This window comes from Fischerella sp. JS2, assembly GCF_032393985.1.
GTDB lineage: Bacteria > Cyanobacteriota > Cyanobacteriia > Cyanobacteriales > Nostocaceae > Fischerella.
In genome coordinates this window covers 865,074-922,744 of sequence record NZ_CP135918.1, presented here as the reverse complement: position 1 = coordinate 922,744, position 57,671 = coordinate 865,074, and the positions used below count along the sequence as shown (strand labels likewise).

General features: G+C 40.2%; 46 protein-coding genes (2 of these 46 cut by a window edge). 23 read left to right on the top strand and 23 right to left on the bottom strand.

The annotated features are described in order from the left end of the window. Both RS893_RS03890 and RS893_RS03885 read left to right on the top strand, forming a co-directional pair. Positions 1-821, top strand: the 3' portion of a protein-coding gene (locus RS893_RS03890; RefSeq protein WP_315789952.1) for a DNA translocase FtsK. It extends 1,729 nt beyond the left edge of the window; only the last 821 of its 2,550 coding nucleotides appear in the window; the start codon falls outside the window, past its left edge; the stop codon is at positions 819-821. 151 nt (positions 822-972) lie between these two features. Further along, on the top strand, positions 973-1,869 hold the full coding sequence (locus RS893_RS03885) for a ParA family protein (protein ID WP_315789951.1): 897 nt from the start codon (positions 973-975) through the stop codon (positions 1,867-1,869). A gap of 138 nt (positions 1,870-2,007) precedes the next feature. Here the strand turns inward: RS893_RS03885 and RS893_RS03880 are convergent, their stop codons facing one another. Continuing rightward, on the bottom strand, positions 2,008-4,374 hold the full coding sequence (locus RS893_RS03880) for a tetratricopeptide repeat protein (RefSeq protein WP_315789950.1): 2,367 nt from the start codon (positions 4,372-4,374) through the stop codon (positions 2,008-2,010). Between the two features lie 359 nt (positions 4,375-4,733). Between RS893_RS03880 and RS893_RS03875 the strand changes: the two genes are divergently transcribed. Further along, entirely contained in the window at positions 4,734-4,994 is a 261-nt protein-coding gene (locus tag RS893_RS03875; RefSeq protein ID WP_315789949.1) for a hypothetical protein, read from the top strand. 42 nt (positions 4,995-5,036) lie between these two features. Next, positions 5,037-5,264: a hypothetical protein gene (locus tag RS893_RS03870; RefSeq protein ID WP_315789948.1), complete on the top strand. Its 228-nt coding sequence runs from the start codon at positions 5,037-5,039 to the stop codon at positions 5,262-5,264. A gap of 19 nt (positions 5,265-5,283) precedes the next feature. On the opposite strand, the gene RS893_RS03865 is transcribed toward RS893_RS03870, so the two are convergent. Further along, entirely contained in the window at positions 5,284-7,530 is a 2,247-nt protein-coding gene (locus tag RS893_RS03865) for an ATP-binding protein (RefSeq protein ID WP_315791860.1), read from the bottom strand. Between the two features lie 436 nt (positions 7,531-7,966). Between RS893_RS03865 and RS893_RS03860 the strand changes: the two genes are divergently transcribed. Further along, entirely contained in the window at positions 7,967-8,419 is a 453-nt protein-coding gene (locus tag RS893_RS03860) for a response regulator (RefSeq protein ID WP_315789947.1), read from the top strand. Positions 8,420-8,496: 77 nt separating this feature from the next. Here the strand turns inward: RS893_RS03860 and RS893_RS03855 are convergent, their stop codons facing one another. Then, complete coding sequence (locus RS893_RS03855) at positions 8,497-8,892, bottom strand: nuclear transport factor 2 family protein (RefSeq protein WP_315789946.1); 396 nt, start codon at positions 8,890-8,892, stop codon at positions 8,497-8,499. Positions 8,893-9,442: 550 nt separating this feature from the next. Then, positions 9,443-10,339, bottom strand: coding sequence for a cation diffusion facilitator family transporter (locus RS893_RS03850; RefSeq protein ID WP_315789945.1), 897 nt, complete (start codon positions 10,337-10,339; stop codon positions 9,443-9,445). Positions 10,340-10,759: 420 nt separating this feature from the next. Between RS893_RS03850 and RS893_RS03845 the strand changes: the two genes are divergently transcribed. Then, positions 10,760-11,113 carry a hypothetical protein gene (locus RS893_RS03845; RefSeq protein ID WP_315789944.1) on the top strand — a complete coding sequence of 118 codons (354 nt, stop codon included), beginning with the start codon at positions 10,760-10,762 and terminating at the stop codon, positions 11,111-11,113. A gap of 388 nt (positions 11,114-11,501) precedes the next feature. Here the strand turns inward: RS893_RS03845 and RS893_RS03840 are convergent, their stop codons facing one another. From RS893_RS03840 to RS893_RS03820, 5 genes are all read right to left on the bottom strand, one after another. Then, on the bottom strand, positions 11,502-11,738 hold the full coding sequence (locus RS893_RS03840; protein WP_009454716.1) for a DUF4327 family protein: 237 nt from the start codon (positions 11,736-11,738) through the stop codon (positions 11,502-11,504). A gap of 1,201 nt (positions 11,739-12,939) precedes the next feature. After that, a complete protein-coding gene (gene rbfA, locus RS893_RS03835) occupies positions 12,940-13,344 on the bottom strand; it encodes a 30S ribosome-binding factor RbfA (RefSeq protein ID WP_315789943.1) in 405 nt (134 codons plus the stop codon). Positions 13,345-13,596: 252 nt separating this feature from the next. Further along, a complete protein-coding gene (locus RS893_RS03830) occupies positions 13,597-13,803 on the bottom strand; it encodes a DUF751 family protein (RefSeq protein ID WP_009454713.1) in 207 nt (68 codons plus the stop codon). A gap of 478 nt (positions 13,804-14,281) precedes the next feature. Beyond that, positions 14,282-15,472: a HetZ-related protein gene (locus RS893_RS03825; RefSeq protein ID WP_315789942.1), complete on the bottom strand. Its 1,191-nt coding sequence runs from the start codon at positions 15,470-15,472 to the stop codon at positions 14,282-14,284. Between the two features lie 351 nt (positions 15,473-15,823). Beyond that, the gene (locus tag RS893_RS03820) at positions 15,824-16,483 is read right to left on the bottom strand and encodes an L-threonylcarbamoyladenylate synthase (RefSeq protein WP_315789941.1); all 660 of its coding nucleotides are present in this window, start codon (positions 16,481-16,483) and stop codon (positions 15,824-15,826) included. A gap of 93 nt (positions 16,484-16,576) precedes the next feature. On the opposite strand from RS893_RS03820, the gene larC reads away from it, so the two are divergent. Then, positions 16,577-17,881: a nickel pincer cofactor biosynthesis protein LarC gene (gene larC, locus RS893_RS03815; RefSeq protein ID WP_315789940.1), complete on the top strand. Its 1,305-nt coding sequence runs from the start codon at positions 16,577-16,579 to the stop codon at positions 17,879-17,881. Positions 17,882-17,901: 20 nt separating this feature from the next. Here the strand turns inward: larC and RS893_RS03810 are convergent, their stop codons facing one another. Both RS893_RS03810 and RS893_RS03805 read right to left on the bottom strand, forming a co-directional pair. Beyond that, a complete protein-coding gene (locus tag RS893_RS03810; protein ID WP_315789939.1) occupies positions 17,902-18,474 on the bottom strand; it encodes a DUF6658 family protein in 573 nt (190 codons plus the stop codon). Between the two features lie 82 nt (positions 18,475-18,556). Then, complete coding sequence (locus tag RS893_RS03805; RefSeq protein WP_315789938.1) at positions 18,557-19,090, bottom strand: DUF6658 family protein; 534 nt, start codon at positions 19,088-19,090, stop codon at positions 18,557-18,559. 363 nt (positions 19,091-19,453) lie between these two features. Between RS893_RS03805 and RS893_RS03800 the strand changes: the two genes are divergently transcribed. Next, complete coding sequence (locus RS893_RS03800) at positions 19,454-20,371, top strand: lysylphosphatidylglycerol synthase domain-containing protein (protein WP_315789937.1); 918 nt, start codon at positions 19,454-19,456, stop codon at positions 20,369-20,371. Between the two features lie 111 nt (positions 20,372-20,482). Here the strand turns inward: RS893_RS03800 and RS893_RS03795 are convergent, their stop codons facing one another. Next, a complete protein-coding gene (locus tag RS893_RS03795) occupies positions 20,483-21,790 on the bottom strand; it encodes a hypothetical protein (RefSeq protein ID WP_315789936.1) in 1,308 nt (435 codons plus the stop codon). Positions 21,791-22,983: 1,193 nt separating this feature from the next. Between RS893_RS03795 and ndhL the strand changes: the two genes are divergently transcribed. The 8 genes from ndhL (at position 22,984) to RS893_RS03755 (ending at position 36,299) form a co-directional block, all read left to right on the top strand. Then, positions 22,984-23,196 (top strand): NAD(P)H-quinone oxidoreductase subunit L, encoded by a 213-nt coding sequence (gene ndhL / locus RS893_RS03790; RefSeq protein ID WP_315791859.1) that lies wholly within the window; start codon positions 22,984-22,986, stop codon positions 23,194-23,196. A 24-nt stretch (positions 23,197-23,220) separates the two neighbouring features. Continuing rightward, positions 23,221-23,532 (top strand): DUF3007 family protein, encoded by a 312-nt coding sequence (locus RS893_RS03785; RefSeq protein ID WP_315789935.1) that lies wholly within the window; start codon positions 23,221-23,223, stop codon positions 23,530-23,532. Between the two features lie 128 nt (positions 23,533-23,660). Next, a complete protein-coding gene (gene trpA / locus RS893_RS03780) occupies positions 23,661-24,461 on the top strand; it encodes a tryptophan synthase subunit alpha (protein ID WP_315789934.1) in 801 nt (266 codons plus the stop codon). Between the two features lie 370 nt (positions 24,462-24,831). Then, positions 24,832-25,470: a heterocyst differentiation related protein gene (locus RS893_RS03775; RefSeq protein ID WP_315789933.1), complete on the top strand. Its 639-nt coding sequence runs from the start codon at positions 24,832-24,834 to the stop codon at positions 25,468-25,470. Between the two features lie 1,646 nt (positions 25,471-27,116). After that, positions 27,117-28,055 (top strand): DUF7507 domain-containing protein, encoded by a 939-nt coding sequence (locus RS893_RS03770; RefSeq protein WP_315789932.1) that lies wholly within the window; start codon positions 27,117-27,119, stop codon positions 28,053-28,055. Beyond that, on the top strand, positions 28,052-31,645 hold the full coding sequence (locus tag RS893_RS03765) for a hypothetical protein (RefSeq protein WP_315789931.1): 3,594 nt from the start codon (positions 28,052-28,054) through the stop codon (positions 31,643-31,645). The genes RS893_RS03770 and RS893_RS03765 overlap by 4 nt, the downstream gene beginning before the upstream one ends. Positions 31,646-31,730: 85 nt before the next feature. After that, positions 31,731-33,926: an OmpA family protein gene (locus RS893_RS03760; protein WP_315789930.1), complete on the top strand. Its 2,196-nt coding sequence runs from the start codon at positions 31,731-31,733 to the stop codon at positions 33,924-33,926. A 120-nt stretch (positions 33,927-34,046) separates the two neighbouring features. Continuing rightward, complete coding sequence (locus tag RS893_RS03755; RefSeq protein WP_315789929.1) at positions 34,047-36,299, top strand: SdrD B-like domain-containing protein; 2,253 nt, start codon at positions 34,047-34,049, stop codon at positions 36,297-36,299. Between the two features lie 120 nt (positions 36,300-36,419). Here RS893_RS03755 and RS893_RS03750 read toward each other — a convergent pair whose 3' ends face one another. Then, a complete protein-coding gene (locus RS893_RS03750; RefSeq protein WP_315789928.1) occupies positions 36,420-36,830 on the bottom strand; it encodes a universal stress protein in 411 nt (136 codons plus the stop codon). A gap of 218 nt (positions 36,831-37,048) precedes the next feature. On the opposite strand from RS893_RS03750, the gene RS893_RS03745 reads away from it, so the two are divergent. Then, the gene (locus RS893_RS03745; protein WP_315789927.1) at positions 37,049-38,251 is read left to right on the top strand and encodes a phosphoglycerate kinase; all 1,203 of its coding nucleotides are present in this window, start codon (positions 37,049-37,051) and stop codon (positions 38,249-38,251) included. 168 nt (positions 38,252-38,419) lie between these two features. Then, entirely contained in the window at positions 38,420-39,037 is a 618-nt protein-coding gene (locus tag RS893_RS03740) for an NUDIX hydrolase (RefSeq protein WP_315791858.1), read from the top strand. Between the two features lie 148 nt (positions 39,038-39,185). Here RS893_RS03740 and RS893_RS03735 read toward each other — a convergent pair whose 3' ends face one another. Next, positions 39,186-40,931 carry an ATP-binding protein gene (locus tag RS893_RS03735; protein ID WP_315789926.1) on the bottom strand — a complete coding sequence of 582 codons (1,746 nt, stop codon included), beginning with the start codon at positions 40,929-40,931 and terminating at the stop codon, positions 39,186-39,188. A 135-nt stretch (positions 40,932-41,066) separates the two neighbouring features. Continuing rightward, positions 41,067-41,864, bottom strand: coding sequence for a glutathione S-transferase family protein (locus RS893_RS03730; protein WP_315789925.1), 798 nt, complete (start codon positions 41,862-41,864; stop codon positions 41,067-41,069). Between the two features lie 351 nt (positions 41,865-42,215). Between RS893_RS03730 and RS893_RS03725 the strand changes: the two genes are divergently transcribed. The 3 genes from RS893_RS03725 to RS893_RS03715 all read left to right on the top strand — a co-directional run bounded on the left by RS893_RS03725 (position 42,216) and on the right by RS893_RS03715 (position 44,275). Next, entirely contained in the window at positions 42,216-43,046 is an 831-nt protein-coding gene (locus RS893_RS03725; protein WP_315789924.1) for a fasciclin domain-containing protein, read from the top strand. Between the two features lie 185 nt (positions 43,047-43,231). Continuing rightward, positions 43,232-43,618, top strand: coding sequence for a hypothetical protein (locus tag RS893_RS03720; RefSeq protein WP_315789923.1), 387 nt, complete (start codon positions 43,232-43,234; stop codon positions 43,616-43,618). Between the two features lie 222 nt (positions 43,619-43,840). Continuing rightward, the gene (locus tag RS893_RS03715; protein ID WP_315789922.1) at positions 43,841-44,275 is read left to right on the top strand and encodes a DUF4870 domain-containing protein; all 435 of its coding nucleotides are present in this window, start codon (positions 43,841-43,843) and stop codon (positions 44,273-44,275) included. Between the two features lie 109 nt (positions 44,276-44,384). Here RS893_RS03715 and RS893_RS03710 read toward each other — a convergent pair whose 3' ends face one another. Next, a complete protein-coding gene (locus RS893_RS03710; RefSeq protein ID WP_315789921.1) occupies positions 44,385-45,686 on the bottom strand; it encodes a lipid-A-disaccharide synthase in 1,302 nt (433 codons plus the stop codon). Positions 45,687-45,980: 294 nt separating this feature from the next. Between RS893_RS03710 and RS893_RS03705 the strand changes: the two genes are divergently transcribed. Further along, positions 45,981-49,967, top strand: a complete 3,987-nt coding sequence (locus RS893_RS03705; protein WP_315789920.1) for a magnesium chelatase subunit H — start codon at positions 45,981-45,983, stop codon at positions 49,965-49,967. A 653-nt stretch (positions 49,968-50,620) separates the two neighbouring features. Here the strand turns inward: RS893_RS03705 and bchB are convergent. The 6 genes from bchB to rpmI all read right to left on the bottom strand — a co-directional run bounded on the left by bchB (position 50,621) and on the right by rpmI (position 56,424). After that, positions 50,621-52,147, bottom strand: a complete 1,527-nt coding sequence (gene bchB, locus RS893_RS03700) for a ferredoxin:protochlorophyllide reductase (ATP-dependent) subunit B (protein ID WP_315789919.1) — start codon at positions 52,145-52,147, stop codon at positions 50,621-50,623. 490 nt (positions 52,148-52,637) lie between these two features. Continuing rightward, positions 52,638-53,990 (bottom strand): serine hydrolase, encoded by a 1,353-nt coding sequence (locus RS893_RS03695; protein WP_315789918.1) that lies wholly within the window; start codon positions 53,988-53,990, stop codon positions 52,638-52,640. Positions 53,991-54,228: 238 nt separating this feature from the next. Further along, positions 54,229-54,753, bottom strand: a complete 525-nt coding sequence (locus RS893_RS03690; protein WP_315789917.1) for a tetratricopeptide repeat protein — start codon at positions 54,751-54,753, stop codon at positions 54,229-54,231. Positions 54,754-54,965: 212 nt separating this feature from the next. Then, positions 54,966-55,844 (bottom strand): transporter substrate-binding domain-containing protein, encoded by an 879-nt coding sequence (locus RS893_RS03685; RefSeq protein WP_315789916.1) that lies wholly within the window; start codon positions 55,842-55,844, stop codon positions 54,966-54,968. Between the two features lie 3 nt (positions 55,845-55,847). Continuing rightward, positions 55,848-56,204, bottom strand: a complete 357-nt coding sequence (rplT, locus tag RS893_RS03680; RefSeq protein ID WP_315789915.1) for a 50S ribosomal protein L20 — start codon at positions 56,202-56,204, stop codon at positions 55,848-55,850. A 22-nt stretch (positions 56,205-56,226) separates the two neighbouring features. Further along, on the bottom strand, positions 56,227-56,424 hold the full coding sequence (gene rpmI / locus RS893_RS03675) for a 50S ribosomal protein L35 (protein ID WP_009459637.1): 198 nt from the start codon (positions 56,422-56,424) through the stop codon (positions 56,227-56,229). A gap of 93 nt (positions 56,425-56,517) precedes the next feature. Between rpmI and RS893_RS03670 the strand changes: the two genes are divergently transcribed. Then, positions 56,518-57,036: a GrpB family protein gene (locus RS893_RS03670; protein ID WP_315789914.1), complete on the top strand. Its 519-nt coding sequence runs from the start codon at positions 56,518-56,520 to the stop codon at positions 57,034-57,036. A 317-nt stretch (positions 57,037-57,353) separates the two neighbouring features. Here the strand turns inward: RS893_RS03670 and RS893_RS03665 are convergent, their stop codons facing one another. Beyond that, on the bottom strand, positions 57,354-57,671 hold the 3' portion of the coding sequence (locus tag RS893_RS03665; protein WP_315791857.1) for a GAF domain-containing sensor histidine kinase. The gene runs 2,433 nt beyond the window's last position; 318 of the gene's 2,751 nt are visible here — the last part of the coding sequence; its start codon lies beyond the right edge, outside the window — the gene reads right to left on this strand; its stop codon occupies positions 57,354-57,356.

Below are 57,671 nucleotides of genomic sequence, written 5' to 3'. Positions count from 1 at the left end.
TCAGTGTTGATTTACCTCGTTGCGATAGACAAGTTGCGAAGTTTGCAGATTATATCAAGCCACAAGTTTTACCTGCTACAGCACCAGTGAAAATTGCCATTGGGGTAAATTTGGAAGGACAATTAGTAGAGGCTGATTTATCTGATCCGAATACTTGTCATTTTTTGGTTGGGGGTACGACAGGAAGTGGTAAAAGTGAATTTTTGCGATCGCTTCTCCTCAGTCTCATTATTCGTCATTCACCCAAACACCTAAAAATTGCTCTTGTTGATCCCAAACGGGTGACGTTTCCCGAGTTTGAGGAAATGCAGTGGTTGTATGCGCCTGTTGTCAAAGAAAGCGATCGCGCTATTGAATTAATGGATGAACTGGTAACAGAAATGGAATTGCGTTACCAACACTTTGAACAAGCTAGGTGTGCTGATCTAACTACATACAATCAAACTTCTCGTCAGTCTTTACCTCGAATAGTCTGTATTTTTGATGAATACGCCGATTTGATGGCAGAAAAAGAAACCCGCACAGCACTAGAGCAATATATTAAACGATTAGGTGCAAAGGCAAGAGCCGCTGGAATTCATCTAATTATTGCTACTCAACGTCCCGAAGCTAAAATAGTCACTCCCATAATACGCTCAAATTTACCAGGGAGAGTAGCCTTACGTACTGCTAGTGAAGCAGATTCAAAAATTATTCTGGGAGGTACAGAAACAACAGCCGCATATCTATTAGGAAAAGGTGATTTACTTTACCAAAATGCTTCTAAACTACAACGCTTACAAAGTTTATTTGCTAGTAATATTCAAATTCCTTCTACATAAACCAAAACCACCCCTCGCTGGTATAATGCAGACTGCTCAACCAAGAATAATTTTTGCAAATCGGAAAATCTTAAAATAACCGAAAGTTTTCACCCAACAACCAAACGTTTACGCTACTTAGATCGGAATGCGTGATTAAAGGACTTAGCTAATGGGATATGTAATTGCAACTGCAAATATGAAAGGTGGGGTTGGTAAAACAACTCTTAGCGTGAATATAGCGACTTGTTTAGCAAAAGAACATGGTAAGCGAGTACTTGTGCTTGACTTAGATAGTCAAATTAGTGCGACACTTAGTCTCATGTCGCCTATGGAGTTTGCCAAGCGCCGGAAAAACAGAAAGACGTTTAGGTATCTGATAGATCAAATTATCAATCCAGAACCGGAACAGAAACATACAATTCAAGATATAATTCTATCCCAAGTTTGTAATCTCCCCGGATTAAATTTGTTACCAGGGGATATTGATTTGTATGATGAATTTGTTGTTTCCGAAATGCTGCATCAACAAGCAGTTACTTTAGGAGAAAAGGATTTTGAAACTATTTGGAATCGTTTTGAAAGAGTCTTACTTGGTAAACTTTTAGAACCAGTCCGGGAAGAATATGATTTTATCATTTTAGACTGCGCCCCAGGATATAATCTTTTGACTCGTAGTGCTTTAGCTACTAGCAATTTCTACATTCTTCCTGCTAAACCAGAACCTTTATCTGTGGTGGGTATTCAGTTACTAGAAAGACGTATTGCTCAGCTCAAAGAAAGCCACGAACACGAAGCCAAAATTGATATTCAAATGCTGGGAATTGTCTTTACAATGTCTAATGCCAACTTGTTAACTGGCAGATATTATAAACAAGTGATGCAACGCGTTCATCAAGATTTTGGTGTAGAAAAAATATGTCAAACTCAAATACCAGTTGATGTGAATGTTGCGAAAGCAGTTGATAGTTTTATGCCTGTGATTTTAAATGCTCCCCAATCATCAGGTTCTAAAGCTTTTTCTCAGTTAACTCAAGAGTTACTGCAAAAGCTCAGAATATATACATAAGTTTTAGGTAAAAATTTTAAGTTTGTAGTAAGCAATAAAGTGCTTAGATCTTAGTGGAAAAACGCTTACTACAAGCTTAATTAAATTAATAACTCATCAACTATTAATTCTTCTCCTGTATGTTAGCTCGGATGCTCATTAATCTTTTGTAAAAACACCCATTGATTTTTGGACTTTTTCTACTTGCTTGGGTGCTTGCATTTCTTGAAAGAGGCGAATTGCTTCTAGAAAATTATCTCTACTCTTATGCGTTTCACCTGTAATTTTATAAGTCAATGCTAGTTGATAATAAGCATTAGCTAAATTGGCTTTAGCACCAATTTTTTGTAGTATATCTATAGTTTCTTTGTGATAGGAAATAGCTGTGCTATATTCTTGTTTTTCGCGATAAATTTCTGCCAAACAACCGATCGCTCTACCTTTGATTTGCGTAAAATTATTTTCTTCACAATGTAAAATAGTTTCTTGGCATATCTGTAAAGATTTTTCTAAATTATCTAAATTTTTATAAGTAAACGCCAGAGTTGCAAGGCTGTGTCCTATTCCCCACAAAGTCATTCTGCTTGAGGAAGAGATAGAAAGATAGACATTTTCAGCTAGAGAAAAAGCATCTGCTTGAGAACCAGAGCAAGAATGCAGATAAGCCAGACAACATTGAGAATATATCATATAATCATCTAAAATACTGTTTTTTTCAGCTAGTGAGCAAACAGCACCAAAACATGCTTGAGCTTCTGGCACTTCCCATAATTCAAGTTTGCAAAGCCCTCTATTAAAGAGTAAAGAAATTTTTGTCTGCTCAGAAACTAACTTTTGATCTACTATTGCTTCTATGGTTTGGTAGCATTGTATGGCTTGTTCAATCTGGCCGATAATTCTGTATGTATAGCCTAGCATATTATAAAGTTTGCTAAGGCTTTCTTGGGATTGCACATGATCAATGATTCTTGTGATCACAGAAATAATTTTTTGGGGTAATCCAAGTTGGTAAAATGAACAGCCTAAAGGTAAACCAGTACCCCATTGTTTACCTCTACCTTTGATGATGACATTGGCAGCTTTTTCAAAATCTTCAATTTCTACATAGTGATAATAAGCTTCTAATGCTTTTAAAGCATCAATAATATCTTTAACTTCTACTACTTGTTGTGTCCAAAATTCTGCTGCTTTGTAGTTCACTAATTCCCATTCGGGAGTAGATTTGAGTCTAGCGATCGCTTCAGCGCGAATTACTGAATGCAGCCAGTACTGTCCTTTTTTAGCTTCTATTAATGATAAATCTTGCAAAGCTCTCATGACACGTCGGCGTTGTGATTCGGCAACATCCCAAAGTAAACATAAAACACCTTCAATCGGTACTGATGTGATGTCTTGATAACGGTAGCAACCTAAACGACACAGTAATCTGTATGCTTCTATATTATTTTCCTGCAATCGATCAAATTGAGTAGTAACTAAATCATTCAATTGTCTTTCATTGAGTAAATCGTTGCTGTGTTCTTGCCAATAAGCATCTATATCACCGCCAAAATCTGTAGAAATTGCACCCCGAATAATTTGCATGGCTTTAGCATTTCCTCCATAGGCTTTGCACATTTCACTTAAAACTATGGTGTTAGCATCAATATTGTGGCTACTAAAAAATTGTCGCCATGCTTGTTCGTTCAAACCTTCTAGAAGGTAAGTAGAAATTTCTATACTAGATTCCGATAAACGCTCGCGACTAGTTACTAAGGTGATTGAATGTACTAATGAATCTGCTAAAACTCGCAATAAATCCACATAAGGACGACGAGTATCAATTAATTTACCATTTCTATCTAAAGCTGTTTCTAAGTTGTCAATAAATATGCCTATTTGGTACTTTGGATCTCGTAATTTACGCCGCAGTCTCTCCAAATTAATACCAAATTCTCGTCCTGGTTCTTCGTTAAAATCTCGCCGCAACCATTCTTCAACTACACTCTCTGCTGAGGTAATATTTTGAGTATCTGTTGCCATCCATAATTCTAAAACTTTGTCTAGTTTTTGGGTTTTAAAATATTTGCGTGCAAGGGTAGTTTTACCAACACCGCCTTCTCCTTGAATGAGAATAACTTTTGTTCCTTGACGGATGATGTAATTGAGTTCTGCTATTTCGCGATCGCGTCCAACAAAGTTAGATTCTATACTTTCTATTTGCGATTGCTTAAGTTGCCCATTATCATTATGATTCTGGAAGTATCTTTGCGAGCGTTGGTTTCTCCACCAATTGACAATCACCGCTTGAAAGTTTGATTTTGATACTCTTTCCCCTGTTACATGCGACAGTAACTGCCATAGTTTAGCACCAACTGCTTTGAGGTGAGCTTCTGTATAACCTCGGCTGTTAGCAATATCTAAATATGTACGCCTTTCGTCTTCCCACAATTGACGCAAAATAATTCTTTGAGTTCTATCTAAGTGTTCTCCTGTATTAGTAAAAACTAAATTATCTAGAAACTCTAAAGCTTCTTCCGTATCCATTGCTAAGTCTGTGTATCATTTTATGTATTATAACGAGAGATTTGCTACTTTTTCCTACTACTTACACCATAAAATACTTTTTTCTGCAAGTAGGAAAATAACTTTATCCAACTGAAGAGTAATCTTTCTTGTATTACTTTTGTAAATAAGACAGAGAAATTTTAATTATGCCCAATGAAGTTAGATGAGGAGAATTTTGGGCGGGTTTTGATCAGTATTCTGTCGTTATATCTACAAATATCGTTGTCAAACCTACTTTTACAATTGTTAATTGTTGGTTAGTTATTTGTCTAGCCGAAAAAATTTATACCACAAATTAATAACTACTCAGTCATTATTCAGCCTCAAGGAGGTCAATCATGTTCGATAAAGATTGCCATCATGATTGCAGTCAAGGCTATTGTCCTTTTGCTAAAGATGCCCATAATGCTAACAGATATGTCTGCCTAAAATGTGGTGTTGAGCGCAATATAGATAATAAATTTGGCTCGTTTTGGCTACTTGTGTTGGCATTATTTATCCTATACCTACTGCTAGCTCCTAATCATCAACAAAAGGAACCGAAACAGCAGCAAGAGAATTTTTTAGAGTTTACCCAGCCATCTGATTTTGGATCTTAGATTTTGGATTGGTATTTGTCCACTCACATCAGGTAAAAAATTATGACTACGAATCAATACACACCTTTATTTCGATTAGTATCTAAATTCCTGAAATACTTTTTGTTGACGTTATTTGGTTTTGCGATCGCTTACGTTTTATCTATAAGTTTAGGTATTTTAGATGTTGTACCGATACTAATTTTTTTACTGCAACGTTTGTTCGTTCCCTTAGGAACTATTTTGTTATGTTTAATTGTCATAGCTGTACTATGGGAATCGTTGCGTTAACTAGTAGCAACACCGTCATTCATACTTCATTTTGCTTTTGTAAAGTAAAATAAAACGTACTACCTTCACCGTAAGTTGATTCTACCCAGATTTGACCTTCATGTCTTTCTACGATTTTTTTAGCAATGGTTAGTCCCGCACCTGTACCACCACCATATTTACTTGGACTATGTAGACGTTTGAAGATACGGAAAATAACTTCCAAGTGTTTTTCTCGCATACCTATGCCATTATCTCGGATATAAAATGTCAGTGGCTCAGAATTTTCAATATAGCCAATTTCCACCCATTTCTCGGCTTTATCGTTATATTTGATGGCGTTGGTAATCAAGTTACTAAAAACTTCGCCAATTTGAATGCGATCGCAATATACTATTGGCAATGGTTTAGGTATACGAATTTTTACTCCTGTCTCTTCAATGCGAGCGCTTAATAAATCTAAAATTCGATGTACAACAGCATTCAAATCAGTCTGTTGCATCGACATATCTGTTCTTCCTAAGCGGGAAAAATGTAGTAGTGAATCGATGAGATCCTCCATTCGCTTAGTAAGACGAATCAGAGTCCTAAGTTTATTTTTGCCTTCTTCGTCTACTATCTCACCGTAGTCTTCAATTAAAAAATTTGAATAATTATGAATACCACGCAATGGTTCTTTTAAATCGTGGGAAGCAATATAGGCGAAAGCATCCAACTCTTTATTACTACGTTCCAATTCCACATTCAGCTTTGCTAGTTCGTCTGCTTTCCGCACTACCATACTTATAATGGCGCTGCGTAATTCTAGTGCAGCATTAATTTCATAAGCTTTCCAAGGTAGAGATGTCAGCCTGACAACTTCTTTCCATAACTCAAATGACTTACGTGGAGAGAGACGCAAACTACCATTTTTACTTACTTCTACAGGTTTATTCGGATTCCCACCCCAATTAACTGTTTGTATTACCTCTGGACGAAACCATAAAACATATTTATTTTGATGTTTAGAAATAGAAATTACTATCAAACCACTGGCAATACTTTTATATTTTTCTGATTCTGGATAAATTTTTGATAATGAATCAGTATAAAAAATATCTTTTTCAACATTTTTATTAATCCAAACTAATAATTTTTGAATATCTTGTTCTTCTGGAGTATTGCCAATTAAATACAATTCATTATTTAAACAAATTGTTGCACCATGAGCATGAACAAGATGAAGTAAATTTGGTTGTTTGTGAATTAATCCATCAATAAAATTTTTCTCCACTGACATATATTCGACTAATTTTACCAAAGTAGATTTCGTTTGGATTTTGGCTTCAGAGTCTTCGTTATCTTCTTTTGTTACTAATTCTAAAGAGGTTACTTGTCCCAAAAATTCACAAGCGTTACGAATTTCATAAGGAATATACTTTGGTGTTTGATGATGGCAAGCGATAAGTCCCCAAAGTTGATTATTTTTAAACAACGAAATCGACATTGACGCTTTCACACCCATGTTATGCATATATTCAATATGTATGGGTGAGACACTGCGTAAGACTGATTTGCTTAAATCTAAAGGCTTCTTTGTTAAGGGATTAATAGTAGGGACAATGGCAATAGGCTGATAATTAACGTCAGGAATAATCCTTAACCAATTTTGTCTGTAGAGTTCTCTAGCTTGTTTGGGAATATCTGAAGCAGGATAATGTAAATCTAGATAAGAAGGGAGGCACTCTTGCTTATCTTCTGCAATAACTATACCGTTCCAATTCTGATCAAATTTATAGACCATTACTCTATCAAACCCAGTGATTCTTCTCACTTCTTGAGCAATTATCTGACTAACTTCAGTAACAAATTTTGCTGACTGTAGTTTGCCAACTGCTAGTTTTACCAAATAATAAAATCTAAAATAAATATTATTTTTATCAGAGATCTGAGGTTCTAATTCTAATACTAATAATTTGTTTTGACGATGAATAATCGCATCAAAAAAATTACATGCTTGAGATATATTTATATTTATCTCAATGGGATTAACTATTTGTATATCTTCCTGCTTTAAACAATCATTCAAAAATTCTATTTGTTCAGGTTCAAGTAATATACTTAAAGGTTGATTGATCAATTCCTCAGGATGTAAGCCAAAAAAGGCGATTGTGTTATTACTAACTTGTAGTATAGTTAAATCAGGCTCTTGTAATGCTAAAATAACTCCGTGTGTTTGAATACAACCAGGAATATGAATCGGCTCTCTGTCACAGTTTGTTAAATCAACCTGAAATGGAAATACCATATCATTTTTATTAATATTCACGTTTTGAAAGTCCTAATCAAGATACAAGGTTGTTACTGATCTAAAAATAATCAAGGTAGCTTTTGAGCTTGATTTAGTTTGGGGAGATAGATATAATCTAAAGATGCATAAAAAATGTATTAACTATTCTAAACATTTCTATAAACCGATAAAATCAACAATATGGAATTATTTAATATTATTTAACACGAGGAAAATTTGATTCAGAGAAAGTTTTTGTAATCAGAAACTATCAAATCCCAAAATGACTAACAGAAAAAATCTATTCGATTTTTAGTATGAATTTACACATACAAATTAACTATTAAATTAACTATTTTTTTAATATGACTGAGTAGGTGGGTAGGGGACGCTAAAGCAGTAAAATTACTCAACATAAGATCTAAAAACCGAGGAAAAATGAGGGACTAAAGTAATGAGAGATAATTCTCTTTTTTCCAATATCGAAGGAGATACTTCGTCTTCTCTCCCTCTTGCTAGACTAAAAATCCTCGTAGTAGATGACGATAGCCGCTTTTATATTTCTACCGTATTGGAAGCAGACGGAGCCAGCGTTACTACAGTCGCGTCAGCAGCAGAAGCTTTAGAAGTGTTACCACAGTTACAACCTGATGTTTTAATTTGTGATATCGCAATGCCTGATGAGGATGGCTATTCCTTGATCCGCAAGATACGCAGCTTGCAAGCAGAAAAAGCAAGAAATGTACCAGCGATCGCATTAACAGCCTACGCGGACAGCGAAGATCGGATGCGCGCACTAGAAGCCGGCTTTCAAACTCATGTAGCTAAACCTGTAGATCCGGATAATTTGGTTGCAGCCGTTGCAGATGTGTTAGTTTCTTGTAAAACTAAAAACCTTAATCTATAATTAGGTATTCCAATTTTGGCTTTTGGCATCAAAAGCATAAGTCCCTGCCGAAGAAAGGATACTTCATACTTCACACTTTACACTTGAGATGATGGTGTTTCAGTATCAAAATATTCTCGCCAACGCCTGATCCGACCATCTCGAAAATCTACTACAATTGCATCTTCAGTTGTTTTGCGATGGTTAGTTGCTTTTTCTGTTTCTTGGTAACGCCATTCAATGACCGCTTGTTCGCCAGAGATAATCATCCGTTCAATATCAATCTTGATATCTTGCGATTGTTGAGCAACAAGGGAAACCGCTTTACTGATTTGTGCTGGTCCCTGCCACCTATGACCAGGTACAATAAGTTCACCATCCAGTGTAAATAATTGTGCTAAAGCATCACCATTAAGAGTAACCCAAGCATCTTTGGCTTGGTGAATTATAGTTGGAATATCTAGGTTGATCGATGATTCAGCTGATGCATTCATATTTACCCAAAAGCTCAAAATAATCAATGTTATTCCTAGCCTTTTAATTATCATAATCTAGCCCGGCTGATTGCTGACGATATGATTATTCTTATTGGTAATTGGTAATAGGTAATTCAGGAAGGCTCAAGTGTAGGATACTTGAGGTCAACCGCCATTGTGCATTATTAAAAAGGCAAATAAGCACACGTGGTGATACCGACAGGAAAAAATCTTCGGTGTCAGCACGAATGCTCATTGACCTTATGATAAACAAATCTAGATGTCTACAACCTCCGACCGTTCTGCTTTGGAAGAATTTAATCCCCCGTCAGTCATAGTAAAGTAGAGGAAGCGACAAAAACTCTACAACCATCTAGACTTCTTTATTATCATTATCAGCACCGTCTACTTCTGTGACGTCGCTCTCCTTCCAGAAGCAGCAAAGAACCACAACGGTAAAACTTTCTGTCAGTGCGTTTTGCTATGGTATGAGGATACTAATAATATTGAGGATACAACCCCTATCTAGAGTGAGAAAGTAGGTCTAACGTAAGAATGATTTGCTAGTTTAGTTAGATCCGAAGCTAATCCGCTCTGAGTGATACTCCGGTGGTTCGACATGAATTATAATCCGTACTGGACGAAAGCGTTCTTCTAATCGCCTTTCTACCTCTTCAGTGATGCGATGCGCTGTTTCCACATCTTCAGCATCAACTATTAAGTGCATTTCCATAAAGACTTGGCGACCAACAACACCCCGAGAGGCTATGTCATGACAGTTTATAACTCCAGGGACAGAAAGGGCGATCGCATGAATCACTTCTGGTGCGATCGCAATTTGGTCTACAAGCCAAGGTAAATTTTCTCTTAAAACTGTCCAGCCACTCCAAAATACCAATAAAGCTACAGGGAAAGCCAGCACCACATCTAACCACTGATAGCCCAACCATACACCAATCAAACCGCCAATCACGGAAATAGTTACCCAAACGTCACTCATCGTATGTTTAGCATCGGCGATCAAAATTGGACTGCCGACTTTTACACCTACGTGACGTTCGTAAAAGGTGACGAAAATATTCACACCCAATACAACTAGTAATAACCACAATTGTGGTGCTGATATTCTCACTGGTTCACCACCATTGAGAATGCGTTCAACAGCACCTTGGAGAATTTCAAAACAGGCTATACCCAAAAACGCCGCAATTCCCAAAGCACCAACTGCTTCAAATTTTAGATGTCCATAAGGATGTTCCCGGTCAGGCTGAGGCGAAGAAAATCGGCTCGCAATCAATCCCAAAATATTGTTAGCGCTATCGGTTACGCTATGTAAGGCATCAGCTAACAAACTCAAAGAACCTGTTAACTTGCCTACAACTGCTTTTAATAGCATCACGAAGATATTTAGCAATAAAGTGATGATTAAAACCTTTTTAACTGTGGCACGGTTATCTAAAGACATAAAGGATTTTTAACTATCATTTTCTATGACTTCTAAGTGTAGAACTAAATACATCAATCCAATGTGTCAATCTCTTACGCAGTAAGAATTTTATCTTTCTATAACGTCAATTTTTCACCGTAGTTTATTGAAATATTTTTTAATTAAAAGTAGCCACAAACCTGATTATAATGAGCCTATACCATTACTCAAGCAACTATATTTATTAGCATTTAGGTGAGGAAAATTTTTCTTACTTTTTCCTGAAGTATAATCTTCTATCCTATCTCTACAGTTATTACTTCCAATCACAAACAACCAACAACACGTTTAGTATATTCTTGAGATTTTGGAAATTATTACCATTAACAAACAAATGCAGCTGGATGTTATCTGTACCAGGAAAATGGTATCTGTACTAAAATATCTCAAAAATCGCTCATGTCTGGAAATCATCTGACACTCAACTTAGTAGAGGGTTCTGTCTGTTTTAGCTTTTCACCCCAAGCAGCACAGGAACTAAAAGCAGCGCTAGAACAGTTAATGAATAGTCTGAAAGCTGTTGCTGCTAAAACTGTCCCGGGTGGCGGAAAAACTAACCCTCAGCGCCCAATGGAATATCGTTATACAGGAGAAGTATTTTTAGAGATTTTTTGTAACCCCAACATTTGGCCTACACCTTTTGCTGCAAAAGTTCTACTTACTATCCGTGACATCAACATTCGCTTGACTACAGAAGCTGAACTCACCCGTGTTATAGAAGATGTGAATTTGTATTTAGAGGAAGTTGGGTAATTTTGATTGCTGCTGGTTGGTTGTTGGTGGTTGATGAGACCAAACAACAAACCACTAACAACTAACAACTCACAACTACCACCAAAAAATTACCGGAGTAGTTGCCAAAACAAAACTACTCCGGCAGATTATCAATATACTCAATTAAGTTTCAGCCCCTATATATTGACACCTGATGATATGGCGTACAAGTTGCTGTTGTATATTGCTGATACGAGAAACAGTAGGAACAGATAGCAGATAGGTAGTTACATCCAGATCGAAAAATATTGATGACAAGCAGAGAATATCTTGAAATTGGGCGTTGAATCTTTTTTTATAAAATCCACACATCCAAGAAATATATTCCCAATCTAATATCAATGGTTTTCTGTTAATTTTCTCTTGATTAGTCGTTTTCCCATTCTTCCCGACCAATAAGATCGCCGATGCGATCGCGTAACAGGAAGTCGCATTTTTCTAATTCACATTCGATACATACCCACTCACGAGCTGGGATGTATTGGCAGAGAGTATATATTGGTTGCTGTCTGCTAACCACTCCCTTCTGCACAAGTCGCCGTGCTTCGTCTTGAATCACGTCCAAAGAGTAGTAGCTGATAGAGGGCACCGTATTCACACTCATGATCTTTACTCACAAATTTACACGTAAGTAGTGTTCCCAAAAAATAATTAGGAACAAACATAACAACGAGTAGGTCTTTAACTGGAATTTTGTAATTTGGTATACGGAACTATTTTCATTTTGACGCTACCTATCCTCAAATTATGTAAAGAAATGTTAAGAATGTCAAATATTCATGATAATTTGTTTTGTAGCTCCTTAAACAAAAATATTTAAGTTGTTGTGGAGTGAATATTTGCTTGATTTTTAGTAGAGCAGTTACTCAACTTCGGTATTCACGAACAGAAACCAGATATTTGTTAAACAAATGAATTACATACTCAAAGATGTATGTAATTCACATATCTAGATACTGGTATTGTTTTATGAAAAAACAATCAAAGAATATTGGGTAGAAGTATATGTATAAACTGCTGCAAACCATAAGGGCTACAATACACCACTCAACGTTGTAGAGGTTTGTTTGTTAATAATTTCTTAAATAAACTTTCAACTAGTAGCTGAAGTTCAATACTACCACCAAACAAATTTCCTCTTTGGGGGAGTTGTAGCAATCTTGAATCAATTTAAAATGATGTTGATCTGCCTTTAAGTTAGCAGTTGTGGTAATTTGAAATTCATATATTTGTGTTATGTATTCCATCTTTAGTTAGCAGTAAATTTGCTGAAATCATATGTCTTAATCAATCACTTAATATTTTTGTGTTCAAAAATATTAAGCAACGTAAATCATTTTGTCATTAATTGTTAACTTTGGTTGATGTTATAAATTCTTCTCATAACTGAGAAGGATTATTACGAAGTTTCTAATGCATATGAAAAGATGCACTTTCAGGGGACGCCCCTGAATAAATTTGGGGGGTTCGCCCATATTTTGGTTGCAGGGCTATCCCGGTAATTGGCAATTGTCAGTTGGTAATTGGAAAACTTAGTCATCCTTCTTCCCAATTACCTCAATACCGTTTCACTGTAAGTCTGATACATTTGACAAGCAGGATAAGGGGGAGAATTTGTATCAGGAAATGTGTGAAGTGGTAAAGTCAACTATGTAAATCAATGTAAAGTCTCTTCTAGCGGTGCTAAAGCACTACTTATTAAAACCTTATTAAGCATATTGAAACAGACACGATTACTTTGTGTCTGTAAAATGTGTGGCTGATTTTTGAGAAGAAATTGTTGTTTAAGTTACAGATTTTGCAGATTAGACTTCTTCTTCGTTATTTTCTCCATTCTCTGCCACAATTTCTGGCTTACGTTGAAGTTCGAGTTGGTTCAATAGCGACAGCACCTTACTACCACGTTCTATGGAACGGTCTTCGATAAACACCACCTCTGGTGTGCGACGCAGCCGCACTCGTGCGCCCAGTTCGCTACGGACATAACCTGTCGCCGATTTTAAGCCTGCCATTGTTTCTGCTTTGGCTTCTTCTGTGCCGTAAATTGACACATATATTTTGGCGTGTTGCAAATCGCCAGAAACATCAACATCAGTAACGCTTACCATTCCCGTACCCACACGGTCATCCTTTATGCCGTTGAGTAGCATTTGGCTAACTTCCCGTTTAATTAATTCAGCAACGCGGGAAACGCGGCGACTTGTAGCCATAAAGATCATGCCTCCTTACAGAGGTACTACGTTAACATTTTTATCAGCCCTTCAGGCAAGGCAGAGGGCAGAAGGCAGCAAGGTTTGAAAAAGTCTTAGGGTATGCCCTTTCGCCTTACTCAAACTGGGTTTCAGAACCCTACTAAATCGTAGATTTAGTGGTCTTCGGTTTAGTGAGGTATTGGAACTCTTCACTAATTGCCTTTTGCCTCTTGCCTTCTGCCTTCTGCCTTCTTTATATATAGTTTGGACTCAAATTGTACTCAAACCTAGCATGGCACGAAGGGTAAGAGTGACGAAGACAATTCCGCCTACCAAAAAGCCCAAGAGGGCAATTAAAGTAATTGGGCGTTTCAACAAGGGTGCTAGTGGTGCAAACGTGTTCAACAAAACGCCTAACAGGGTAGTAATGAAGTAGCGCTGGTAGCGAAAGACGTTATCCCAAAATCCGTCAAACATTTGATTTTAAACTGCCTTGTTCTTAATTGTACGTTTGTTGTAATCTGCCCTATTAATATACATTTTGACACTCCTACACCAAAAATGTGATAGGATTGCCGATTTGAGTTTTGAAACAAACTTAACACAAAACAGGATTCTAGCATATTTGAGAATAAAAATAGCAGTTGGATTGCTTGAATACAAAACTATGAAATATTTAATCGACAAACCAACATTTTTATTAAAATTATTTGTCTTTTATAAGATAAATATTAAATGATAGTTATATATAAAAATAAAATCAAAAAATCAAATTTCACTTTTTGCTGCAATATTTGAGAGATGCCAGATGTAGGATTTTCCTAGAGTAGTTCCCCCCAGAAATGGGGGAAAAATAGGGAAAATGAAGTAAGTTATTAGAATACGCATCTACAACCAGGAAATTGAGAAAAACTAGTCAACATGAACTAATAAAATATAAAAGTAACTTAAGTTTTCAACCAGTCTGAACTTCTGTATTTCCATTACGCATAGCCCATGCTTGTTCTAGTAATTGAGTCCAGCGCTTTTGCAGTTGTTTGGGAGTACATTTTAGGGCTTTAGCGATCGCTTGATCTGTTTGTTTGGCGGCTTTGAGTTGTAGTATCTGCCGTTGTTGCTCAGAAAGTTGATTCAAAAAGCGTTCCCACTGTTGAGAAGACAGCCCTAGCTTTTGTTCTAAACCTACACCCAGCCATTGATGAACTAATTGCCAGTGATGGGTACGAGCAAACTTTTCCACATGATATTTAAAACGTTGTTGGAGATAATCTCGTTGGCGACTAGTTAAACCAAGAATATGGTCAATTTCTGGTGCTGATAAGTCTTGGAGTTTTAGTGCTAGGTAATCTATACAATCCTGTTGACCTTGGGATTCAAAGTATTTAACCAATTCTGAGATCACACGATCGCGTTCGCTTTCTTCAGCTAAATCAAAACTTGGTTGCGAAACCATTTGCGATCGCAGCTGTTGCACCGCCGAGTTACGCTGATAAGATTCTGCATCTTCAGTCTTAGCAGCTTCTGTTGCCATTTCAAAATCTACATTTGTTTCCTGGGGTAGCCGCCGAGCAAAACTTTGAGCGCGGAGTATAATCAACTGCTGATTCGCACCACCAGCTAGATTAATCCGACGCTTCGCATACTGTTCTGTAAACGCCATGTATTCTGCTAGTTGTAGCAGAGTGTGGGGGCTATAATCTTCTGGTAATTCATTTTCTCGCCGAAAAGCTTTGATTGCCTCAATATAAAATGCTTGGAGGAAATCTTCAATTAAATTGTAACGAGCTTGAAATCCTAATTCACCTCCAGCAACGCTGACGTGGCGATAAACCATAGCGCCTAAGCAGCTATGTAATTCCACCCGTCCCTGCTTGGAACCTAATTTGTAATAACGCAAGCATTTTTGTAGACGATGACGTGCTAGAGTCAGCAACCAAGACTTAATCTGTCCAGATTTTTGAATGCGGTAGCTTTTCTCGCATATACGCTCTACTTCTTTGGCTATACGCATTGCTACAGCTTGTGTACAACCAGGTGTGGCTTTAGAGTGTGCTTGTATTTCTTTATATAAAAACTGCGTCAAAGCATCGTTGTAGCTGTTAGAAGATGGTGTAAAGGTTGGTAGATTAGCTAGATTGGCTTTCATGATCTTCTTTGGGAGTGGTACTGCACCGTAACTACATGACAACAGAAGCTGCGGTAATCTCATAAGCTTTTATTGCTTAATCACCACAAGCCCTGCTCACATTTAAGAATGTAAGAAATCTCCGTAAGTTCCAGGTAAGAAAATGTGTCGGTTTTTCTACAAGCAACTTAACAATGGCTGACACCTGGGTATTCTTGACCACCCCAAAATAGTCAAAACCCTTAATACACAAAGATTTATCCCCGTCATAGTCATAAGAGAGCTTGGCTTTGTCTGTATGACAATCATTAAACTGGTGTTTTTTTCTTTACAGTTTCCGAAATTAAATCAATAGCCTGTGAAGTAAATTTCTTATACCCATGCTGTCGCTCTTTCCCAACCTAAACCCTGCCTGATCATCATTGGTTCCTCTCCAGTTAAATCCAAAATTGTAGACACTTCATAGTTTGGTTCTTCGCCAGTGTCTACAATAACATCGACCAATCCTTCCAAACGGTCAAATAATTCTACTCGCGATAAAATTTGTTCTTCTTCTACTCCCAAAATTCTATTATTTGTCTCATCTGGCGGTAAATGTGCTGAGGTCGAAATAATCGGATTTCCTAAGGCTGACAGCAGTTCTAAGCACACCTTATGATTTGGCACTCTAATTCCAGTAGTTTTGCGTTTCGGATTTTGCACCAAACGCGGCACTAACTTTGTAGCAGGTAGCAAAAACGTATATGGTCCTGGAATCAAGTGCTTCATAATTCGGTAAGCAGTGTCGCTTACATTTGCATAAGTCGCTACATTGGAAAGCGATGAACACAAAAACGTTAACGGTTTGTCATTTGCTAGCTGTTTAATTTTCCGTACTCGTTCCACCGCCGACTTCGCATTTAAATCACAACCGATCGCGTAAACTGTATCAGTAGGGTAAAGCATCACTGCACCATCAGAGAGTGCCGTCTTTATCTCCTCTATTCGACGGGCCTGGGGATTATCAGGATGAACTGAGAAAATTTTTGTCATAGATTTGGGAATAGATAGTGGTTAGTGGATAGTGGATAGTGGTAAAAGGTGAACAACTAACTACTAACTACTAACTACTAGCAAAAAATATATATGACTAAACTTGCTTATCTTCAATGTCCATCAGGAATTTCCGGTGATATGTGTTTGGGAACATTGGTAAGTCTGGGTGTTCCCTTGGAATACTTAATAGACAAACTTAATCACTTAGGTATTGTACAGGAATATAAGCTACGGACTGAGCTTGTCCAGCGCAATGGTCAGCAAGCGACCAAAGTTCATGTCGATTTATTGTCTAACCATCACGATCACCATCACCACCGCCACTTGGGTGAAATAGAACAGATGGTTGTGCAAGCGAAGTTACCCCCAAGGGCAGAAGCTTGGAGTTTAGCGGTATTTCGCCAGTTAGCAGTTGCCGAAGGTGCAGTGCATGGCATTGCCCCCCAAAAAGTTCACTTCCATGAAGTAGGTGCAGTTGACGCCATTGTTGATATTGTTGGTACTTGCTTGGGAATGGATTGGTTAGATATTGACAATGACGAAACAGGATTACCCTTACTTTATTGTTCAGCATTTCCAACTGGTGGAGGGACAGTCCGGGCTGCACATGGGCAAATGGCAGTACCAGTTCCAGCAGTGTTGAAGTTATGGGAAATGCGTAGCTGTCCTGTTTACAGTAACGGCATTGAACAGGAATTGGTGACACCAACAGGTGCTGCGATCGCTACTACACTTGCCAAAGAATTTGGTTCGCCACCTCCCATGAATATTAAACAAGTTGGGCTAGGAGCAGGTAATCTCAACTTACCAATTCCCAATATATTACGCCTATGGTTTGGGGAAGCCACAGACTTCTGGACTACTGATATTGGAATTCGTGATCGCTCATTTGCCACTAGTTCGATTTTAGAAACTATATCAGTACTAGAAACCCAAATAGACGATTTAAGTCCCCAAGCGATCGGTTATTTGTTTGAGGCATTATTTGCTGCGGGTGCAGTAGATGTCTTTACTCAGTCTATAGGTATGAAAAAGTCCCGTCCAGGAATTTTGCTCACAGTAATTTGTCCCCCAGAAAATCTAGTCAGTTGTGAAAAAGTTTTATTCCGTGAAACCACAACTTTAGGTATTCGTCGCTTTCAGCAGCAACGCACTATCCTACAGCGAGAAATGCAACAAATAGAAACAGAATATGGTGTAGTGCGTGTCAAAGTAGCATGGATAGGAAACGTAAACAATAAAGTTATAAATAACGTCCAGCCAGAATATGAAGATTGTGCAGAATTAGCGAGAAAAAATAATATTCCTTGGCGAGAAATTCACCGAATCGTACTCCAGAATTGGTATGTACAACACAATAAAAAACTTAGCCTGCTGACGCAGGCTAACAGGTAAAAAGTATGGACTTATACTAATTAATCAGCGTCTCTAAAAGCCTTGTTCGCTGCATCAAGGGGATTACTAGCACCAGATGTGCGTTGAGCAGTATCTTTTGTGTAATCGCCAGCATCCTCAACATTACCTTTGATGTTTTTGAGTCCTTGCTTGGTTCCCTTGGTGAAATCTTCAGCAGTACCTTGAGCTTTATTACCTACATCTCCAGCTTTTTGCTGAACATTCTTACCAATTTCTCCAATGTCTGAACCTACACGACGGATGGCTTCTGCTGGGTTATTAGTTGATTTCTCAGCTTTTTCTTGGGCAGCGTTTTCTTTTAGAAACTGAGCTCTAGCTTTTGCACCACTTGTTGCTCTAGGATCTCTATCACTAAAGTTATTCATTCCACCTTCAGCAGGGTTCAAAATGTTATCACCTTTAGGAACGTAGGTTTCAGAATTAGGCCCTACAGATGGTTGTGAAAGAGACTTAGGTGCTGTAGCTGATGCAGCATTACAAGCTTGTGTAAAAAATAGCAAAAAACTTGCTACAAAAGCTGTTAAAATCTGAGACAAACGAATTCGTTTGAAAAAAGAAATTACTTGATTCATGGTGAAACTCCTCTTTTGTAATTTTGAATTTTCAGTTGCCAATAATCTGATTGCTTTGCTTACGCTGGATAAATTACTCCTATTAGTTAACAGCAGGATTAGCTTGTAATTCTGGTCTGTTAGAAGCTTCATTTGCTTTTTCTTTCAAAAATCCGGAAGCTTCTTCAACAGCTTCTTTTACAGTTTCAATTCTGTCTTTAGCTCTTTGAGTTACACTTGGTTCATTTTGAATCAAGTTACCAGCACCGGGTCGAAAATCTTTTTCAGATTTAATTGGTAATTCTCCCTCTTTATAGGCTCGACCTACAGGAGTTTCAGCACCAGGATACAGCAGTTCAGATTGTTGATCTACATCAGCCAGTAATAGTTGAGAATTTAGCTGTACACTAGCTTGATCACGACCAGTTTTGGACATTTTTAAGTTTGTGTAATTGTCCCCACCAGCCTTATAAGGATTGTTTGCTCCACCAGCTTGTACAGGTGGATTGTATGGCTGGGCACCTTGAGCATACTTACTACTACAAGCAGTATTAACTATTAACAATAATCCTGCCAAAAATACAGTTAAAACTTGGCGCAGACGTAGTTTTTTTACAAATGTAATTAATCTGTTCACCAATTCCTCCTTTCAACACAAAACAATTAATATACTCTGAGTAATTGTTAAACTCAGTTGTATTTATTGTTGGAGTTGATTTTGTTCAATACAACAATCGATTTCTAAGAATACGTATTTAAAAGGAGGTTTTTCCTCTAGCGTAAGTCACATTATTGTTATTAATTATGCATTTTTTTTATCTAACTTAAGACGGATATAAGTAGAAGAAATCAAAAAGAAGGAATAAATAAGAAGGCAAAGAGGTACGATATTAAGTTTAATTATTTCCATCAGTTAAGCAATTGTTACCCAAATACTCTGTCCCTACTGTATTATTTGAGTTGTTTAACCAAAGGCTAGCCGAACAGTTAAATCTTCGCAATGATTAAAAAAATTTTACGCTGGTTAATTTTAGGTGGAACGCTATTTTTTTTGGCAAAAGCCCTAAAGGATAACTGGCAAGGAATTGCTGCTATTCGCATTGATACAGCAGGATGGGCAATTATAGCGATCGCAACTGGTGTAACTTTACTAGGACACACTTGGGCTGGCTGGATTTGGACTTGGATTCTCCGAAATTTAAATCAACCTGTACCATCTGTACAGTTTATCCAGATTTACCTGCAAACCAACATAGGTAAGTATTTGCCTGGTAATGTTTGGCATTACTATGGGCGAATTATGGCAGCAAAAAATGCGAATGTTTCCACCAGTGCAGCCACTCTTAGCGTATTGCTAGAACCTTTATTGATGGCAGCAGCAGCTTTAATTGTTGCCTTATTAGGCAGTCTATTTGTTAAAACAAATACTAATTTAACTGTACACATAGGGCAAATACTGGGTTTATTTGTAGTACTTTGTGTCCTTCATCCCCGGTTTTTAAATCTATTAATTCGCGTGCTACACCGCTTAAAAACCAAGAATTCTGAGCGCGCAACTACCTCAGATGTTAGTTTCATTATGGAATACTACCCTCTCCAACCTTTATTGGGAGAATTGGGATTTTTGGGACTGCGCGGTATAGGGTTTATTTTGATTTTTTATGCTTTAAGCCCTGTGAATTTCAGTCAATTTCCATTATTATTTACTGCTTTTAGTTTTGCTTGGTTAGTTGGGCTTGTTGTTCCTGGTGCGCCTGGTGGGTTAGGTGTGTTTGAAGCAACTGCGATCGCACTTTTACAAAACTATTTTTCTGCCGCAGTAGTCATTAGTGCAACAGGTGTGTATCGCCTAGTCAGTATTCTCGCTGAAACCCTCGGTGCAGGCTTAGCTTGGCTTGACAAACGACTGTTTAAGTAATTGGGGATCGGGGATTGGGGAGACAAGGGAGACAAGGAAGAAGAGTGATTAACAACCACTAACCACCAAGCAATAACCAATCACTACCTACTACCCACTAACAACCAACAGTCAACCTTTCAATTGAGAAAACACACGATAAGCATTCGGATCAAACTCGACTTCGTGGGCTTTCTCAGCTTCTTTGACCTTAATCAGGTTATATTCGACATTCTCAGCATAAATTGCAAATGTGATATTGAAAATTTCAATAAAGTTAATGAACCACTGGCATTCTTCTTCTGAGTATTTATCGTAATAACGAATCAAATGAGCAATGCGAGATTCTAAATGACTACGCGAGTTTTTGCAAATTAAAATTATTTTCAATAGAACAATTACTAACGTCAGAGGATGTCCCTGAGAAAGCAATAAAACAAATAAAGGTGTAGGTTTGACACTATTCTCTGTTGTTAAAAAATCAATCATCCGATTACAAGTTCTCAACAACAAATATTTGTTGATAGTTACATCATCATATTCTGGTTTCCAATTAACAAGCTTTTCTGATAGCTGTTGCTGCAAAGCGTCTACAAAGTTTGGTTGCTGTACAGAAAAAATTAGATACTTTACCAGACTTTCTTTAAAATCTTTAAAAGTTTGATTTTGAGTTTGCTTGATAAAAATATTAGCAATATTGTCATAACTAAATACACCTTTCCTAACAATGATTGCCTTGATTAAACGTAAAATATCATCTCCTAACATACTAGGATTTCTATAACGTGTCTGGCTAGAAGCATTTGACTGAGAATGAGCAACATACATTGCAAGTTCAAACTTAAATTTATCCTTTAGCTGCTTAGAAGCCTTTTTAGCTACTTCTTTTTGTTCTTCTGGGTTATTTTTATCTACAACTTGGGCAGCCAAAAGATAGGAAGTATAGCGATTCACCCAATGATTATCGGCTTTATTTTCATTTTTATATGCAAATAACTTGAGTTCATGAAAGTCTTGACTCTGAATAAAGTTATCCAACCAAGTTTGGAAAATTGTTATCTTTGTATTTTTGTAATCAATTACAGTTGATTTGTAATTAGCAATTAACTCAATTAATGCTTGAGTATATTTATGTTTTCTATTACTTTCCCAATTATTTACTAGAATATAACAACAACGTTTAAGAGTATAGCGAAAAACCTGCTCATTATTAATAAACACGTCATATATTCCTAGTGTTAAATCTAAATTTTTCAACCCCAAACAATCTAAAAATACGCTTTTAAACTCTATTAATACATCTTCTGGAGCATATTTATTCACGATTTCTACAAAAAAACTATAAATTTTTTCTTGCACAATTTGTGCATCTATTTGTTTTACATTAGATTTAAAAATATGGGGATAAATATAAATATTTTGTAAACTATGAGAAATCATTTATTGTTCTCAAAAATAAAGATATAACTTATATCATGTTCGCTTGAATACTTATACTATTGCGTGAGCTGGTAATAGGTTAATCGTTAATGGAAAACCAATGACTAACAGCGAAGCATAATCTTGTAAGCAATTAGCCGAACTTGATATTACTTATATTCTTATCTGCTTCATTCTGATACACAAGAGTATCAATCTACTCTTTAATAATTCAAAGTTTTCTTTATATAAAATTGATAAATTTCAGTAATTCAGCACAAATAAAGCTAAAAAGTTTGGATCTTCATTTGTCATTTGTCATTGCTAAGGGTTTAGTGCATATTTACTTTTCGGAACTCCCGTTATATTTATTCTCACTGAGTTACTTACTTGAATAACGAATTCTCTGTAAAAAGACTCAGCGTTCCTCTGCGTCTACTCAGCGCTCCTCTGCGTTTGACAAAGATTACGATATTATGCAAAGGCACAGCAAGTAGTAATTTATCTACTACTGAAATCCATAATTTAACCTAGCCATGATTATGATCAATAGCGGCCACAAAGGGTAAGCTAGGCATCATTACAACCTTGACTTCACTATTGACTTTTAACTTTATATTTAGTGGGGGTGGAGGGACTTGAACCCTCACGACCTTTTACGGTCAACGGATTTTCATTCTCCCGTAGCTTTCGCCACTGCCCGTAAGACTAATTTACCTTTAGGCTTTGAGAATTGGACTCTCCCTTTACCCTCGACTTAACGTTAGGGTAGCTCCCGTCGGGTCTCTGCACCTTCCAAACAAGTCTTTTGTGATTCATCATTTGTTATTTGTTACTTAACAAGTGACCAATGACTAATTTGGCTTGGCTCAGGATTGCCATGTCTGTTACCAGATTTAGGTTTCCCTGAATTTGAGAGCATTCACTTAAAGAGTTTCTTCTTTAAGGCTCAATTACTTAAGTCCGTAGCGTCTACCATTCCGCCACACCCCCAAGTAAATTTGGGATTTACTTTTGTTGATTATAGAGTATTCAATTGTTCCTCGATCTATTTGAGCATCAAATTTGTGATTTGCCAACTAGTAACCATAAAAAATTTCTTGGAAAAGTGAAACTGACCTAAGAAGAAGGAGTGTAAGGGGGTACTATGATGGAAAGCAGATGCACCCTTTGGTCATTTCTGCTGAAAGAGGAAACCTATGATTGAAGAAGGAATTATAGTACCGCTGCTATATCTAGTTTTGGCGGGAGCTTATTTGTTAGTCATACCAGTGGCTGTGCTGTATTACCTAAGTAAGCGTTGGTATGTAGTTAGTTCCCTGGAACGCGCATTTATGTATTTTCTGGTGTTCTTCTTCTTTCCAGGTTTGTTGGTTCTGTCGCCGTTCGTAAATTTACGACCAAAACGGCGGCAAATTGAAGCGTAAATAAGTTGGTAGGTCATAATACTCATGCGACGTCTGGACGCTCTCGGAATTGGTTTTGGCGTTTTTCTTGCAGGTGGCTTGGCATATTTAGTGCTGCGACTGGCTGGTTTAGATAATTTAGAAGCAGGTATCTGGAGCCAAGTCTTGCTAGTCGGTGGGTTAATTGGCTGGTTACTGACTTATCTTTTTCGGGCAGTTAACCACAAAATGACCTACCATCAACAGAGGGAGCAGTACGAAGAAGCTTATTTCCAAAAGCGGTTAGAAGAACTTTCTCCCGAAGAACTAGCAAAAATTCAAGCCGAGATCGAACAAGAAAAGGGTTCGCAGGTGTAGAATTGTCATTTGTCATTTGTTTTAGTTGTTAGTAGTTAATGGTTAGTAGTTAGTAGTTCAAACTAATGACCAATAGCTATTGACCCTTGACTATTGACCCTTGACTATTGACCCTTGACTCTTGACCAATGACTGCTATTTCCCTCTGCTTTGAAAACCTCAAACGCAACTGTGAGTGTGCTTTAATCCCATTCATCACTGCTGGCGATCCAGATATCGAAACAACTGCCGCAGCTTTGCGAACTCTGGATCGTAGTGGTGCTGACATAATTGAGTTGGGTGTTCCCTACTCCGACCCTCTGGCAGATGGCCCGGTGATTCAAGCTGCTGCTACCCGTGCCTTAGAAAGGGGAACAACCTTAGAGCAAGTCCTAGAAATGGTGAAAGCAACTACTCCTAGTTTGCGATCGCCTATAATTCTCTTCAACTATTACAACCCTATTCTCAACCGGGGCATAGAAAAGTTTCTTGAACAAATAGCTGCTGCTGGTGTCGCTGGTTTAGTTGTGCCAGATTTACCCCTAGAAGAAGCTGCTAATTTACTGCAACCAGCAGCTAAAATTGGCATTGATGTAATTTTATTGATCGCTCCTACCAGTTCTGCTGAACGAATAGAGGCTATTGCCCGCGCCTCCCAAGGATTTATTTATTTGGTTAGTGTCACAGGTGTAACGGGAATGCGCGAGCAAATGGAATCGCGAGTGTCAGAATTGCTCAAGCAAATTCGGAGTGTGACTGACAAACCTATTGGTGTAGGTTTTGGTATTTCCCAACCAGAACAAGCCCGACAAGTCAAAGACTGGGGTGCTGATGCGGCTATTGTTGGCAGTGCGTTTGTGAAGCGACTCGCTGAAGGTATGCCCCAAGAGGGGTTAGAGGAAATAGCCTCCTTTTGTCAAAGTCTCAAGCAAGCGATCGCTACTTCATAAATCAGCCCCAAGACATAATAGAATTATTACTGAGAAGTGAGTTAAAAAATTGTAATAAGTATATGGGCATACTTAAACCTCAAGCATAAATCATGAAAACTCTATCTGAGCGCAACTTTTCCGTTGTTTCTGCTTAATTCTACTTTTTGCTCTTGTCCTCTACTTATCAAGTTTTTCACTTAATCTTGGTAGACAATTTAACAAATATAGTCTTGAATATATAAAGCAGATATGCAGCATGAAAAAATAGAGTATTATTCAGTAGTTTAGTATCAGGTGTAATGTAGAGTTCAGTAATATAAATTTATGAGTGTGAGAGTATCTGAATTGCAAAAAACTGTAGTTACGTCGCTCTATAGGGGTAAAAGCGATGAGTGAAAGTATGGCATTTATTGGCGGAGTTGCTGTTGCGGGGCTAGCGGCGATCCTTTTACTCAAGGGGACAGGAACATCTCTGCAACAGCCAAATATCGCTATTCCTCAGATATCAAATTTAGTGCCGCAACCACAAGCACCATACTATCCCCCTGCTAATTATGCACCAATCCCCCAAACCCCACCCGTAAGCCCAAATGCTGATGAGCGTGTTGCCATCGAACGAGTAAAGATGGAAAATGACATACTCAAAAAGGAAAACGAACAACTTAAAATCCAGATACAGCAAATTCAGGCTCAAGCCCAAAATGCTCAACAAGCTGCTTTTTCTTACCAACAGCAATTACAAAGCCAAAATGCAGCACAGTTGCAGCAGCAACAATCTCAAAATCGCTGGTGGTCTTCACCCATAGTTTGGGCTGTGGGAGGCATGTCTCTCACCATTGGTGGTGGTATTGTCGTAGCTGGAGTTTTGTCTTTATTCTCTCCAAAACAACGCCCTCGTACCGTTCAGGTGATTCACCCCTACAATGGCCCCACACCACCCTTAGCTCCTGTACGTCGAACTGAGTTCCTACCACCCCGTACTGAAGCTAGACGAGTTGATATGCCAGAATACGACGATACTTATTAAATAAATCGTCTAGAAGGACAAAAAATATCCGCTTGGAAGAAAACACTTGATTAGGCACAAGTGTTATTGTTTTGTCTAATAGTATCTTTATGGCATAATCATAACTCTTAGTTAAGTTGATGATAGATAGACTTTAAAATCTATTAGCAACCCTGCAATCATCAATTGTGCTTCATCACAAAATAACTGCTATAAATATTTTTTCTTGCAATGCAAAATCTTTGCAAGATTAGCTAATTGATTATTAATTATTTTTTTACTTGTCAAAAAGCATGATTTTTTGCCAGATGTATTTCTCTATTCAGAGAAATACAGAAGAGCGTTTGTATATATGAGTGGACAGTTTCGTAATTGTCTGCCCTAATTAATTTAGGTCAATTCAGTGTCAATTCAGTACACTAATATCTTTATCGTTATAGTTTTTTACTTTCATTAAAAGAAAAAACAAATAATATATATTTTTTTCTCAATATAATAATTGTAAATTAATACACTACTAATCTAATTATTTTAGTATGTCAAAACTATAGTACCAACTTGTTAATTATCTATATATGAATATATATCAAGTGTTTAGCAGATAATTACATCCTGCATTTCATATCAAATACATAAAATTATTAGTATATTTTTTTACTTTTATCATCTTTATTCAGGGAATATTTGGATACGTATAAGGCTCCTTTTGTAAAGATAAGAAAAAATACTGAATAAATTTTTATAACCCTGATTGCTTATAGTTAATTTCTGGGTAATATTACTGAAGCGTTATCTCAAAAATGAGATTCGACTTGGTACATGAAGGATGTCGTTTCTTAGATTCTGTATCAGAAACGTATTAACTTCGGAACCGAGTTAGCAATTCATTGTTTTGTGTGAACATCAATTAGGTTGATAGCGGAATTCTCCAATCATCTAACTCATGTTCTCCCTATTTGCAAATTACTTAATGAACGTTTTCCCTAGTTGTGACTTTACAAGAGTTCAGTGCTGTAAAGACGAATATCAAATAGCTCTGTGCTTCATCAGATAGACTTAACGGATTGTTTTCCCCTTCGTTGTTGAAATATCTTCGCCGCAACGATGGTGCAATCTCGTGTTATTTAATCAGAGTAAGGTTATCAGTGGTGCAATCTCATGACAATACAAGTTTGCAGGCAGTATTTGTCATGTCATGAAAATATCTGTGTCATTTACAGTCACAAATCTGGGATAATTAGACTCCCATCACAAAAAAATAATCTTACTCAAGGGCGGTGAAATTGCAATTGCATCATAAACAAATAAAAATTCAGTTTGTTGTGTTTCTATCCTACTCGCAGGATTTGTTTGGCATACCAACAATAGAAGAAATTCCAGTACTCAACCAAGTCAAAATTGACGAGTCTATGTTGACGGGGTGACGCGCTGACACGAAGAATATTCAGACTCGGGCTTGGTTGCTGTAGCAGACTACTAGCTATTGGCAAGCTTCTTTAGCTTGAGAATATATTTGTGGTTTTCACTGAATAATCCCACAAGGGTGTTATACCTGCATTGTTTAATAAATTTAGTTGAGATTATTTGAAAATCACCGTAATCACAGGTTTTTTTTATCAAAAACCTTAAATCTTGGAAAAATTGCTGTTATTAATTAATGCCTTCCAATGACTTCTAAAATTTCATGGTTGAGGCATTGGAGCCTCTTTTGTCCTTTTTACATTTTCAGTATTTTTACTTACGGTATTTTACCAGCCTTTTCTCAAACGAGCGCTATCACAAATACTGCCCGTGGTAGTGCGGATAATCTTCCTAATGGCCCCGCAGGCAGGGTTGTTAACTCTAATGAAGTGACCTTCAGTGCCAGTCAAGCAGCACTGGAAATCATCAAAACGGCAGATAGAGCAGCCGCCGAACCAGGTGACACAGTCATCTACACTCTCACTATTCGTAATACTGGTAACTCCCCAACTAACCAGGTAACAATTACAGACAGGCTACCCTTGGGAGTGCGCTTTATCTCCAAGTCGCTTAAAGGTTCCATAGGAGATAGATCTGTATCCTTGAGTGCAACAACTGGTTCTAGTCGAACAGTAACTATTTCCTCCAATGAAGGACTACAACCCAATCAAAGTTTGACAGTTAACTATGCTGTTGAGGTTACACCAGATGCAATTCGCGGCGATGGTAGAAACACAGCTCAAGCTAGAGCAGGTAATCTTACCAGTAATCAAGCCAGCTATGTCTTGCGAATTCGACCAGGCATTTTGTCTGACTGTGGCACCTTAATTGGACGTGTATTTGTCGATAAAAATTTTGACGGCGAACAACAGCCTAACGAACCAGGCGTACCGAATGCGGTGATTTACATGGATGATGGCAACCGCATCGTTACCGATGCCAACGGTTTATTTTCCTTAGCTAATGTCATTGCTGGTTATCGGACAGCGGCCCTAGACTTGACCAGCCTACCAGGATATGCACTGGCACCGAATAAATACTTTATCGAAAGCAACAGCCAGTCTCGCTTGGTCAAATTAGCACCCAGTGGCTTAGCAAGAGTCAATTTTGGGGTAACGCCTGCGTTCTCAGGGGGAAAACGATGAAGAAAATAAAAAAGCTTTACCAAAATCAAAATTCTTTCTTTTATGTTTTTGGTCTTTCCTTAATATTGGTTTCTCCCAACACAGTTTTTGCCAGTGTGATAAATGGAAGACAGGTAGATACTCCGATCCAGGGACGTGAAGACACGAAGAAACAAATATTTACCTCTTCCTCTGTCTTGATTGCCCAGAATTCCCCATCTTCAGGTGATCCTAACTCGGTGTTTCAACAAGACCCGACAACTGAATTTCAACAGAATCCTAATTCGCCACTACAACAACAACCCACTTCTCCAGCACCACAGACAACACCACCAACTGATAATCCATCAATCAATACTCCGACTCCAGGTAAATCAAAAGTCACGCTGGAAATTGCCCCTGTAGGCGATCCGCGTGTGCAAGCGGATGGACGTTCCACAATTAAACTGCAAGGACAAATTATTGATGAAAAAGGTGAAGTTATCCGCAAAGATGCGATCGCGACCCTAACCACCAGCGCCGGCAAATTCATTGGCGCAGACCAAGACAAAGACCAAGGGGGGTTTCAGGTGCGTGTCATTGATGGGGAATTCACCGCCACCTTACAATCAGATATCAAACCCCAACAAGTCCGCATCCGGGCCGCGATCGACAAGATTCAAAAACAATCACTGAATGTTCCCAGAGAACTGGGTGACATCAAAAATCCTACCTTTCCCCAACAAACAGATAATTCCTGGATAGAGAAAATCACAACAGTACCTCTAGAAGCCTACACTCAAGTTGAATTCACCACCTATCTTCGCCCTTCCTTAGTGACAGGGGTACTGAACTTGCGGATTGGCCCAGGAGGGACGAATTACTGGGGAAGCCTGCAAGAATTTCTCAATCCTGACGAGATAGACAAAGGCACAACCGTAGATTTTTATGGTGCTGCCTTTGCCACAGGAAAAATTGGAGATTGGTTATTTACAGGGGCATTCAATAGCGATCGCCCTATCAATCAAGACTGTGAAGGCAACAATCGCCTGTTTGGTGGTGTGCAGTTCTGTGAACAACCCTATCCCGTTTATGGCGATAGTTCCACCGCTACCCCCACTACCCCTTCGATAGACAGTTTCTACGCTCGTTTAGAACGTACTCCCTCGATTGTGGGAGCTGAACCAGATTACTTCATGTGGGGCGACTACAGCACCAACGAATTTGCTCGCGCCTCCCAACTGTATACAGCTACCTCCCGTCAACTGCACGGCTTTAAAGCTAACTACAACCTGGGCAACCTGCAAATCACAGGCTTGTATGCCAACAATATCGAAGGCTTCCAGCGAGATACCATCGTTCCTGATGGCACAGGTGGCTACTACTTCCTTTCCAAACGCCTGTTAGTTCCTGGCAGTGAAATTGTTTATCTAGAAGCAGAGGAAATTAACCGTCCTGGCACGGTGGTAGAACGCAAACAGATGGTGCGTGGTGCAGACTACGAAATTGACTATGACCGTGGTACACTGCTGTTTCGCCGTCCAGTCTTTGCCACAGAACTCAACCCCTTTGGCTCAACTCTCGTTCGCCGCATTGTCGTCACCTACCAAAATGAAGGTGGCGAAGACTCCAGCCTCCTGGGTGGAAGATTGCAATATAACTTCTCCAACGATTTCACAAACAAAACCTTCGGCGCTGTTAGTTATCTAAGGGAAGACCAAGGCGACCAAGATTTTGAACTGTTCGGTGGAGACTTCTTAATCTCTTTAGGAAATACAGGAAAGATTGTCGGGGAATTTGCCCACTCCAACAACAACCTAATTACTGGCGAAGAAGCCAGTGGTAATGCTTACCGCTTGGAAGCTTTTGGAAATATCACAGAAAATCTTTTCGGTCAAGCTTACTATCGCGCCGTCGAGCCGAATTTCTCTAACAACGCCACCTTTAGCTTTACACCTGGACAAACCCGCTACGGAGCATCTTTACTAACCAGACTGAGTGACCTGACTAGCTTTAGAGTCGCTTACGACGTCGAAGAGAACTACGGTACTGCACCAACTTCCATCACTAGCTTCTTTGACTTATTCGATCCACAGCCACAAAATCGTCCTGGGGAACGAGTCAGTAACGAACTGCGAACCTTCCGGGCGGGAATTCTGCAAAAACTGGGTAATAGCGATCTCAGCTTGGAATACGTCAACCGTTCTCGCAATGATCGTATTGGTGATGACTTAGATGGTGACGCGAGTCAGATTGTATCTCGTTTGAAGTTTCCATTAACAGATAGCTTGACTTTTCAAGCCCAAAATGAACTGAATTTAGGTGAGTCTGACCCCTTGTATCCCAACCGGACTACCCTGGGTTTAGACTGGAAAGCAGCCGAGGGAGTGACATTGCGACTGGCACATCAATTTTATGATGACAGTGAATTACTGCCAGGGAACTCCCTTACTACCTTAGACACGATTGTTGATCAAAAACTATCAGATGATACTTCCCTACTGGGTCGCTATTCCGTACTTTCTGGTTTTGGTGGCTTGCAAGGACAAGGCGCTCTTGGTGTGTCTCACGGCTGGAAAGTAGCACCAGGATTCAAAGTCAACCTGGGTTATCAATACGTATTCAAAAATATATTCAATGCTACAGCAGCCGGAGATAGATATCCGCAATACTACGCAGTGGGGCAAACTGCTGCGAGTTTGGGACTGTTTTCTGGTTCCGTCTATAGCTTGGGGTTTGAATACACCGATAATCCTAATTTCAAAGCCCGCGCTGAGTTTGAATATCGTGATGGAGATCAAAGCAATAACCTAGTAATTTCTGCCGCCGCCGCCGGAAAAATCTCTCCGGCTTTAACAGCCTTAGTCCGCTTCCAACAAGCAGGCGAAGCTAACGTCTACCTTCCCACCGTCGTCAACAGCATCGACACTGGCGGTATAAGGTTCCAAGAACTGGGAGATACAGCTAATCTCAAAATCGGTTTAGCATACCGCGACCCCACCAACGATAGATTCAATGGGTTGCTGAAATACGAGTGGCGGCAAAACTTTGATTCGATTCCCGAAACTCAACTTACAGGTAGTACAGCCACAGGTCATATCTTTTCCGCAGAGGGTATCTACGCCCCCAATTGGCGCTGGGAGTTCTACGGCAAATACGCTTTCCGCAATGGCGTTACCTACTACGACGATGACAGATACGACGGTAGTGTTAACCTGGCACAATTACGGGCATCCTATCGCTTAGGTTATCGCAGCGATTTAGCTGTTGAGGGACGATGGATTGGACAAAACTCCAATAGCGGCACTGACTACGATGAATTCGGTGTTGCTGTTGAAACCGGATATTACGTCACTCCTGATTTACGTTTAGGTCTCGGTTACAGCTTTGGCAGTGTGGATGACCGCGACTTTACTGGTTATCGTTCTGAAGGTGGTTTCTATGTCAATATCAGCTTGAAGTTGAACGAACTTTTGGGTGGCTTTGGTTTACAAGAACCAGTACCCAAACAACAACAAGAGTCGGAAATCCCAACGGCACAAACAGAACCTGCCAAAGAGACATCCCAAAGTAAATTAATTCAGCGTTTGAAACAAAAGGCAGAAGGCAGAAGACAAAAGGCAGAAGGATGAAGGATGAAGGCAGAAGGCAGCCCCGATGAAAAAATTTCATACTTCATAGCTTCATACTTCAAACGTGGTGTCATAGGAGTGAGTAATGTCCAAGTTGAAATTCAACAAAAAGAAGGCAAAAGGAATAATTTACCTTTTACCTTTAACTGTGTATCTTTTACCTCCAGAAATTGCCTTTGCTCAAACCCCCACTTCCTCTCCTACATTGCGGGTGGTGGTAAATAGCAATCGTGATGGAAATCCTAACCCTGATAATGCTGTGACTTTGCGCGAAGCGATCGCGATCGTCAATGGCACTTTACCCACAGCAAAACTCAGTGAAGCCGAAAAAACCCAGGTTACACCAACTACAGGCGCATCTCGAATAGAGTTTAATTTACCTGCTGGTGCAACTACGATCCAGTTACAAACACAACTACCAGATTTAGCCACTCCCGGATTAGTTATCGATGGTTCAACTCAACCAGGATACGATCCGAACAATTCAGCAACGGCAGAAATTGCCATTCCTGTACCAGTGGTGACAATCACTCCCGCAGCAAATCAAGAGATTTTGCGCGGGTTGACTGTGGTTGCTGATGGTGTGACAATTCGCGGCTTGAATATTTATGGTTTTACAGGTAAACCGATCAAACAGATTTTGGGAAATTTGGCTTTTGACACTGATCCTAAGCCGGTAACTCTGACTACACCGCCAGGAGATATTGTCATTGCTCACCGTTTCCCACCTCCCGATACCAGCCGTCAGCAACCGCCCAACGATGATTTTCCCTTCCGCGCCTCTGACGTGCCACCCAATAATATTGTGATTGAGAACAACTGGCTGGGATTAACAGCTAATGAACAAATGCCAGAACAAACTTCGGCATTTGGGGTTTACGTTTTTAACTCCCAAGGAGCAACAATTCGGCGTAACCGGATTTCTTACCATGATGGTAGTGCAATTATTACATCAGTGCGTGGAGAAAATACGCTAGTACAAGAAAATATTCTCGTTGCTAACGGCATTGCTGGGATGCCTGATGCTTTGAGATTTGAAGGTTTAGTCAATCAGTCCCAAATTTTAGGTAATTTGATTTGTGGCAATGATGGAGCGGGTGTGTATCTATTCAAACCCCAAGGTAGTGTAGCAATTCAAAATAACAAAATCACTTATAACGGCAGAAGGTTACGACGGGCAGCAGTTTACTTGATGGGTAGTAATCACCAGGTAGTTGGTAATGAAATTGACTATCAAGCTGGGCCGGGGGTAGTGGTGTCAGCTTTTCCCAGAAATGATGTTGGTAGAAGAAAACCAGCAGTCAAGAATATCATCCAAAACAATAAATTTGCAGCGTTAGAAGGTTTGAGTATTGACCTAAATACCCAGCAAAATTTGGATGTGAGCGACTTTCAGGTGGGAGATGGCCCCAATCCACGCCGAGATTCTCCTAACCGTCGCCTTGACACTGGGAATGCAGCTATTAATGCTCCAGAATTTAAACAAAGGGCGTTTCTGCCTACAGGAAACAGCGTCACTTTGCAAGGTAAAGCTGATCGCGGTTCACAAGTGACAATTTACCGTTTAGGCGATTATCAACGGGGTTACGGGGCATTAAGTGAACCATTGGCAACCGTATCTGTAGATGAGGGTGGTAATTTTAGCACTATAGTGGAAAACTTGCAAACCGGAGATGCGGTGAGTGCGATCGCTACCGATCCGCAATATGGTACTTCTGAACCAGCCCTAGCGGCGATTATTGGCACTGCTGGCACAAAACCAAATCTAAAGCCCAGTTCTCAACCAACTCAGCCTCCACAGTGTACTTCTCGACCAGTACCGCCACCACCACCAGAACCACCAGCGCCACCGCCACCACCGCCACCACCAGAACCCATCCGCATCCAAGCACCAAATAATGTCCACTTTGCCTTAGATAAATCCTTTATTAGTTCAGAAAGTGCTGCTGTTCTAGATCGGGTAGCAGCAGTATTGCAAAAATATCCTTTCATCGTAGTTGAATTACAGGGACACACCGACCCCCGCGCCAGCAATGAATATAACTTGGCACTGGGTAAACGTCGAGCCTTAGCTGTGAGAAATTACCTACTGCGTAAGGGTATTAGTCCAGAACGGATGACGATTCGTTCTTTTGGTGAAACCCAACGCAAAACAGAAGGTAACACCCGCGTAGATTATGCACGCGATCGCCGTACAGAAATCATCTACAAAGATGTGCGAGGTATCGAACTGATTGTGGAACCGCAAGAACAAGACCTGCAAATAGAGTCTCCCAGGTGAGGAGTAGGGGGAATGTGGGGAGATGGGGTAGTGGGGAGTATTAAAACAACCTACAAACAACCACTAACTACTGACTAACCCCTATTTTCAAATAGAAATATTTAGGAACTGAACTAGAAAATGAAAGCTCTATTTAAACATTTAAACTTTCATCCTTGTGGGAGTACGCTGCTAACAGTGCTATTGGCTATTCCCCAAATTCCCCTACAAGGAAGTCTTTCCAGTCAAAAAGCTGTCGCACAACAAACAAGTTGTCCTGCTGGTACAACACAAGCAACTCTCAACTGGGGAACAACCAATTTCCAAACGGCAAATTTTAATCAAACTTTCGATATTGGGGGTGTCAGCACTAATTTTCAGATGACGGAGAACCCAGCAGGATTTATCAGAGATCAATCACCGGAGAATTCTCCGGGAAACCTGGGTGCGGTTCCCTATGGGGTTGCTCCTGGACCCTACGGTGGCATTAACAGTCCATATTTGCGCTGGGGAATCGATGCTACACAAAATCCACAAGGCAGTTCGACGCTGACCATCACTTTTGCTCGACCAGTGACTTTGCCTGCTCCCCTAACATTTCTGGATGTAGATCGCGATCGCAATCAACCAGTACAAGAACCCCCCTACCAGGATCAAATCACAGTCACGGCATCTAATCAAGGTGAAAATGTACCAGTTACTCTAACTAACATTGGGCCTGGTGCTGTTGCTCAAATAGTTAATGGTAATGTTGCTCGGGGAGCCGAACCACGGGTACAACCAGGTAACGCACCTAACAATAGCAACGTTGGTAATGTTTTTGCAACTTTTGCTCAACCAGTAACCCAAATTCGAGTTACCTACCAGAGTGGACCGTTGTACACTGGAAACCAAGAACCTGGACAAGACGAAACGATTGGTGTTGCTGATATAACTATTTGTGCGCCTTCGGCGACAGGTTCTATTGGTGATACTGTCTTTAATGATATCAATGGTAACGGTCAACAAGACCCAGGCGAAAGCGGAGTTGGTAATGTCCCTCTTACCCTCACTCAGCCAGGCCCTGATGGCCAGTTCGGTACTCCTGATGATGTCACCCAGACAACAACCACCAATAGCAACGGTAATTATTCTTTCAGCAATTTGCCACCAGGTTCTTACAGAGTCACTGTCAATCCTCCTGCTAACTTCTCAGAAGTTACAACTGGTGGTGGTAGACAAGTTGATGTGACTTTGAATTCTGGTCAGTCTCTGGATACCGTTGATTTTGGCTTGCGCCAACCACTAGGTTCTATTGGTGATACTGTCTTTAATGATATCAATGGTAACGGTCAACAAGACCCAGGCGAATCAGGGGTTGGAGATGTCCCTCTTACACTCACTCTGCCAGGTCCTGACGGACAGCTAGGTACTCCTGACGACACTACTCAGACAACAAATACTAATGCTAACGGTAATTATTCTTTTAGCAATTTGCCACCAGGTCCTTATAGAGTCACCGTTAATCCTCCTTTTAATTTGCCAGATGTGACTACCGGGAATAGACAAATCGATGTGACATTAAATCCTGGTCAGTCCCTTGATACTGTTGATTTTGGCTTGCGCCGACCGCCTGGTGGTGCAATTGGTGATTTTGTTTTCATAGATCGAAATAGCAATGGTAGTCCTGATAGGGGCGAGACAGGAATTGCTAATGTGACATTGACTCTACGCAATAGTACTGGCCAGGTCGTTGGCACAACTCGTACTGATAACAACGGTAATTATTTATTTACTGGTTTACAACCAGGTAACTATACTGTAGAGGTGACACAACCAAGTGACTTCATAGCTACAACCAACACGACTTTAACGGCTAATATCACTGACCCCAACTCAGAAAATCTCAGTATTGATTTTGGTTTCCGTCCCGGTCAGGCGGGAGCATCTGGAGAAACCAATTTGCGGATAGTTAAGCGCATTACCAATGCTTTGAGAAACGGTCAGCCCATTAGTGGTGTCAACTTCAACACTTTTATCAATGACCCCAATAGTAATGATGACGACAGATTACAGCAAGCTGGGCGATCGCCTGTTGGTCAAATTAGTCTCCAACCACCCTTAAACAGTGGCGACCAAGTCGAATACACAGTTTATTTTCTGGCTGATGGCACTCAGCAACTCCAAAATACTCGCTTGTGTGACCTGATTCCAGCAGGTACAAGCTATGTCTCTAATAGCCTTTCTGTTGATGGAATTAACAACCAAGGACAGTTCTTATCACCTTTAGCACCATTACAAGACTTTGCCGATATTTGTGGTGGTAGCAACAACCAAGGTGCAGTAGTTGTTGGGCCAGCTAATATTCCTGGTGGACAGACTGGTTTGATTCGTTTCCGTGTCACGGTTGATTGACGGGTGATGGGGAGTGTGGGGAGTGTGGGGAGTGTGGGAGAAATATTTCTTCCTTGTCCTCCTTGTCCTCCTTGCCTCCCGTGTCCTCCTCGTCCTTCTTCCCTTCTCCCCTATACCCAATTACGGAACAATCAACACCGGGCAAGGAGACAGATTAATCACACGGTTAGTAACGCTATCATGAGCGCCTTCATCAGTTAAACCGAGTCCCCGACATCCCATGACGATTAAATTTGCTTCTATTTCATCAGCCACATCACAAATTACAAACGCGGGTTTGCCCTGCCTTTCAATAGTTTCTGTTTGAATTCCTTGCTGGGAAAACGCGGTTTTAGCAGTTTCTAGTAGTTTGCCAACAGTCTCAGGTGAGGACATGACAACATCCTCATTTGGTGCATCTGTGTTTGGTTCTTCCACCACACTTAAAAGCACCAAGCGGCTGCTGTACTTTTGGACAATATCAATCACTACATCAAATGCTTCCTGAGTTTCCCGACTTTGATCAATTGGAAACAGAACTTTTTTAAACATTGCATTCACCAGTTGCTTGATAGAAGTTGTTTTCTGCTTCCTGCTTTTGGTAGAGCATGGAAATGACTATTTCTCCATACGTTTTGGTATTGTCACCGCAGACAATTGATAAGAAACTAATAACTTAACAATTCTTTGCACCACGTACTCCTGTACAATCACAGAAAGGATCTACTAAATGTAAAACATAACAAAAAGGCAATCAGGAGGTTTGTGACGTGTCAAAGAAAACTTTAGCAAATTTATCTGCAACTGACTTGTCTGGAAAACGTGCGTTTGTACGGGTTGATTTTAACGTACCTGTAGATGATGCAGGTAACATCACAGATGACACTCGCATCCGTGCTGCCCTACCAACTATCCAGGATTTGGTGCAGAAGGGAGCTAAGGTGATTCTAGCAAGCCATTTCGGGCGTCCCAAGGGTGTAGATGAAAAATTGCGTCTGACTCCGGTTGCTAAACGTCTTTCTGAGTTATTAGGGCAAGAAGTTGTTAAAACTGATGACTGCATTGGTGATGAAGTTGCAGCCAAAGTCGAGGCGTTGCAAAACGGACAAGTACTGTTATTAGAAAACGTTCGTTTTTACAAAGAAGAAGAAAAAAACGATCCCGAGTTTGCGAAGAAATTAGCAGCTAACGCTGATTTATATGTAAATGACGCTTTTGGTACAGCACACCGCGCCCATGCTTCCACCGAAGGCGTAACTCAATTCCTGAGTCCTTCTGTAGCTGGATATTTGGTGGAAAAAGAATTACAGTACCTCCAAAGCGCTATTGAAAGTCCACAGCGTCCTTTAGCTGCAATCATCGGTGGTTCCAAGGTTTCCAGCAAAATTGGTGTTATTGAAACACTGCTGGAAAAATGCGACAAGCTGATCATCGGTGGTGGAATGATTTTCACTTTCTATAAAGCCCGTGGTTTGAGTGTGGGTAAATCTTTGGTAGAAGAAGACAAGCTAGAGTTAGCAAAATCTTTGGAAGCGAAAGCCAAAGAAAAAGGCGTAACCTTGTTGTTACCCACAGATGTAGTAGTAGCTGATAAGTTTGCTGCTGATGCCAATTCTCAAACCGTTAGTATTGAGAACATCCCCGATGGTTGGATGGGCTTGGATATTGGCCCTGATTCTGTGAAATTGTTTCAAGACGCTTTGGCTGATTGTAAGACAGTCGTTTGGAATGGGCCGATGGGCGTATTTGAGTTTGATAAATTCGCTGTTGGTACAGAAGCGATCGCCCGGACTTTGGCTGACATCAGTAAAAAAGGTGCAACCACCATTATTGGTGGTGGTGACTCCGTTGCGGCCGTCGAAAAAGTCGGTTTAGCTGACCAAATGAGCCACATTTCCACCGGTGGCGGCGCTAGCTTGGAGTTGCTGGAAGGTAAGGTATTGCCTGGAATTGCAGCTTTAGACGAAGCTTAATTAGTGAGTATAGGACACGGGAGACAAGGAAGACAAAGAGGACAAGGAAAACAAAGAGGACAAGACACGGGAGACAAGGAGGACAAAGAAGAAATCTTTCTCCCACACTCCCCTTACTCCCCACACTCTCCCTACTCCCCATCCCTCTATCCCCCTATCCTAGAAAAAATGGAAGCCAAATGGTTAGAATGGGCGCAGAAATTACAAGCGATCGCTCAAACTGGGCTAACTTTTTCGGAAAATCCGTATGATATTGAACGCTTTCAATCAATAAAAGCGATCGCAGCCGAAATTTTGGCAACTCACACCAACTCTGAACTTAGTTATATCTTGGATCTATTCGACCGCGATGTCGGATATGCCACTCCCAAGGTAGATGTGCGTGGTGCAGTGTTTCGCGACGATCGTATACTACTAGTGAAAGAACGAGTTGATGGTTGTTGGACATTACCTGGTGGCTGGGCTGACATTGGTTTTTCACCCAGTGAAGTAGTCGTCAAAGAAATTTTTGAAGAATCAGGATATCTTACCCGCACTGTCAAACTTCTAGCAGTCTATGACAGAGACAGACAAGGACACCCACCCTATCCCCATTACATTTATAAACTGTTTTTTCTGTGCGAACTTTTAGGTGGTTCTCCCACACCTAGCATAGAAACAGAAGCAGTAGGATTTTTCCCTGAAAATGAAATTCCCGAATTATCTATTGGGCGTGTAACACCAGCACAAATTGCCAGACTATTTCAACATTACCGTAATCCCGATTTACCAGCAGACTTTGATTAGTTAATAGTTAGTGGTTAGTGGTTAGCAGTTAGTGGTAAAAAGTAGAAAAATAACAATCACATATCATTCACCAACGAAAAATCCATCTAAATCCATCCGTGTTCATCTGTGTGCATCGGTGTTCGACTTCCAAAACATTAATATTGCCTTAAAACCCCAAATCTGCCTTTGCCAATTCCGCAGCTGCAAAAACCTCCTCATCTGATCTCTCTTCCCAAGCAGCATCGCCAATTTCCTCATAGAAAACAGAATCGTAAGGACGGGTACGCACCACAACAGGCATAGGTACAGCATGACCTAAAATCAAAGCTTGTTGCTTAGAATCTAACTTTGCCAATACCGACTTCAAAGCACCAGCACCAGCTACCCCCGTAAAAATCGCGTCGATGTCTTTTTCATCATTCAGCAAAGCGGTGACGCGAGTCCCAATTTGAGACATGACTTCATTATCAATCCCAGATGGGCGTTGATCGACTACCAGCAGCGTGACGAAATATTTCCGCATTTCCCGGGCGATTGTCCCAAAAATAGTACTTTGGACAATAGCAGGATCTAAGAAGCGATGGGCTTCTTCGATAGTAATCATTAACTGTGTTGGTTTATCGTTAGGATTTTTGGTTTGCAAAAACTTTTCGGCTTTGCTGACATAATGTTGGTGAATGCGGCGAGTAATCATGTTTGTCACCAACATGTAAGAAAGCATATCCGATTGCGAACCAAACTCAATGACGACGTTTTTACCTGCTTCGAGCGATCGCAAAACTTGATTAACATAGTTATGCGGACAAGCAGCGCGCATGTATTTTAAATTTTCTAGACGAAACAGTTTGCGCTGTAATGCTGTAATTGAACCTTGGTGTCCCCGCTTTTCTTCGCACAGCAGTTTGATTTCTTCATTGGTCATACTCAACAATTGCAGAATCCAAGACTTGCCAAACTCTGCAAAGAGAATATTAGCATTATCTATGCTAGCGTCTGAAAGTCCTAAATCGCGAGAGCATAATTTAATATCTTCTACTTCTATTTGGTCATAACTCAGGTAAAGTTCTTGCGCGTGAGGAACACCACGTCGTTTTGTAGATTCGGGATCGAGAGTATATACCTCTACTTTGTTAGGAAATAATTGCTTTAAACCTTTAACAGTACTAAATTGTTTCCCTTCTGAAACAGCTTCCCAACCATATTCAGAATGCATATCAAATATTAAATTTACTGCGGCATTTTTGCGAATTGTCCCAGCTAAAAGTAATCTGGTCAAAAAAGATTTACCTGTTCCCGATTTGCCAAAAACACCATTGCTACGTTCCACAAAACGGTTTAAATCAAGGCACACCGGTACATCCATATCTAGTGGTTTACCGATGGAGAAATTTTTTCTTTGGGGGTCATCTTCCCAACCAAATACACGCCGAAAATCTTCTACCGAAGCATCATAAACCTGGCTAAAATGGCTAGGAATAGTTTTGACTGGCATCAATTCCATTGTTGTGCTTGTTTGGGGTTGAAATGATGCTAAGGAACTTAAAGCCTGAGATTTCGACGCTGAACTTTTTCCATTCTCCCTATCTCCCAACCCCCCCATTTCCCCATATTCTACGGGTGGGGTAAACATCAACATTGGTGCGAGAGTAATAGTACCGTAAGTACCACTTCCAGCCAGAACTTCTCGTAAAAAAGTATCCTCCCAACTAGGAGGATTGGCAATAATTCTTTGGTTTGCAGTTCCCAGCGCCACATCTGTAAGCATACAGAAAAAACGTGATCGCACCCCTTGCACCACTAAAAATTTACCGACTCGCATATCTTCAACTAAAATATCGGGATGCAATCGTACTTCTAATCCGCCTGTTAGGGAACCTTGAGTAACTGAACCTAATGGCTGTCCTAAAGTCATCGCATTAATTACATACTTACGTGCCCTATTTTATGTTGAAATCATTGATGGTTGGTAGTTATTTGTTAGAGACGCGAGGAACATCGCGTCTGTACATTAGTAGTTAAAAACCAATGACCAATGACAAATAACTAATCACTCAATTTCAATCGAAGTCGGTGCAGTTGCACCTGTACTTGCTATAAAATCCACTAGTGGTTTACGAAATTCGGCGTAAAGGCGATCACGCCAAGCAAAAAATGCTTCATAAGCAGGATTATCTGCCAAACCAGGTACTCCTTTGCCTCGTAAGGATACTGGTAAATCCAAATAAGGACCATCAGGAAATTTTAATAGTATCGATAAACCTGCCACTGCTAAGTCAGCAAGACTGGGTTGATCTCCTAATAAATAGGGACTATCTGCCAATAGCAAACATAAGGCTTCTAAATCTTGCTGCAAGTCGGTAATAGCTTTTTGGACTACCTCTGGACTATAACCTACTCCAAAACCTAAAACTTTGAGCAAATCGTTAGGTACTTCCCCAACAAAAGTTTTGAAAACATCTGGAACAGAAGTTGGTAATAAAGCTTTGCGGAAACTTTGATCTTGACTGATGGCAGAAAACAGCGCTTTGCGTCCTTTGATACCAATTGATTCATCTGCCCATTCTTCCATCATTAGGCATAAACCCCGTTGTTTGCCATTCTGGGGTATAACTGGGCGCTCAGGATAATGCAAGTCTAAATACTTAGCTATTTCTGTAGAATCAACAATATACCTATAACCGTCCTTCAGTACAGGTACTTCTGTTTGACCAGTTAGCCGAAAAAGTTCTACTTGTCCAATTCCAGGTATAACTTCAATTTTCCGATATTGTAGACCTTTATAATCGAGAATCAAACGAACTTTTTCTGAGTATTGAGATAGTTCAAATTGGTACAATTCCAGCATTTTTCCAATCCTGCAATTGGTAAATTGTTTTATCTTACAATTGTAACTTTACAAAAATTAATTTTAATGACACTTTCTCAAAAAATTGATGTCATTAGTCATTGACTTCTTGTCAATAGTCAATTGTTAATAGTTATTATTTCATTGTTATTTTTCTATCCCCATGATAAATCCTAATTTTTGTTGGAGAAATTTTGATAATTATTCAGTCGCAGTAACTTAAAAATATTCATCTCTAATCACACATCTACATTAATGATAAAAAATCCTATTTCTGTGGTTAGATTTTTTGCATAGCGAAATGTTATAAGTCTTTATGTAATCTGTAGAAATTAAAGCCAAACAAAATTTATGAAGGTAAATTATAGCAATTTGCTGACCAACTTGGCTGGTATGGTGGGAGTAACGGGCATCAGTCTTCTCATGGGTTTGCCCGTAGGGGCAGAAATATTAAATCCTAGTCCGAGTATTTTTCAAGAAGCGCCCTATAATCGTAGTCAGCGTCTTTTAGCAAACCCTAACTACACACTACTCGATAAGTCGGTACAACAAAAGGGTAATGCCCTAAATCCAAAAACGGTAGCACAAACAAATAGTGGAGGCGGGGTACTAAATCCTAGTCCCAGTATTTTCAACGAACCTCCATATAACCGTCGCCGCAGTACACCTAGCCCAGAAACACCAGTTGTACCTACCACTCCCCAAACTCAACCTTCACAACCAGGAACAGAAACAACCCCACCTCCACCAGAAGCTGGTACTGGAGACAAAACTTTAATAGCGTTGGCGGAATCAAGTAGACAGTTTACAGTTTTAACCAAAGCTTTAAAAGCAGCAGGATTAGTAGATATTCTCCAAGGTCAGGGTCCGTTCACAGTTTTCGCACCCACTGATGCAGCTTTTGCCAAATTGCCACAAGATGCTGTACAAGATTTGTTGAAGCCAGAGAATAAAGAAGTATTGGTGAAAATTTTGACCTACCATGTAGTATCTGGTCAGGTATTATCCAGCGATTTGAAATCTGGCGAAGTAAAAAGCGTTGAAGGTGGCCCGATAAGCGTCAAGGTTAATAGCCCTAAAGATGTCATGGTTAACGACGCTAAAGTAGTCCAAGCAGATATAAAAGGTAGTAACGGCGTGATTCATGCAATTGACAATGTCATTTTACCTCCTGATTTGTAATTGGTGACCGGGGCTCGGTGATCAGGGATCAGGGATCAGGGATCGGGGATCGGGAAATTAATTTAGATCCTATTTCTCTATACCTAATCCCCGTTCCCTTATCCTTTGTTTAAAATTAAAATTTCTTCAGAGGTTAAATAAGGTTAAATAGAAGCTAAATTTGATCTTTGCTGGACTTTCACACCATGCTGACTGACATATTGCCTTTTAGTTTTGACTTAGATACAGTAGCTATTGCTGGAGCAAGTTTGTGGTCTTTGGCACTATATTTAGGTTTTTCACCAGTCAGTGAATGGATTATTGAGCAACTTAATCGCTGGTTCAATTTTGCTGAGCGATCGCTCTACACTAGCAAGTCAGAATTTGAGAAAACCCGTCAGGCAAGAGAATCACAGAACGCCTTTTACGCCTCATTATTTAGCATAATACCTTTTCTTGTCATTGGCGCTCTTTGTAATTGGGGTGTGGAATTAAGTTTAGGTCGCAGTTGGGCAATCAGTATGGGTATACTTGCCTGTATTGGTTGTGGTGTGTACGAACTGGGACGGCGAGACGGCAGTTCTTCTGATTAAAAAACAGATAATTACATAATGCAACACGCTGAACTAAAAATCTCCGTGTATTTGTGTATTGGTGTTTAAAAGGTGAGAATAGAAATAAACACCATGAATATTAATATATATTACAAAACTTACAATTATTACCAATCACTAACTGAAAAATATTATGTAGATGATCTTTATTAATTAACTCTATTTGCATCAACTCTTTAGCATCAAAAGGCAATTATAAAGATGCATAACCCGCTTGATGAAACAACTCGTGCTTGGGGAATGGCTTGTCATTTTTCTGCGCTAGGAGGGTTTTTTATCCCATTTGGCTCGGTTTTAATTCCCCTAATTATTTGGCTTACTCAAAAAGATAAGCACCTATTTATTGATGAACAAGGGAAAGAATCTGTTAATTTTCAGCTTTCACTTATAATTTATATATTCTCATTTGGCTTGATTTTAAATTTTTTACTAGTACTAATCTTTATCCTATTAGCTCTTCTGTCAAAAGATTATTCACCTAGTTTTTTAGATTTAATTATACCTTGGCAAATATTGCCAGTATTTATTGCTATAGTAGTAATAATTTTTCAGTTAATCATGACAATTATTGGAGGACTTCGTGCTTATAACGGTCAATCTTATCGCTATCCTTTTAATTTACGACTTTTGAAGTAGATAATTCTATAATTGTTTTTCTATAGCAATCCTAAATATTCGTGAGTCTCAGATCCCGGCTTCTCTAAGAAGTCGGGATCTGAGACTCAAATCCAAAAATTTTAATCACTTAGCCTTTTATCTCTTCATATACCAACTCTGCTAATTTATTGGCTGCACCTGTTTCTCCTCTGATGCTTTGCAGTTTTGCTCGCATTTCGTCCAATTTTTCTGGATGATTTAAATAATCAAGAACAATTTCTCCAACTTCTTTGGGTTGAAGTTTTCCTACTAATTCTGGAACAACTTCTGATTTTGCCCAGATATTAGGCCATGCCAATAAGCCTTTACGCTGTAAAAATAACCAGTTAATAAACTTAGCAAAACTCGAACCTACTCCCGGTAAATTTACCAAAATTCCCGGTAAACCATCCCATGATTTCATGGCATCCAGTTGTTGAGTAGGTAGCAAAACAATCATTGGTACAGCTAAAGAACCGAGTTCGGCTGTATTTGCGCCTACTGTAGTTAAGCAAATTCGGCACTGAGACAATTTGTCGTAGGCTGGATGATTGATGATTAATTCTATATTTAAACCACTTGAGGTTTTCAGTATCGGAGGTTCAGAATTATTTAATTGGGCAGACACACCACCGAAAATTTTTACGTAAGGATTTTTCTGAGGATCGGCAAAACTGGCTAAAGTTTGTAAATCCAAAGTTGGCGCTACAGGAATAAAAAACTTTGTTTGTGGTCTTTTGGCTTGAACATATTCTGCGATCGCTAAAGTTAAAGGCACTCCCTGGGATAATTTTGCAGGCTTGGAACCGGGGAGTAGACCAATTAGTTCGGTTTGGAATTGGGAGGTGTGAGGAGTATGAGGAGTATGATGAGTGTGAGGAGTTTTTTCTAGTACTACTTCTGAAGAGGTTTCTGCCATTAAATCTCCGACAACTGTAAATTTATGGGCATATTTAGGCGCGACTTTGGCAGCAACTTCTGCTTTCATGACTCCGAAACGATCAATTAGGTTATGCCAGCGTGCTTCCCATTCTGCATAAACAACGGTGCGATAACCCAGCCTTTTAGCAATCACTACGGGAAAAAATTGATCACCACCAAGAAAAATCACTACACCTTTACTTCTCCAGTCCCAATTTTCATGAGTTTTTCCCCAAAGTAAAAATTGCCAAAAATACTCGGCAGCCTGGACTCTGTCTACTTCTGGATAAGAACGGGCTATATCCGCTTCCTTGCCACTGGCGTGAGGACAAGGTGAGAGAACGACCGAAATTCTGAAGTGCGTTCGCGTAGCGTCTCCTTCGGAGAATCGCTCCCAGCCTAATTTTTGCCGTAATGCCTTGACTACAGGTCGTACCCATGTAGTTACTTCGCCAGGGCCATTAGAAAGAATCAAAATATCAAAAGTCATTTGTCAATAGTTAATGGTCAATGGTCAATGGTCATTTTTTACTTATTTTTCTCCCTTGTCCCCCTTGTCTTCCGTGTCTCCCTTGTTTGTGATAACTAAAATAATTTACAAAAATTAACAAATTGCGAGTATTCACTTTTGAAATTAGTCAAAATCTGTAACAATATGTTTCGTTGTTTATATCTTTTTGTGTCAGATAGGCGACAAAATCACCACGCAGTAAGCTTTTTCTGATAAAAAAAGACTGAGATTGCCGATAGAGTAGAGAACACGCATCAAAGGAGCCGAGGAAGCATGTTCACCCACGTCAAGTCCACCATTAGACACATTGCGCCTGATGATCTGCGAGGGCGTCATTTAATTAAGGTGGTCTATGTCGTGTTAGAGTCCCAATACCAGAGTGCATTGTCACAAGCGGTTAGGGTCATTAACAAAAACCATCCTAACGTGGCGATTGAAATCAGCGGCTACTTGATTGAAGAACTCCGTTCACCAGAAAACTACGAGGAGTTCAACAAAGATGTCGAGACTGCCAATATATTTATCGCCTCACTAATTTTTATTGAAGACTTAGCTCAGAAAGTAGTAGAAGCAGTACAACCACATCGCGATCGCCTTGATGTTGCTGTTGTTTTTCCATCAATGCCAGAAGTGATGCGCCTAAACAAAATGGGCAGCTTCTCAATGGCACAATTAGGGCAGTCTAAGAGTGCGATCGCTCAATTCATGCGTAAGCGCAAGGAAAAATCCGGCGCTGGCTTTGAAGATGCGATGCTTAAGTTGTTAAGGACTCTGCCACAAGTGCTGAAGTTCCTACCAATGGAAAAAGCACAGGATGCCAGAAATTTCATGTTGAGCTTTCAGTATTGGCTAGGGGGTTCACCAGAAAACCTGGAAAACTTCTTGCTGATGCTAGCTGATAAATATGTACTGAAAAATTCCGATACGCCTCATGGCGCGTCTCTACAATATGACGCACCAGTTGTTTACCCAGATATGGGTATTTGGCATCCTTTGTCAATGACAATGTTTGAGGATGTCAGAGAGTATCTCAACTGGTACAACAGCCGTAAGGATATTTCCAAAGATTTGCAAGATCCCTTAGCACCCTGTATCGGCTTAGTGTTGCAGCGCACTCACCTAGTTACAGGTGATGATGCTCACTACGTGGCAATGGTGCAGGAATTAGAAGCTATGGGCGCACGGGTAATTTCTGTATTTGCTGGTGGTTTGGATTTTTCTAAACCTGTAGATGCCTACTTTTACGAACCAACTACCAAGTCACCTTTAGTAGATGGTGTGATATCTTTGACAGGTTTTGCTTTGGTAGGTGGGCCAGCACGTCAAGATCATCCCAAGGCAATTGAAGCTCTCAAGCGCTTAAATCGTCCTTACATGGTAGCATTACCTTTGGTATTCCAAACTACCGAAGAGTGGATGGATAGCGATTTGGGCTTACACCCGATTCAAGTGGCACTGCAAATTGCTATCCCAGAATTAGATGGGGCAATTGAACCGATTATATTCTCAGGAAGGGATGGTGCGACAGGAAAAGCGATCGCTCTCCAAGATCGGATCGAAGCAGTTGCCCAACGCGCCTTCAAATGGGCAAACCTGCGTCGCAAACCCAAGCTACAAAAGAAAGTTGCCATCACCGTTTTCAGCTTTCCGCCAGATAAAGGTAATGTGGGTACCGCCGCTTACTTAGATGTATTTGGTTCCATCTACGAGGTGATGAAAGCCCTGAAAAACAATGGCTACGACGTGCAAGACTTGCCGGAAAATGCCCAAGCCTTGATGCAAGAAGTTATCCACGATGCCCAAGCCCAGTACAGCAGCCCCGAACTGAACATTGCCTATCGCATGTCTGTACCTGAGTATGAAGCACTCACCCCCTACTCCCAACGGTTAGAAGAAAATTGGGGGCCACCACCAGGACACCTCAACAGCGACGGACAAAACCTGCTGATTTACGGTAAGCATTTTGGTAATGTCTTCATTGGTGTTCAACCCACCTTTGGTTACGAAGGCGATCCGATGCGGCTGTTGTTCTCCCGTTCCGCCAGTCCCCATCATGGTTTTGCTGCTTACTACACCTACCTAGAACAAGTGTGGCAAGCTGACGCCGTGCTGCACTTCGGTACACACGGTTCCTTGGAATTCATGCCAGGAAAGCAGATGGGTATGTCTGGTGAATGTTACCCAGATAATTTAATTGGTACAATTCCCAATCTGTATTATTACGCAGCCAACAACCCCAGCGAAGCCACAATTGCTAAGCGTCGGGGCTATGCGGAAACTATTTCTTACCTAACTCCCCCTGCGGAAAATGCTGGTTTATACAAAGGTTTGAAAGAACTTAGTGATTTAATTGCTTCTTACCAAACCTTAAAAGACACTGGACGCGGTATTCCCATTGTCAACACCATTATGGACAAGTGCCGGATGGTGAACTTGGATAAAGATATTAATTTGCCAGAAACCGATGCTAAAGATATGTCTGCCGAAGAGCGAGATAATATCGTTGGCATGGTCTACCGCAAATTAATGGAAATAGAATCGCGACTGTTGCCTTGCGGTTTACATGTGATTGGTAAACCTCCAAGTGCAGAAGAAGCAGTCGCCACCCTCGTAAATATCGCTGGCTTAGATCGTCCAGAAGAAGAAATTCAAAGCTTACCCCGAATTATCGCCAACAGTGTAGGACGGGACATCGACGAAATTTACAAAAATAGCGATCGCGGCATCTTAGAAGATGTCCAACTGCTGCAAGACATCACAATGGCAACCCGCGCCGCAGTTTCTGCCCTTGTCCAAGAACAAACAGATGCAGAGGGCAGAGTTTCCTTTGTTTCCAAGCTGAATTTCTTCAATATGGGCAAAAAAGAACCTTGGGTAGAAGCACTGCATCAAGCAGGTTACACCAAGGTTGACACTACAACACTGAAACCTCTGTTTGAGTATTTAGAATTCTGCTTACAACAAGTTTGTGCTGACAACGAACTTGGTGCTTTACTCCAAGGTTTAGAAGGCGAGTACGTCTTACCTGGCCCTGGCGGTGACCCCATCCGCAATCCGGATGTATTACCTACAGGTAAAAATATACACGCCCTCGATCCGCAAGCCATCCCCACTCAAGCGGCAGTACAATCAGCCAAAATCGTTGTTGATAGACTACTAGCAAGGCATAGGGCTGAAAACGGTGGTAATTACCCCGAAACCATTGCCTCTGTGCTTTGGGGAACCGATAATATCAAAACTTACGGGGAATCCCTAGCCCAAATTATGTGGATGGTGGGTGTGCGTCCGGTTCCCGATGCTTTGGGAAGAGTCAACAAGTTGGAATTAATACCCCTAGAAGAGTTGGGACGTCCCAGAATTGACGTGGTAATCAACTGTTCTGGTGTATTCCGTGACTTGTTTATCAATCAGATGAACCTGCTAGATAAAGCCGTGAAAATGGCTGCGGAAGCAGATGAACCTGTAGAAATGAACTATGTCCGCAAACACGCTTTGCAACAAGCAGAAGAAATGGGGATTAATCTACGTCAAGCAGCAACTCGTGTCTTCTCCAACGCTTCTGGTTCCTATTCATCCAACATCAACTTGGCGGTAGAAAACAGCACTTGGGAAAGCGAAGCTGAGTTGCAAGAAATGTACCTGAACCGCAAATCCTTTGCTTTTAGTGCCGATAACCCTGGTACGATGGAAGAATCTCGGAAGATATTTGAAACTACCTTAAAAACTGCCGAGGTAACTTTTCAAAACCTGGACTCCTCCGAAATCAGCTTAACTGACGTTTCTCATTACTTCGACTCCGATCCCACTAAAGTTGTGGCAAATCTGCGTGGTGATGGTAAAACACCAGCATCATACATTGCAGATACCACAACAGCCAATGCCCAAGTGCGGACACTATCAGAAACTGTGCGTTTGGATGCCCGTACTAAATTATTAAATCCCAAGTGGTACGAAGGGATGCTATCTCACGGTTACGAAGGTGTACGGGAACTCTCCAAACGCTTGGTAAACACAATGGGTTGGAGTGCGACTGCTGGTGCTGTTGATAACTGGGTTTACGAGGATGTGAACACCACGTTTATCCAGGATGAAGAGATGCAAAAGCGGTTGATGAACATGAACCCCCATTCTTTCCGCAAGATTGTATCAACTTTGTTGGAAGTAAATGGACGCGGTTATTGGGAGACAAGTGAGAGTAATTTAGAGAAATTGCGGGAGTTGTATCAGGAGGTTGAGGATCGCATTGAAGGGATTGAGTAGGTTATGACTATGTAGAAACACCCAATGTAGAGACGCGCCATGCGCGTCTCTATAGATGATCTATGCCGATAAACCTATGAAGCCCAAGTTCCAAGACAAACATCGAGTTGAATCAATTCGATTACCAAATCGAGATTACACTGCGAATGGATCGTATTTCGTAACCATATGCACGCGTGATCGCACTAAATAATTTACTTTTTAACAAATTGATTATTTGCTACTAATAGCAGCAATGAGTTCGCTGTACTTTATTATCTAGAGTCTTGTATTCTTTTCTATACGACTTAAGAGATCAATAATTGCTATTAAAACTTCTGTAAAAGTATATACTATAGTACAACTAATAACTAAATAAAGTAAAGCTCCTAACAAAACAGAATCATAATATGATTGAAAAGTCAAGGTGCGAAAGATGGAAAATTGTATAACAAAAGAAACAATAACAATAAAATAGCCGATAAATTGAAGTATTCTGAGAATAGTAATTAATCTTGTGTATAGTCTATTTTGATTAGAACAGTTAGGTAATTGGTTACTGCTGATAAATTACAATTTTAAAATTATTTAATTAATAGGAATAAGAAAAGTGTTTCCAAGAAGGAAACACTCTTATGTCATACCTAGCTTGAAGCTGAAACCTAACTATATACCTACGCCCCGACAGCTTCCTTAGCAGCGTACAGCACTTCAACTGTGATATCTTTGATGCCACGCTCACGAGCAAATTTCTCGGTGTTGCGTTTCACTTTACCACGGACAAAACCAGGAATTTTGTTCAATTCTGCTAAACCATCTTTAGTCCAGTTGAGGTCAGATTCAGCAGATATACCCTTGGTAATTACTTCTTTAGTATCGTGTCCGCCGAAGATTTCGAGCAAGTGGTCTTCCATCCCCAGTGTAAAGGAATTGTACACCAAGTCGGCAATTTGGTTAGTACCTTCGTAACCCATGAATGGTTTATAACCAATAGGGAAGTTCTGAATGTGGATGGGTGCAGCAATCACACCGCAGGGGATATTCAGACGCTTACCAACGTGACGTTCCATTTGTGTACCGAAAATAGCAGCAGGTTCGACACGAGCGATCGCATCCCCAATTTGACCATGATCGTCGGTAATAATGACTTCATCACAGTATTCGCTAACTTGTTCCCGGAACCAGTCAGCATCATATTTGCAGTAGGTTCCAGCCCAGACAACGTGAATACCCATTTCCCTGGCCAAAATTTTGGTCATCGCGGCGGCATGTGTGTTATCACCAAAGACTACTGCTTTTTTGCCTGTCAAGTTCTGACAGTCAATTGAGCGGGAAAACCAAGCAGCCTGAGATACATGTAGGGTTTGCTCGTTGATGAAGTCTTCGTAGTCAACATCAGCACCTTGGGCATTAACTACCTGCTGAATTTTACGGATGCAACGAGCTGTTTCCACTACTCCCATTGGCGTGATGTCGACATAAGGCATCCCAAATTCTGCTTCCAAGTAACGAGCTGCCATTAAGCCGAGTTCCCGGTAAGGACAGAGGTTGAACCACGCACGAGGCAAGTTTTTCAGCTCGTGAACCGAAGCACCTTCGGGGATAACAGCGTTTACTTCAATCCCCAAATCTGCCATCAACCGTTTCATCTCGGTGCTATCGTGTTGGTTGTGGAAGCCGAGAGTTGAAATACCGATGATGTTGACAGAAGGTTTAGCGGTTTTGCCTTCTGGAAGTTCGCCTTTTTTGCGAGCTTTTTCAATATAAAATTGGACAATTTGATGGAGAGTGCGATCAGCTGCTTGCAATTCGTTGACGCGATAGTGGTTCACATCCGCCAGCATCACATCACCTTTGGCTTCCAACTGCGCCCGTTCCACAAAGTTTTGCAAGTCTTCTTGCAGAATACTAGAAGTACAGGTGGGGGTAAGAACAATGAGGTCTGGATGTTCTTCGGCATCTTTACGGGTAATATTATTGACCACCTTTTCTTGAGAACCACGTGCTAAAACGTTGCGGTCAACAACACTGGCAGTTACTGGGGTGAAGTCCCGCTCTCGTTCCAGCATCGAGCGCATGACGTTAAAGTAGTCATCGCCCAGTGGTGCGTGCATGATGGCATGAACATTTTTGAAAGAACTGGCGATCCGCAGAGTGCCAATATGGGCTGGGCCTGCATACATCCAGTAAGCCAATTTCATGATAGTGTTCTCCCTTGAAATTAAACCAAGTGTGCCTGAATAAGAGGTGGACTTTTAGCGTTTAATTATTAAATCGTTTTTGATTCTCTCAAATGTTCAAGCCTGGCAGTAGTTGGCTTCTTGTAAGTTTACATCTTCTAACAATGCTTGAAATGTGGTTGCTGATTGGGATTGGATGCTCTACTAAAACAACATTTGTGTTGTTATTCAATAAAAATTAACGTTTTGGTAAAATTCCTTAGCATTTAGGAACTTGCAAGGTGATAATGGCTAGTTGCTGGCGATCGCGGCAAGTTGTGACCATAGCATAATTATGCTATTTTTTAGCAGGAATATGTACACGGAAGCCCACCGCATCTTCCATTAGTTGTCTATGTCAAACCATTGGACATTGTGTTTCCGACATTCCTGTCTAAAGAACTGGCTAAGGCAATGAAATCAAATCATTCAACTTTTGATACAGATCTGAATCTGTACGCAAAATATAACTTTAATTCACTCTGGTTGCTATACGATCTCGTCCACCTTGATGCAGAATCACATAAGATGCCTTGCCTGTCTCATCCACTACGAACGTACGTTGAGCATCCATCGCCTTCAAAAAAAACTTTGTTGAAGACTCTGGAAACATTTCTACTCGTTCTTGTCCAGCCCATTGAGTAAAAATGCGATCAGACTTTTTTGTAACTATCATGACCCATCCAGGTTCTAGTTCATATTGTCCGACATAGGCATCATAAATGGCAGGATCAAGTTCAATCACTTGCCGTTGCATAGGCAGCTCATAAGGTTGATTAAATAAAATAGCAGCTAAATCATTCGTAATAGATATAACTGGTGCTACTACTGCTGCGTCAATGTTAGTAAGCACAATAATAGAAACTTGTTCATCTGGATATCTAGCAATGCGAGTGCTAAAGCCATCAATCCCACCACCGTGGTACAAAAGCTTGCGTCCATAATGAGTACATATAATTCCTCCATAGCCGTGGTAATATCCTTTACCATTTTCTGCTTCTCGAATCACGACCTTGGGTGTAAACATCATTTCTCTGGACTCGGCGCTCAATACTGTATCTGTATTAAGCCCTTGCTCCCATTTATAGAGATCTTCAATCGTTGAATACATTCCCCCAGCGCCCGATGACCATGATATATCGACAAAATCTGCATTCTGGTATACTTCGCCAGAGAAAATGTAGCCCGAAGCTCGATGGGGCAAAATCAACTCTTGCCGATCATAGCCTGAATCAAGCATTCCTAAAGGTTCAAGAATCTGATGTTGCAGATAATCGGCATAGGAGTGACCAGAGACTATTTCAATAATCTTAGTAAGCACTACGTAACCAGAGTTAGTGTAGCGGTAGCTTTCACCTGGCGTAAACTCTAGTGGTTCACTGCTAAACCGGGCTATCAAATCATCCAACATTACCTTGATTTTCTTTTGCTGCTCAAAGTTAGAAAATTCTGTATAGTTGGGAATACCAGAAGTGTGGTTGAGCAGGTGATGAATAGTAATTTGCTCGCCGTTAGGGTAGTTAGGCAAATAAGCTGAAATCTCTTGATGCACTTCAAGCAAACCTTGCTCTTGAAGTTGCAAAATTGCCGTTGCTGTGAACTGCTTAGTAATGGAACCGAGACGGAACTTCGTTTGGGGAATATTTGGAACATTATGTTCAAGGTTAGCCATGCCATAGCCTGCACTCAAGAGTACTTCACCTGCACAGGCAACTAATACTGACCCCATGAAGTAGCGATTTGCTAAACATGCTTGCAGATAAGCCTTCATCTCGTCTGCAATAGCTTGATTAGCAGACTGTGTCTGGTTTCGTTGCTCAACCATGAAATATATAACTTAGTAACAAAAAATCACAGTAAATCCGCGATTAAGTGTAAATAGACTGTAACATTAGTCACTGTAGCGACCAAATTATTCACTCATTACCAGGCTAAAGCCTGGTAATAATAAAATAACAAATAGGCTCTGCCTCCTCAATTTTATTTGAGATAGAGCCTCCCTAAAATATTTCCGCGTTTAGCATGGGAACAACTATCATTCATAAACAACCCACAAACAATAATTACGTAGTTACCAAACGTCGTAAAGATTCAGCACGTCGTTTAGCAGTAGAGTTCTTCGGATCGTACTTAAGTGCTTCTTCGTAAGCTTGTAATGCTTGAGCAGTTAAATTTTTGCGCTCGTATGCATGAGCAAGATTATTTAATGCTGTAACATAATCCGGCTTTATTTTCAGCGCCTCTTTGTACTGGCGAATTGCTAAATCATACTGTTCTTGGGCAAAGTAAGCGAAACCTAGCCCATTGTAGATCACAGCTATATTTTCTTCTCCCTCTTCTTCTGCGGCTTTGAGAGCTTTTTGAAACAGAGTCACCGCTTGAGAATAGACTTTTTTTTCTGAATAGATACTAGCTAATTCGTAATACTCTTGAGTTGTTCCTTTTTCTTTTGAGAGTTTGTTTCGCAAGCGAGAAAAGTTTCTTTCTATTTTACGATTTTTGAAAATCTGGGGAACAACATTAATAAAGGTAAATAAAAGAATACCCACCAAGATTGCAAGATAAATAACCGCTAAATTGCTATCCATTTTCAATTGTCCAAACTCAAGTGTCAATCGTCTAGAGTCAATAGTTTTTTCCATTGACCAGAAGCATCCCAATTTTTCAAAAGCAAAACGAAGTAACTCGATTAACACTCTGTGTTCCTTTGCGTTAACCTCTGCGACCCTTTGCGTTAAAAAATAAACTCAAACATTTAGGATGTTCCTCATTGACCAATAACCATTGACCAATGACTATTTTACGGTAAACTCCAGTGTTGAGCGCGTTGCTGAAGCCAACCTGTTTCCAAATAACGTGCGATCGCTCCATTTACTCGACGTCGCAGATCATCATACTGCAATCCCTTAGGCATGACTACAGATAAAGGTTCAGTTGATAGCTTTATTGTCAGTAGCCGATACTGAGGATATTGTTGCACCCAACCACTAAGGACACTAGTATCGGCGGCAAAAGCTACTACAGTATTATTTTCTAGAAGCGATCGCCCTTCTTGATAAGAATCAACCCCTACCAAATCTGCATGTGGCAAATAATACCGAACATCGGCTATCGTACTAGAGTTGTTGAGAAGAGCTATTTTCTGTTTTTCTAAGTCGCCTAGATTCTGTATAGAGGTATTTTTTGTAATTAATCTCGTGCCATCAAAGTAGTAAGGAATACTTAGGCTTACCAAGCGGGCGCGTGATTCGGTTGCTGTCACCCTGGCAATAGTGAGATCAACTTTGTTGTCTAATACTTGTGAGAGGCGATCGCGATTAGCTACAGGTTTGAGTTTGACAGCATTTGCTTTCCCGAGTAAATCTGCTGCTAATTGTTGGGCTAAGTCAATCTCCAAACCTTGGAGATCGCCTTTTGTGTCTCTAAATCCCAAGGGACGCAAATTATCTTTGACAGCTATATTTAAATAGCCCCGCCGCTGAATTTTTGTCAGTTCTGCGGCAGATGCTGATGATTGTGTACCTACAATTACAAGGGCAAATAGCAACAACAAAAGAATTATTTTTTTGCCAATACTCCTAAAAAAGTAATTGCAGGAGCTAAGTGTTTGGTGCTGGGTTTTTCTCCCCATCACCCTATCACCCCATCTCCCCATGATTACTTGTCTAGGACTACACATGGTTTAACTTTTAGCTTGGCTTGCTAATTGTGCCACTTTAGCAAAACCAGTTGGATCGAGGACAGCCATTTGTGCCAACATTTTGCGATTGAGTTGGATGTTAGCTTTTTTGAGATTACCGATAAACTGGCTGTAGCTCATGCCATGTTGACGAACAGCAGCATTGATGCGGGTAATCCAGAGGCGACGGAAATCACGTTTGCGCTTTTTGCGATCGCGATAGGCACTCCGCAGCGCCTTCATTACTTGTTGATTAGCGGTTCTAAACAGAGTAGAGTGAGAACCACGAAAACCCTTGGCGAGTTTGAGAATTTTTTTGCGGCGTTTACGAGCAACGTTACCGCGTTTTACCCTTGTCATAGCTTAAGTATTCCTGAACAAATTACAAATAGGGGAGCATCAAACGCACGTTTTCGGCATCGCGCTCGTCCACAAGAACCATTTTGGAAAGCTTACGCTTTTTATTAGAAGTTTTGTGTTCGAGCAGGTGGTTTTTGAATGCCTTGCGACGTACGATTTTACCACTGCCGGTAGCGCGGAACCGTTTTGCCGCGGCTTTGCGAGTTTTGAGTTTAGGCATGATGGGTTTTAAAACGACACAATCTATCATTATAAACTATCGAATTTAGAAACTAACCGCAAAGGCGCGAAGAAGTAATAAGGAGAAGTAAAGATGGATGAGGTGGTGATTGCTGAATACGATCCGCGATGGCAAATTATGTTTGCGGAAGAAGCAATACGTATTTGGCAAGTACTAGGAAGTGATTTGGTTGTTGAGATTGAGCATATTGGTAGTACGGCGATACCAGGACTTGCAGCCAAACCAGTGATTGATATTATGGTGGGAGTGCGTTCTTTAGAGGATGCCAAACAAGCTATTCCTGTGTTAGAAGTGCTGAGCTATGTTTATTGGCGAGATGATCCACGTTCAGGAAGGATGTTTTTTGTGAAAGGAATGCCGCCATACGGCAAATGTCGCACGCATCACGTTCATATTGTTGAGGCACATGGTGAATTTTGGCAGCGAAAGTTATTCCGGGATTATTTGCGGATGCATCCTGAAGAAGCAAAGCGTTATGAAGCTTTAAAAAGAGATTTAGTAGCACGTTTTCCTACAGATCGAGAAGCTTATACTAATGGCAAGAGCGAGTTTATTCATATAGTGATGGTAAAAGCACAGTGTCAACATTAGAACTGTTGCAAAAGTCTATTTTTCAAAAGACGAACACCGATAAACACCGATAAACTTTATGTTCAGCTGTGTAGTCTGCTTTAAGCCTATGAGCGCGTCTACATCTGTGTTCATCTGTGTTCATCTGTGGTCGTAATAAAAATTTATCCTGAATTTTGCAAGATATCTATTGAAATATGAAATACGTTATTTTAAATAACAGTTGAGCGCGAAAATTTCAGATATGAGTTCGATAAAATATTGAATATTCCCACAATACATGGACATTTAACTGTGATCAGTTCTTGATTAGTGTTCCCTGTTCAGAGTTCCCTAATTTAACAACTAACATTCTGCCAAACCGGAATTTCAATACAAAATTCTGTTCCTTTCCCTTCTTGGGAAGCGCAAGACAAAATGCCTTTGTGACTTTCAACGATAATTTGATAACTAATAGATAATCCTAAGCCAGAACCACTACCCACAGGTTTGGTAGTAAAGAAGGGGTCAAATACTTGTGCTTTGATTTGTTCACTTATCCCAGGGCCATTATCAGCAATTCGTACCCGTACATTATTAGCAACAAGTTCAGTGGAAATACGAATAGTAGGTAATTGGTATTTGTAGCTTTCTTCCCGATTACTATCTTCTATGGC

Bases quoted from the DNA above. Each gene is read 5' to 3' on its own strand.
- RS893_RS03885 (WP_315789951.1), top strand. From the start codon at position 973: ATGGGATATGTAATTGCAACTGCAAATATGAAAGGTGGGGTTGGTAAA.
- RS893_RS03880 (WP_315789950.1), bottom strand. From the start codon at position 4,374: ATGGATACGGAAGAAGCTTTAGAGTTTCTAGATAATTTAGTTTTTACT.
- RS893_RS03875 (WP_315789949.1), top strand. From the start codon at position 4,734: ATGTTCGATAAAGATTGCCATCATGATTGCAGTCAAGGCTATTGTCCT.
- RS893_RS03870 (WP_315789948.1), top strand. From the start codon at position 5,037: ATGACTACGAATCAATACACACCTTTATTTCGATTAGTATCTAAATTC.
- RS893_RS03865 (WP_315791860.1), bottom strand. From the start codon at position 7,530: ATGGTATTTCCATTTCAGGTTGATTTAACAAACTGTGACAGAGAGCCG.
- RS893_RS03860 (WP_315789947.1), top strand. From the start codon at position 7,967: ATGAGAGATAATTCTCTTTTTTCCAATATCGAAGGAGATACTTCGTCT.
- RS893_RS03855 (WP_315789946.1), bottom strand. From the start codon at position 8,892: ATGAATGCATCAGCTGAATCATCGATCAACCTAGATATTCCAACTATA.
- RS893_RS03850 (WP_315789945.1), bottom strand. From the start codon at position 10,339: ATGTCTTTAGATAACCGTGCCACAGTTAAAAAGGTTTTAATCATCACT.
- RS893_RS03845 (WP_315789944.1), top strand. From the start codon at position 10,760: ATGTCTGGAAATCATCTGACACTCAACTTAGTAGAGGGTTCTGTCTGT.
- RS893_RS03840 (WP_009454716.1), bottom strand. From the start codon at position 11,738: ATGAGTGTGAATACGGTGCCCTCTATCAGCTACTACTCTTTGGACGTG.
- rbfA (WP_315789943.1), bottom strand. From the start codon at position 13,344: ATGGCTACAAGTCGCCGCGTTTCCCGCGTTGCTGAATTAATTAAACGG.
- RS893_RS03830 (WP_009454713.1), bottom strand. From the start codon at position 13,803: ATGTTTGACGGATTTTGGGATAACGTCTTTCGCTACCAGCGCTACTTC.
- RS893_RS03825 (WP_315789942.1), bottom strand. From the start codon at position 15,472: ATGAAAGCCAATCTAGCTAATCTACCAACCTTTACACCATCTTCTAAC.
- RS893_RS03820 (WP_315789941.1), bottom strand. From the start codon at position 16,483: ATGACAAAAATTTTCTCAGTTCATCCTGATAATCCCCAGGCCCGTCGA.
- larC (WP_315789940.1), top strand. From the start codon at position 16,577: ATGACTAAACTTGCTTATCTTCAATGTCCATCAGGAATTTCCGGTGAT.
- RS893_RS03810 (WP_315789939.1), bottom strand. From the start codon at position 18,474: ATGAATCAAGTAATTTCTTTTTTCAAACGAATTCGTTTGTCTCAGATT.
- RS893_RS03800 (WP_315789937.1), top strand. From the start codon at position 19,454: ATGATTAAAAAAATTTTACGCTGGTTAATTTTAGGTGGAACGCTATTT.
- RS893_RS03795 (WP_315789936.1), bottom strand. From the start codon at position 21,790: ATGATTTCTCATAGTTTACAAAATATTTATATTTATCCCCATATTTTT.
- RS893_RS03785 (WP_315789935.1), top strand. From the start codon at position 23,221: ATGCGACGTCTGGACGCTCTCGGAATTGGTTTTGGCGTTTTTCTTGCA.
- trpA (WP_315789934.1), top strand. From the start codon at position 23,661: ATGACTGCTATTTCCCTCTGCTTTGAAAACCTCAAACGCAACTGTGAG.
- RS893_RS03775 (WP_315789933.1), top strand. From the start codon at position 24,832: ATGAGTGAAAGTATGGCATTTATTGGCGGAGTTGCTGTTGCGGGGCTA.
- RS893_RS03770 (WP_315789932.1), top strand. From the start codon at position 27,117: ATGACTTCTAAAATTTCATGGTTGAGGCATTGGAGCCTCTTTTGTCCT.
- RS893_RS03765 (WP_315789931.1), top strand. From the start codon at position 28,052: ATGAAGAAAATAAAAAAGCTTTACCAAAATCAAAATTCTTTCTTTTAT.
- RS893_RS03760 (WP_315789930.1), top strand. From the start codon at position 31,731: ATGTCCAAGTTGAAATTCAACAAAAAGAAGGCAAAAGGAATAATTTAC.
- RS893_RS03755 (WP_315789929.1), top strand. From the start codon at position 34,047: ATGAAAGCTCTATTTAAACATTTAAACTTTCATCCTTGTGGGAGTACG.
- RS893_RS03750 (WP_315789928.1), bottom strand. From the start codon at position 36,830: ATGTTTAAAAAAGTTCTGTTTCCAATTGATCAAAGTCGGGAAACTCAG.
- RS893_RS03740 (WP_315791858.1), top strand. From the start codon at position 38,420: ATGGAAGCCAAATGGTTAGAATGGGCGCAGAAATTACAAGCGATCGCT.
- RS893_RS03735 (WP_315789926.1), bottom strand. From the start codon at position 40,931: ATGACTTTAGGACAGCCATTAGGTTCAGTTACTCAAGGTTCCCTAACA.
- RS893_RS03730 (WP_315789925.1), bottom strand. From the start codon at position 41,864: ATGCTGGAATTGTACCAATTTGAACTATCTCAATACTCAGAAAAAGTT.
- RS893_RS03725 (WP_315789924.1), top strand. From the start codon at position 42,216: ATGAAGGTAAATTATAGCAATTTGCTGACCAACTTGGCTGGTATGGTG.
- RS893_RS03720 (WP_315789923.1), top strand. From the start codon at position 43,232: ATGCTGACTGACATATTGCCTTTTAGTTTTGACTTAGATACAGTAGCT.
- RS893_RS03715 (WP_315789922.1), top strand. From the start codon at position 43,841: ATGCATAACCCGCTTGATGAAACAACTCGTGCTTGGGGAATGGCTTGT.
- RS893_RS03710 (WP_315789921.1), bottom strand. From the start codon at position 45,686: ATGACTTTTGATATTTTGATTCTTTCTAATGGCCCTGGCGAAGTAACT.
- RS893_RS03705 (WP_315789920.1), top strand. From the start codon at position 45,981: ATGTTCACCCACGTCAAGTCCACCATTAGACACATTGCGCCTGATGAT.
- bchB (WP_315789919.1), bottom strand. From the start codon at position 52,147: ATGAAATTGGCTTACTGGATGTATGCAGGCCCAGCCCATATTGGCACT.
- RS893_RS03695 (WP_315789918.1), bottom strand. From the start codon at position 53,990: ATGGTTGAGCAACGAAACCAGACACAGTCTGCTAATCAAGCTATTGCA.
- RS893_RS03690 (WP_315789917.1), bottom strand. From the start codon at position 54,753: ATGGATAGCAATTTAGCGGTTATTTATCTTGCAATCTTGGTGGGTATT.
- RS893_RS03685 (WP_315789916.1), bottom strand. From the start codon at position 55,844: ATGTGTAGTCCTAGACAAGTAATCATGGGGAGATGGGGTGATAGGGTG.
- rplT (WP_315789915.1), bottom strand. From the start codon at position 56,204: ATGACAAGGGTAAAACGCGGTAACGTTGCTCGTAAACGCCGCAAAAAA.
- rpmI (WP_009459637.1), bottom strand. From the start codon at position 56,424: ATGCCTAAACTCAAAACTCGCAAAGCCGCGGCAAAACGGTTCCGCGCT.
- RS893_RS03670 (WP_315789914.1), top strand. From the start codon at position 56,518: ATGGATGAGGTGGTGATTGCTGAATACGATCCGCGATGGCAAATTATG.